The organism is Alteromonas lipotrueae, from assembly GCF_019249255.1.
In the GTDB taxonomy this organism is placed as follows: Bacteria; Pseudomonadota; Gammaproteobacteria; order Enterobacterales; family Alteromonadaceae; genus Alteromonas; species Alteromonas lipotrueae.
Genome location: NZ_JAESDJ010000022.1, coordinates 1 through 51,425, shown reverse-complemented (window position 1 = coordinate 51,425; position 51,425 = coordinate 1). Strand labels below are relative to the sequence as shown.

At 43.1% G+C, this 51,425-nt stretch carries 47 protein-coding genes and 1 pseudogene; 22 read left to right on the top strand and 26 right to left on the bottom strand.

The annotated features are described in order from the left end of the window. Positions 1–954, bottom strand: a 954-nt coding sequence (locus tag KYS23_RS19445; protein ID WP_218419881.1) for a DEAD/DEAH box helicase, incomplete at its 3' end; no start/stop codon positions are given. Between the two features lie 332 nt (positions 955–1,286). Then, positions 1,287–2,222, bottom strand: coding sequence for a hypothetical protein (locus tag KYS23_RS19440; protein ID WP_218419864.1), 936 nt, complete (start codon positions 2,220–2,222; stop codon positions 1,287–1,289). A gap of 230 nt (positions 2,223–2,452) precedes the next feature. On the opposite strand from KYS23_RS19440, the gene KYS23_RS19435 reads away from it, so the two are divergent. From KYS23_RS19435 to KYS23_RS19420, 4 genes are all read left to right on the top strand, one after another. Further along, positions 2,453–2,761, top strand: a complete 309-nt coding sequence (locus KYS23_RS19435) for a DUF1272 domain-containing protein (RefSeq protein WP_159532562.1) — start codon at positions 2,453–2,455, stop codon at positions 2,759–2,761. A 30-nt stretch (positions 2,762–2,791) separates the two neighbouring features. Beyond that, on the top strand, positions 2,792–3,688 hold the full coding sequence (locus KYS23_RS19430) for an EamA family transporter (protein WP_159532560.1): 897 nt from the start codon (positions 2,792–2,794) through the stop codon (positions 3,686–3,688). Further along, positions 3,688–4,677, top strand: coding sequence for a GlxA family transcriptional regulator (locus KYS23_RS19425; RefSeq protein WP_159532558.1), 990 nt, complete (start codon positions 3,688–3,690; stop codon positions 4,675–4,677). Before KYS23_RS19430 ends, KYS23_RS19425 begins: the two co-directional genes overlap by 1 nt. Before the next feature lie 158 nt (positions 4,678–4,835). Beyond that, on the top strand, positions 4,836–6,008 hold the full coding sequence (locus KYS23_RS19420; RefSeq protein ID WP_218419857.1) for a PQQ-dependent sugar dehydrogenase: 1,173 nt from the start codon (positions 4,836–4,838) through the stop codon (positions 6,006–6,008). Between the two features lie 78 nt (positions 6,009–6,086). Here KYS23_RS19420 and KYS23_RS19415 read toward each other — a convergent pair whose 3' ends face one another. Together KYS23_RS19415 and KYS23_RS19410 are read right to left on the bottom strand one after the other, a co-directional pair. Then, entirely contained in the window at positions 6,087–6,704 is a 618-nt protein-coding gene (locus KYS23_RS19415; RefSeq protein ID WP_218419855.1) for an outer membrane beta-barrel protein, read from the bottom strand. A gap of 160 nt (positions 6,705–6,864) precedes the next feature. Further along, a complete protein-coding gene (locus KYS23_RS19410; RefSeq protein WP_159532552.1) occupies positions 6,865–7,722 on the bottom strand; it encodes a PA4780 family RIO1-like protein kinase in 858 nt (285 codons plus the stop codon). 195 nt (positions 7,723–7,917) lie between these two features. Here KYS23_RS19410 and nhaC point away from each other — a divergent pair, with 195 nt between their 5' ends. From nhaC to KYS23_RS19395, 3 genes are all read left to right on the top strand, one after another. Continuing rightward, positions 7,918–9,405, top strand: coding sequence for a Na+/H+ antiporter NhaC (gene nhaC, locus KYS23_RS19405; RefSeq protein WP_218397472.1), 1,488 nt, complete (start codon positions 7,918–7,920; stop codon positions 9,403–9,405). A gap of 178 nt (positions 9,406–9,583) precedes the next feature. Then, positions 9,584–10,702 carry a zinc-binding dehydrogenase gene (locus tag KYS23_RS19400; protein ID WP_159532548.1) on the top strand — a complete coding sequence of 373 codons (1,119 nt, stop codon included), beginning with the start codon at positions 9,584–9,586 and terminating at the stop codon, positions 10,700–10,702. A gap of 87 nt (positions 10,703–10,789) precedes the next feature. Continuing rightward, positions 10,790–11,320 carry a DUF1569 domain-containing protein gene (locus tag KYS23_RS19395; RefSeq protein ID WP_220099955.1) on the top strand — a complete coding sequence of 177 codons (531 nt, stop codon included), beginning with the start codon at positions 10,790–10,792 and terminating at the stop codon, positions 11,318–11,320. 65 nt (positions 11,321–11,385) lie between these two features. Here KYS23_RS19395 and KYS23_RS19390 read toward each other — a convergent pair whose 3' ends face one another. After that, positions 11,386–12,060 carry a nitroreductase family protein gene (locus KYS23_RS19390; protein ID WP_159532546.1) on the bottom strand — a complete coding sequence of 225 codons (675 nt, stop codon included), beginning with the start codon at positions 12,058–12,060 and terminating at the stop codon, positions 11,386–11,388. Between the two features lie 787 nt (positions 12,061–12,847). Between KYS23_RS19390 and KYS23_RS19385 the strand changes: the two genes are divergently transcribed. Next, complete coding sequence (locus KYS23_RS19385; RefSeq protein WP_218397474.1) at positions 12,848–13,189, top strand: PBPRA1643 family SWIM/SEC-C metal-binding motif protein; 342 nt, start codon at positions 12,848–12,850, stop codon at positions 13,187–13,189. A 60-nt stretch (positions 13,190–13,249) separates the two neighbouring features. On the opposite strand, the gene KYS23_RS19380 is transcribed toward KYS23_RS19385, so the two are convergent. From KYS23_RS19380 to KYS23_RS19370, 3 genes are all read right to left on the bottom strand, one after another. After that, complete coding sequence (locus KYS23_RS19380) at positions 13,250–14,257, bottom strand: alpha/beta fold hydrolase (protein WP_218397475.1); 1,008 nt, start codon at positions 14,255–14,257, stop codon at positions 13,250–13,252. Between the two features lie 84 nt (positions 14,258–14,341). Further along, entirely contained in the window at positions 14,342–14,740 is a 399-nt protein-coding gene (locus KYS23_RS19375; protein WP_218419853.1) for a hypothetical protein, read from the bottom strand. Then, entirely contained in the window at positions 14,740–16,416 is a 1,677-nt protein-coding gene (locus KYS23_RS19370) for a S41 family peptidase (protein ID WP_218419851.1), read from the bottom strand. The genes KYS23_RS19375 and KYS23_RS19370 overlap by 1 nt, the downstream gene beginning before the upstream one ends. Positions 16,417–16,670: 254 nt before the next feature. Between KYS23_RS19370 and KYS23_RS19365 the strand changes: the two genes are divergently transcribed. Together KYS23_RS19365 and KYS23_RS19360 are read left to right on the top strand one after the other, a co-directional pair. Continuing rightward, complete coding sequence (locus tag KYS23_RS19365) at positions 16,671–17,168, top strand: M48 metallopeptidase family protein (RefSeq protein WP_159532537.1); 498 nt, start codon at positions 16,671–16,673, stop codon at positions 17,166–17,168. A 324-nt stretch (positions 17,169–17,492) separates the two neighbouring features. After that, a complete protein-coding gene (locus KYS23_RS19360; RefSeq protein WP_218419849.1) occupies positions 17,493–17,915 on the top strand; it encodes a hypothetical protein in 423 nt (140 codons plus the stop codon). Positions 17,916–18,057: 142 nt separating this feature from the next. Here KYS23_RS19360 and KYS23_RS19355 read toward each other — a convergent pair whose 3' ends face one another. After that, complete coding sequence (locus tag KYS23_RS19355) at positions 18,058–18,660, bottom strand: LysE family translocator (RefSeq protein ID WP_218397483.1); 603 nt, start codon at positions 18,658–18,660, stop codon at positions 18,058–18,060. Between the two features lie 261 nt (positions 18,661–18,921). Between KYS23_RS19355 and KYS23_RS19350 the strand changes: the two genes are divergently transcribed. Further along, a complete protein-coding gene (locus tag KYS23_RS19350; protein WP_159532532.1) occupies positions 18,922–20,349 on the top strand; it encodes an aminotransferase-like domain-containing protein in 1,428 nt (475 codons plus the stop codon). A 63-nt stretch (positions 20,350–20,412) separates the two neighbouring features. Here the strand turns inward: KYS23_RS19350 and KYS23_RS19345 are convergent, their stop codons facing one another. The 5 genes from KYS23_RS19345 to KYS23_RS19325 form a co-directional block, all read right to left on the bottom strand. Beyond that, a complete protein-coding gene (locus KYS23_RS19345; RefSeq protein WP_159532530.1) occupies positions 20,413–20,808 on the bottom strand; it encodes a hypothetical protein in 396 nt (131 codons plus the stop codon). A gap of 194 nt (positions 20,809–21,002) precedes the next feature. Then, positions 21,003–21,542: a hypothetical protein gene (locus KYS23_RS19340; RefSeq protein WP_159532528.1), complete on the bottom strand. Its 540-nt coding sequence runs from the start codon at positions 21,540–21,542 to the stop codon at positions 21,003–21,005. A gap of 19 nt (positions 21,543–21,561) precedes the next feature. Further along, a complete protein-coding gene (locus tag KYS23_RS19335) occupies positions 21,562–24,966 on the bottom strand; it encodes an nSTAND1 domain-containing NTPase (protein WP_218419847.1) in 3,405 nt (1,134 codons plus the stop codon). 192 nt (positions 24,967–25,158) lie between these two features. Further along, entirely contained in the window at positions 25,159–25,602 is a 444-nt protein-coding gene (locus KYS23_RS19330) for a ricin-type beta-trefoil lectin domain protein (RefSeq protein ID WP_218397487.1), read from the bottom strand. A 49-nt stretch (positions 25,603–25,651) separates the two neighbouring features. Continuing rightward, a complete protein-coding gene (locus KYS23_RS19325; RefSeq protein ID WP_159532520.1) occupies positions 25,652–26,266 on the bottom strand; it encodes a hypothetical protein in 615 nt (204 codons plus the stop codon). Positions 26,267–26,653: 387 nt separating this feature from the next. On the opposite strand from KYS23_RS19325, the gene KYS23_RS19320 reads away from it, so the two are divergent. Next, positions 26,654–26,962 (top strand): hypothetical protein, encoded by a 309-nt coding sequence (locus tag KYS23_RS19320; protein ID WP_159532518.1) that lies wholly within the window; start codon positions 26,654–26,656, stop codon positions 26,960–26,962. A gap of 36 nt (positions 26,963–26,998) precedes the next feature. On the opposite strand, the gene KYS23_RS19315 is transcribed toward KYS23_RS19320, so the two are convergent. From KYS23_RS19315 to KYS23_RS19305, 3 genes are all read right to left on the bottom strand, one after another. After that, positions 26,999–27,790, bottom strand: a complete 792-nt coding sequence (locus KYS23_RS19315) for a glycine betaine ABC transporter substrate-binding protein (RefSeq protein WP_218419841.1) — start codon at positions 27,788–27,790, stop codon at positions 26,999–27,001. After that, positions 27,787–28,089 carry a putative quinol monooxygenase gene (locus tag KYS23_RS19310; protein WP_159532514.1) on the bottom strand — a complete coding sequence of 101 codons (303 nt, stop codon included), beginning with the start codon at positions 28,087–28,089 and terminating at the stop codon, positions 27,787–27,789. Before KYS23_RS19310 ends, KYS23_RS19315 begins: the two co-directional genes overlap by 4 nt. 98 nt (positions 28,090–28,187) lie before the next feature. Continuing rightward, a complete protein-coding gene (locus KYS23_RS19305) occupies positions 28,188–29,291 on the bottom strand; it encodes an L-dopachrome tautomerase-related protein (RefSeq protein ID WP_218419839.1) in 1,104 nt (367 codons plus the stop codon). Between the two features lie 308 nt (positions 29,292–29,599). Between KYS23_RS19305 and KYS23_RS19300 the strand changes: the two genes are divergently transcribed. Both KYS23_RS19300 and KYS23_RS19295 read left to right on the top strand, forming a co-directional pair. Then, on the top strand, positions 29,600–30,559 hold the full coding sequence (locus KYS23_RS19300) for a DnaJ C-terminal domain-containing protein (RefSeq protein WP_159532511.1): 960 nt from the start codon (positions 29,600–29,602) through the stop codon (positions 30,557–30,559). Continuing rightward, on the top strand, positions 30,552–30,848 hold the full coding sequence (locus KYS23_RS19295; protein ID WP_159532509.1) for a chaperone modulator CbpM: 297 nt from the start codon (positions 30,552–30,554) through the stop codon (positions 30,846–30,848). The genes KYS23_RS19300 and KYS23_RS19295 overlap by 8 nt, the downstream gene beginning before the upstream one ends. Before the next feature lie 7 nt (positions 30,849–30,855). Here KYS23_RS19295 and KYS23_RS19290 read toward each other — a convergent pair whose 3' ends face one another. Next, positions 30,856–31,776 (bottom strand): LysR substrate-binding domain-containing protein, encoded by a 921-nt coding sequence (locus tag KYS23_RS19290; RefSeq protein WP_218397493.1) that lies wholly within the window; start codon positions 31,774–31,776, stop codon positions 30,856–30,858. A 134-nt stretch (positions 31,777–31,910) separates the two neighbouring features. On the opposite strand from KYS23_RS19290, the gene KYS23_RS19285 reads away from it, so the two are divergent. Then, entirely contained in the window at positions 31,911–32,144 is a 234-nt protein-coding gene (locus KYS23_RS19285) for a hypothetical protein (protein WP_218419837.1), read from the top strand. Between the two features lie 362 nt (positions 32,145–32,506). On the opposite strand, the gene KYS23_RS19280 is transcribed toward KYS23_RS19285, so the two are convergent. The 3 genes from KYS23_RS19280 to KYS23_RS19270 form a co-directional block, all read right to left on the bottom strand. Then, on the bottom strand, positions 32,507–33,247 hold the full coding sequence (locus KYS23_RS19280; RefSeq protein ID WP_218395870.1) for a glycosyltransferase family 25 protein: 741 nt from the start codon (positions 33,245–33,247) through the stop codon (positions 32,507–32,509). A gap of 81 nt (positions 33,248–33,328) precedes the next feature. Continuing rightward, positions 33,329–33,877 carry a YaeQ family protein gene (locus tag KYS23_RS19275; protein WP_159532501.1) on the bottom strand — a complete coding sequence of 183 codons (549 nt, stop codon included), beginning with the start codon at positions 33,875–33,877 and terminating at the stop codon, positions 33,329–33,331. A gap of 239 nt (positions 33,878–34,116) precedes the next feature. Then, positions 34,117–36,126, bottom strand: a complete 2,010-nt coding sequence (locus KYS23_RS19270) for a RecQ family ATP-dependent DNA helicase (protein ID WP_218419835.1) — start codon at positions 36,124–36,126, stop codon at positions 34,117–34,119. Between the two features lie 386 nt (positions 36,127–36,512). Here KYS23_RS19270 and KYS23_RS19265 point away from each other — a divergent pair, with 386 nt between their 5' ends. Next, positions 36,513–36,950, top strand: a complete 438-nt coding sequence (locus KYS23_RS19265; protein WP_159532497.1) for a hypothetical protein — start codon at positions 36,513–36,515, stop codon at positions 36,948–36,950. 81 nt (positions 36,951–37,031) lie between these two features. Here the strand turns inward: KYS23_RS19265 and KYS23_RS19260 are convergent, their stop codons facing one another. Continuing rightward, on the bottom strand, positions 37,032–37,988 hold the full coding sequence (locus tag KYS23_RS19260; RefSeq protein ID WP_159532495.1) for a YihY/virulence factor BrkB family protein: 957 nt from the start codon (positions 37,986–37,988) through the stop codon (positions 37,032–37,034). A gap of 126 nt (positions 37,989–38,114) precedes the next feature. After that, positions 38,115–40,727: an excinuclease ABC subunit UvrA gene (locus tag KYS23_RS19255; protein WP_218419833.1), complete on the bottom strand. Its 2,613-nt coding sequence runs from the start codon at positions 40,725–40,727 to the stop codon at positions 38,115–38,117. A 199-nt stretch (positions 40,728–40,926) separates the two neighbouring features. Here KYS23_RS19255 and KYS23_RS19250 point away from each other — a divergent pair, with 199 nt between their 5' ends. Further along, positions 40,927–41,436: a MarR family transcriptional regulator gene (locus KYS23_RS19250; protein ID WP_159532491.1), complete on the top strand. Its 510-nt coding sequence runs from the start codon at positions 40,927–40,929 to the stop codon at positions 41,434–41,436. 80 nt (positions 41,437–41,516) lie between these two features. Further along, positions 41,517–42,007: pseudogene (locus KYS23_RS19245) on the top strand (FUSC family protein); the annotation flags it as partial. Positions 42,008–42,292: 285 nt separating this feature from the next. Here the strand turns inward: KYS23_RS19245 and KYS23_RS19240 are convergent. Both KYS23_RS19240 and KYS23_RS19235 read right to left on the bottom strand, forming a co-directional pair. Then, positions 42,293–42,532 carry a hypothetical protein gene (locus KYS23_RS19240; protein ID WP_218419831.1) on the bottom strand — a complete coding sequence of 80 codons (240 nt, stop codon included), beginning with the start codon at positions 42,530–42,532 and terminating at the stop codon, positions 42,293–42,295. Positions 42,533–42,748: 216 nt separating this feature from the next. Beyond that, on the bottom strand, positions 42,749–45,310 hold the full coding sequence (locus KYS23_RS19235; protein ID WP_218419829.1) for a TonB-dependent receptor plug domain-containing protein: 2,562 nt from the start codon (positions 45,308–45,310) through the stop codon (positions 42,749–42,751). A 510-nt stretch (positions 45,311–45,820) separates the two neighbouring features. On the opposite strand from KYS23_RS19235, the gene KYS23_RS19230 reads away from it, so the two are divergent. After that, the gene (locus KYS23_RS19230) at positions 45,821–47,635 is read left to right on the top strand and encodes a DUF885 domain-containing protein (protein WP_218395882.1); all 1,815 of its coding nucleotides are present in this window, start codon (positions 45,821–45,823) and stop codon (positions 47,633–47,635) included. Between the two features lie 179 nt (positions 47,636–47,814). On the opposite strand, the gene KYS23_RS19225 is transcribed toward KYS23_RS19230, so the two are convergent. After that, a complete protein-coding gene (locus tag KYS23_RS19225) occupies positions 47,815–48,528 on the bottom strand; it encodes an alpha/beta fold hydrolase (RefSeq protein ID WP_159532481.1) in 714 nt (237 codons plus the stop codon). A gap of 423 nt (positions 48,529–48,951) precedes the next feature. Between KYS23_RS19225 and KYS23_RS19220 the strand changes: the two genes are divergently transcribed. The 3 genes from KYS23_RS19220 (at position 48,952) to KYS23_RS19210 (ending at position 51,314) form a co-directional block, all read left to right on the top strand. Continuing rightward, positions 48,952–49,686 carry a MauE/DoxX family redox-associated membrane protein gene (locus KYS23_RS19220; RefSeq protein ID WP_159532479.1) on the top strand — a complete coding sequence of 245 codons (735 nt, stop codon included), beginning with the start codon at positions 48,952–48,954 and terminating at the stop codon, positions 49,684–49,686. A gap of 309 nt (positions 49,687–49,995) precedes the next feature. Continuing rightward, a complete protein-coding gene (locus tag KYS23_RS19215; RefSeq protein ID WP_159532477.1) occupies positions 49,996–50,547 on the top strand; it encodes a type 1 glutamine amidotransferase domain-containing protein in 552 nt (183 codons plus the stop codon). Positions 50,548–50,621: 74 nt separating this feature from the next. Next, positions 50,622–51,314, top strand: coding sequence for an SDR family oxidoreductase (locus tag KYS23_RS19210; RefSeq protein WP_159532475.1), 693 nt, complete (start codon positions 50,622–50,624; stop codon positions 51,312–51,314). Positions 51,315–51,425: the final 111 nt, after the last annotated feature.

Below are 51,425 nucleotides of genomic sequence, written 5' to 3'. Positions count from 1 at the left end.
AATATTAATCACGCATGGCAATTGCTGAATATCAATGCCTCTAGCGGCTAGGTCTGTTCCAATAAGTACTTTAATAGTGCCGCTTCTAAAACCATTTAACGCCAATGTGCGTGCTTGTTGCGTTCTGTTTGCATGAATAGACTCGGCAACAATACCTTTCGCTTCGAGTTCATTCCTCAAGCCATCTGCGCCTCGTTTAGTGCGCGTAAATACCAATATTTGAGACCAGTCATTGTTTTCAATAAGGTGAATGAGAAGCTCGTTTTTTCGCTCTTTGTCTACCGGATGTAATACTTGCGTGATTTTCTCGATATGATCATTGGCCTTTGCTAACTCAATAGTCATAGGGTTGCTCAGCATCGTGTTTGCTAATGTTTTAATTTCTTTTGAAAATGTGGCGGAAAATAGCAGGGTTTGACGTTTTTCAGGCAGAAGCTTTTGTATGTGATGAATATGGTCAACAAACCCTAAATCCAACATGCGGTCAGCTTCATCTAGCACCAATATTTCAAGAAGATCGAAGTTGATTGCACCTTGCTCGTATAAGTCTACCAAACGCCCTGGCGTTGCGATGAGAATATCAACACCTTGCGCTAACGCATATTTTTGAGGTTCAATCCGCACGCCACCAAACACGGCCGTTGAGCGGACTTTTAAATTCTGGCTATATTGTTCTACGTTTTGGGCAACCTGTGCGGCAAGCTCTCGAGTTGGAGCTATGATCAGGGCTCTTATACAATTGGGTTCTGGGCGTGGCATATCTGCCAATAGCTGCAAAATAGGCAGTGAAAAACTCGCTGTTTTCCCCGTTCCTGTCTGTGCTATCGCGATAAGATCTTGCTTACTCAATATTGCTGGAATAGCTTCCTGTTGAATTGGTGAAGGCGTGATATAGCCTTTTTCAGCAACGGTGTTTACAAGTTCGGTACATAAGCCTAAAGCGCAAAATGACATAGAGGGAAGCCCGCGAGGTATTAACATTGGCGCCATAATACTTGAATAATAGGGGCAGAGTACACAGTCTACGATAAAGCACACTGACCCAATTTATCAGGAAACAATCACCAGAAAAAACAGCAGGCGTTGATAGGTGGACAACGCCGATGATATTAGCAGTAAAGCCTTAGATAGGGGGGGAAACTACCTTTTCACGAAGCTAGAACCCTAACTTCAATGCTATCCTTTGCATCCACTATTAACAGTCATATTAAACTCCTTAGTTATTATATTATTTTAAACTATTTTGGTAATTGCAGCCAATAAAAATAATTATATAATTCATTGGGTTAGTTGAATTTTAAGTGTATTGAATCTAAATCAACCCTCAAATTTGAGAAACTGCCGATTTCCACCATTTCTTGATGTACCGTCTTCTGTTCCTGAGATACGGGCCCTACCTGAGTGTCGGTTCTCGTTTTATAATCTACTAACAAAGGGCGACTTAACTGACTAGATACATAAACGTCATAAATATCTGTGAAAAATGAGGGGGTTATTTTGAAACTCTCTTTTTTATCAACCCATAAATCGTAGTTGATTATTATTTCAGCAACCTCTCCTGGGGCAAGTTCAATGTCGTACTTCCTCTTATAAGGCTCTGAGCCTTTCAATATTCGGCCAGTCTCTACAACGTTCGATTTACCATTTTTTCGGATTAACTCACACCGAGTTATTCTTCCCCAATTTTCGTGGTTAGGACTTTTTAATACGGTATCATCTGTGTAGACCTCTAAAATGCCAAACTCGTCTTTCAGTGGAGTAGAGTGATGCATGTTGAGTATCTCGAATTTAGAATAGATTGAAAGGTTCAAGAAACCACTGTCTTCTTCTAATATAGAGATTTCCTTTTTTGCGGAAATCAATTTGCAAGAATTCTCGTTAAACTTTTCCTTTAGAAACTCCATAAGAGAGCCATTGTGGGGAACATCTCTAAATAAAAAGTTAATTTTGTTTTCGATACATTCTTCTTTGGGCGAAATAGTAAATAGAAGTGAGACTATTGCACCAACAAAAAAGAAAAACCAAAAATCTTGCGCTGCTGAAGCATAAAATGAAATGGTATATGAGTCACTAACGGGAACTTCTTTTGCTACCCACGTTATATCTTGGAGGTAAATACCCTTATAAGCTCCAATAACCAATAGTCCAAACCCGTAGATAACCAGTACGATAAAAACTGATATAGCGCGATGCGTTACCAGCCAATCCCAAACAGCCCTCATAAGTTCCCTCTATAATTATTTTAAGATTTATGACCTACTTTAAATACTATATCTAAAATTAATTGTAATTATAAGTTCATTAAGAATGGTGAAACTCAGCGCCTCTTCTCCCTAAAAGTAGTTTAGCCCTACTTATGGCCTTTTTGACCCGCTAAGAATAAGTTTTTGCCCTATCATCAATGTGCAAACAGGCATAGTATCGTAATGAACAATCATCAGTGCATATCTCTATGTTAATACTTAAACCTAATTGCGAATGCTGTAATGCATCTTTACCTGCTAACTCAGCAAATGCCTATATTTGCACTTACGAATGTACGTTCTGTGAAGATTGTTTAAAAGGAATTTTGCAAGGAGTTTGCCCTAACTGCGGCGGTGACTTGCAACGAAGGCCTATACGCCCCGTAAAAGCGTATCGTCCGGGTTTGGGTTTGCAGCATCATAGTGCAAGTAACGAGAAGGTCGTCGGACAACTCAGTGAGCAAGAAATCACTACATTTGTAGACAAAATGAAACATATTCCGGCGCATCAACGCTAATCAATTAATATCAGCGAAAAAGGGTAGGGTATGTTAGGAAAGGATTTATTGATCGCTATATTTATTGTGGTGGTATGGGGCGTAAATTTTGTTGCTATTGCTTGGGGGTTAGAAGGTATGCCTCCTTTATTAATGGGCGGCTTGCGTTTTTTATTAGTCGCATCGGTGGGGGCGTTATTTTTCAAACGACCGAACACCCCGTTTATATGGTGGGTGGCCTATGCTGTGCCCATTAGTTTCCTGCAATTTGCATTTTTATTTTCAGCTATGGCCTATGGGATGCCCGCTGGGTTAGCGTCGCTTGCGCTGCAAGCACAGGCGATGTTTACCATGATTTTTGCTATGTTTTTTCTAAAAGAATCAATAAAAAATTATCAGGTGTGGGCCTTTTTTATTGCCGCGTTTGGCTTAACTTTTATCGCACTAAGTAAGGATGAACATAGCATCACAGCCCTTGGGTTCGGTTTAACCATGGCGGGTGCGGCAAGCTGGGCATTGGGTAATATTAGCGCAAGAAGCATTAGCAATCGGGGCTTTAATTCGAACGTAAATTTAGTGGTATGGAGTGCATGGGTACCGCCTATTCCATTTTTCATCGGCAGTTATTTTATTGAAGGGCCAGAGCTAATTATTACTAGTTTAAGTGGGTTTAGTTGGGTGTCGTTTGGTGCTTTACTGTATCTGGCGATTGGGGCCACTATTACGGGGTATGGGCTTTGGAGTTATCTATTGACCCGTTATCCGGCTGGCCAAATTGCCCCTTTGTCATTAGGCGTTCCTATTGTAGGGCTAAGCTCTGCTGCGCTCATGCTTGGTGAAAGTATTACGCCTATGCAGTGGTTGGGTATTATTTTGGTATTGTTTGGCCTGCTACTTAATACCTTTGGTGGGCGCTTTCGCCGTAAAGCAGCGGCGGTGAGTTTATAATGACCGATTCTGCTGCCACTTTTGAAACTAATGCTAATACAAAGGCCGACACCGAAATAATACCCATCTATATAGTATTGCTACCAGAGCTGTTGATGTTAGATGTGGTGGGGCCAGCAGAGGTTTTTGCTTATGCAAATCGCTACGGAAAAAACCATTTTAAACTGTATTTTGTTGGGCCGCAGACTTCGCTTAAAAACTCACTTGGTATGAAGTTGTCGGTAGACTCTCTGCCAACTACCGTTGAACCAAATGCTTGGCTATTAGTAACCGGCATGGTGGGTAATGAAATTAAGCTTGATACGCCTTCGCTTCATAAGGTGTGTGGGTGGTTAGCACAACATCAATTTGCCAAAGTGATCAGTGTTTGTGCGGGTGCGTTGGTGTTGGCGAAAGCCGGGTTGCTGAATAATAAAAAATGCACCACACACTTTATGCATTGCAATGAGTTATCTGCTTTACTCACCGCTAAACAAGTACTTGAAAATCGATTGTTTGTGCAAGATGGCAATGTGTATACGAGTGCTGGCGTATCAGCTGGAATTGATTTGGCGCTTCACTTGGTACAGCAGCACGTTGGCCCCCAAGTATCTGCAAAGATAGCCAGACAAATGGTTTTGTTTATTCGCAGAGGTATGCAAGATCCTAGTTTGTCACCGTATCTGGAGCACAGAAACCATTTACAGCAAAGAATTCATAGAATTCAAGATAAGATTCAGCAAGACCCCGCTAAAAATTGGAGTGTAGAAGAACTGGCTGATTTAGGGCATTGCAGTAAACGCCACTTTGCACGCCTATTTAAAGACAGCACCGGCATTACTAGTAAAGAGTATATTTACAAATTGCGATTGAGTTTAGCCCAGCAACTCTTGCAGCACTCGCCGTTACAGGTAGAAGAAATCGCCCAGCGGTGTGGGTTTGAAGACCCAAGGCAGTTTAGGCGTCTTTGGGCTAGATACCACAATAGCCCGCCATCATCCTATCGGTAGAGTGATGACGAGCTGTGAAAAAGGTAAAATTAGCTGATGTTAGCGCAAGTGAGCCGTACCCAATAAACACGCGTAAACATCGTTATTAATCATCATTTGCGTGCCACATTTAGGTGTGACGAGTATTACGCGAACCTTTTACAAGGTTAACAACGACCATGCGAAAACCTAACACGCGACAAAAGCTGACTCTTCTTTTTACCATTCTAGCAACCTCCTTCGGTGCGTCGGCTCAGCCTGATTTTCCAACTCAGGTTGAGCTGAAAGGCAGTAAGGGCACTATGCTTGTGGGAGAAGCCATAACGTCATTCGAAAACCCTTGGGCAATGGCATTTTTACCTGATGGGCATAGTTTAGTAACAGAAAAGGCTGGCGCACTATGGTTACTTGATAAAAACCAACAGAAACGCTTTGCAGTAACCGGCACTCCCAACGTTAAAGCGCGAGGGCAAGGTGGTTTAGGTGATGTAATTGTTCACCCTGATTTTAAAACGAATAGCACCATCTATATCTCCTACATAGAGCGCGATCCTAAAGACGATGCCTACAGTGGGGCTGTGATTGAGCGGGCAACGCTAAATATTTCTGATAGCGGCGCAAACTTGTCTGACAGAGAACTTATTTGGCATCAATCACCGAAAGTAACCGGAAACGGGCACTATTCACATCGTATGGCGTTTTCGCCGGACGGCTACTTGTTTATTACGTCAGGAGACAGGCAGAAATTTACGCCAGCGCAAAACATGGCGATGAACTTGGGAAAAATTTTGCGCTTAAATGCAGATGGAAGCGTGCCACAGGATAATCCATTTTATGGCAACGGTAGCGTGACAGAGCAAATATGGACGCTAGGGCACCGTAACCCATTGGGTATTGATTTCGACGAACAGGGGAATTTATGGTCCCATGAAATGGGCCCCCGTCATGGTGATGAGCTTAATATTATTGAAAAAGCGCGCAACTACGGCTACCCCGTTGTTTCGCAGGGCGACCATTATTCCGGTGTAAAAATACCGAATCACGAAGATTACCCGATTTATAAAGCTCCAGAAAATGCGTGGGTACCTGCTATAAGCCCAGCGGGTTTTATTATCTATAAGGGTGACATGTACAAAGACTGGAAAGGGAATGGCTTCATAGGCGGGTTGTCTTCAGAAGCGTTAGTGCGGGTTACTTTCAGTCGAGACGGTCAAAAGTGGAATGTGGAAGAGGCGGAACGTTACGAATGGGGTAAACGGGTTCGTGAGGTGGAACAAGATAACAAGGGCAACATATATGTACTTGAAGACAAAGAAGGCGGCCGTTTAATAAAACTTCAGCCCGATACCTAGCAAGTAAAACTAATTAGGGTAAATTGAAAGAGCACAAAAAAGCCCGGGTAAATCGGGCTTTGATTACCTACCAGTCCGTTAAAATGCGTAACGGGCATTCAGGCCTATAAAATCTACACCATCCCATGCTTCGTAGGTGGCACCTACCGCGATGTTGTCAGTAAAGTAATAGTATGCAGATACGCCCAAAGCCGTTTCTGACTCTTCGGCAATATCTAGGTAACCGATGTGAGCACCCAGCTCCAGTGCGTTTGTCACCATAGCGCGTACGCCGATAGTGGCACCAAAACCATTGTCATCTTCAGATTCCGAATTACCTTGAGCTGAAGCGCCCACCTCCAAGTTTTCATAGGTCACTTGGGCAAATACATCGGTGCTTTCTGTTACATTAAAGCGATACCCACCACCCAATGACAGTTGGGATAGCTCTACTTCAACGTCTAGGCCAAAAACATTTACATCTTCGCTCACATCACGATAGCGTCCAGTGAGGTAGAAACCTTCACCAAGCGTTTTAGAGAATGAGGCGTTGAAGCCTGACGGAGAAAAGTCATCGTCGTCGATTTCAGTTTGCACATAACCGAGTTCAGCAAGATCCCATTTCGGGCCTTTAGCAGTATGGTCATCAGCTAAAGCTGGCGAAGAAACCGTAATAAGTGCGACCAAAGATGCTGTTAATTTACTTCTTAATTCCATTTAAATGTCCTTATAAAATCACATTGCTTTGCGAATGCGGCGTAAATTTAGCACCTACTAAATTTTGCGTCTAGCATTTAATCCTATTTCAATTTCGTGCGGTTAAAATAAGCATTGAGCAACGGCGGGTAACGCGATAACTTTAAGTACTCTGCTCCCCTTAATTATCATCATCCGAAAAATTAATACGCGCTAACCGTTCTTGCTCTTCGTCTGCAGCTGCTTGTATTTCTTCAAGAATTGCGTCGACATCAGCATTTTCACTGTTATCTTCAAACTCACCCGTAAGGACAGAATTAGGCGTTAGGTTAGCCTCTTCAAACAGCGCCCACATTTCTTTTGCGTAGTTAGTATTCAATAGCTCAGGGGCAAACTCGCCGTAGTAACGGCGAATGTTATTAACGTCGCGAGCAAACATGGCTTCAGCACTGTTGTTGGCTGAGGCATTCACCGCTTGTGGCAAATCGATAATCACAGGGCCTTTGTCATCAACAAGAACGTTAAACTCAGACAAGTCGCCGTGAATAATGCCCGTGCAAAGCATTAGCATAATATTGTGCATCATGAGTTTATGCTGGGCTATTGCTTCTTCTTTGCTGAAGCTAACATGCCCTAATTGGGGGGCTACATCGCCGTGTTCATCCGACACCAACTCCATCAGCAGCACGCCGTCTATACAGCAGTATGTATCTGGTACACGCACGCCAGCTTCGTTTAAGCGAGATAGGGCGTCAACCTCTGCGGTTTGCCAAATCTCTTCTTCTATTTGGCGTCCGTAGCTAGAACGTTTGCCCATAGCACGTGCTTGTCGACCGCCTCGCACTTTTCGACCTTCTTGATATTGCGCCGCTTTTTTAAAGCTACGTTTAACCGCATCTTTATAAACCTTTGCGCAACGAACATGTTCACCACAGCGAACCACAAAAACATCGGCTTCTTTCCCGCTCATTAAGCGGCTTAGTACTTCATCAATTAAACCATCATCGACGAGGGGTTGTAGGCGTTTAGGTATCTTCACTCATTGCCTGCTAAATGGTGTTGGGTTTTAGTCATTGTTGATAAAGGTGCTCTGTGTTTATTTAATTTGCTTAACTAGTATACCAGTGTTGAAAATTAAGAGCAGTGAACTAGCGGCACTTTTTTCTAGCCGATCTGTTAAAGGCTAATAACCGTATGTGATTTAAGAATGGATTTCTAAATAACGGACATTGACATGAATGACAAGCAACCTGTCACACCCAGTTTGTTACTTGCTTTAACCCCTGTGGTGCTAACCCTTATTATCTTGGGTACCCAGATATTCTATTTTGGCGTATTCGAACCACACATTCCGCTAACTATCGGGCTAGCGCTAACCAGTTTGGTTGGCATGTATTTGGGACTCACTTGGGTAGATATCCGAGAAGGTATTTTTCACGTGGTTCATGTTGCTTTACCATCGGTGTCGGTCCTCATTACCGTTGGCATGATTATAGGTGTTTGGATAGCCAGCGGAACCGTTCCCACCATTATTTACTATGGGCTAAAAGCCCTATCTCCCGAAATCTTCTTGGCTGCTGGCATGATAATATGCGCAGTGGTTTCTGTTTCCTTAGGGACCAGTTGGGGAAGTGTCGGTACAGTTGGATTAGCATTAATGGGTATTGGCGAGGGCTTCGATATTCCTATGTACTGGACGGCCGGAGCGGTAGTATCTGGTGCTTTCTTTGGTGATAAAGTCTCGCCCTTATCTGACACTACAAATTTGGCCCCAGCGGTGACGGGAACCGATGTGTTTTCTCATATCAAAAATATGATGGCGACCACAATGCCGGCCATGTTAATAGCATTGGTAATTTACATAGCCGTTGGCTTTTTTGTTATCGACACGCAAAGCGTTTCATTTGAAAAAATTTCGGGTATTACTAACGCGCTACAAGATAACTTCTATATCTCTCCCTGGGCACTGCTACCTGCTGTCGTTGTAATGGCGCTGGCACTTAAGAAATGCCCGCCATTGCCCTCTCTATTCGCTGGTGTTGTAGTGGGTAGTGCAATGGCAATGATTACCCAAGGGCAGAACTTACAGTCGATATTTGATTTTGCCAATAACGGGTACTCGATTGAAACAGGTATTTCTGAGATTGATGGTTTATTAAACCGTGGTGGTATTCAGTCAATGATGTGGACTATTTCGCTTGTACTCATTGCACTAGGTTTTGGTGGCGCGCTTGAAACCACAGGGTGTTTGCGAAGTATTATTAATGCGATAAAGAGCAAAGCAACCACATTTGCAGGCACACAAACTGCCGCAGTTGGAACCGCATTTGCGACTAATTTAGTAGCTGGTGACCCCTACTTGTCAGTGGCGTTACCTGGGCGTATGTACTCACCGGTATACCGAGGAATGGGCTATTCCACCTTGAACCTTGCCAGGGGCATTGAAGAGGGGGGCACGTTGATGTCGCCACTTATTCCATGGAATGCGGGTGGAGCATTCGTGATCACTGCTCTGGGTTTAGGAGTATCTGGCGATAACCTTGAAAACCTACTGTACATTCCGCTGGCCTTTGCCTGTTGGACTGCGCCATTAATTGGTATTTTCTATGCGTATACAGGGTTGTATTCACCTAAAGCAAGCGATGAAGAGCGTGAACGTTGGAAGAGCTCCGGCGAGGCAATTGCTGAATTTAACGAAAATGGCTCTCCGAAGACGGATTAAATAAGAGCGCAAATAATGGGGGCAGAGTACTTTTCACGTAAAATGTACACTGCCCCCTTTTTTATTTTTTATAACTCATCTGCACCTATATATATTACCAATATAAATATTACTGATGTTAACGTCATGTTAGCTTAGCTCACACGTAGATCTTGATTAACATAGCGAGACAACCAAAATGAATAAATCCAAACAGCTTTTTACGCTTATCAAATCAGAAGGCGAACTAGAGGTATCTATCAAAGAGGTAGATGTGCCAGAGCCCAAGCCACACGAAGTGATTGTTAGTATGGAAGCTTCACCTATCAATCCTTCCGATATGTGGCCCATGTTCGGCCCAGCCAGCCTTGATAAAGCAACCTTTGATGCCAGCAAAAATGCCTTAGTTGCACCGGTACATCAACCATTGTTAATGCGTATTAAGTCGCGTCTTGATCAAACGTTACCTATTGGTAATGAGGGAGCGGGAACCGTTGTTGGAGCTGGTAGCAGCCCTGAAGCTCAAGCACTAATGGGTAAAACCGTTTCTATCCTTACTGGCGCAGCTTACACCGAATATGCATGTGTTCCAGCTCAAGCGTGTTTGCCGCATATGGAAAGCACAACGGCGCAGCAAGCGGCGTCTTCGTTTGTAAATCCGTTGACTGCACTGGGTATGGTAGAAACCATGCGTATGGAAGGCCATAAAGCCTTAGTACATACCGCAGCGGCATCTAACTTGGGCCAAATGCTAAACAAAATCTGCCTAGAAGAAGGTGTAGATTTGGTTAACATTGTACGTAGTCAGCAACAGGTAGAAATTCTTAAAGATTTGGGCGCTAAAATTGTGCTCGATTCTACTAGCGAAAACTTTAAAGCCCAGCTTTACCAAGCGATAGATAAAACAGGCGCAACTTTAGCCTTCGATGCCATTGGCGGCGGCGAGTTAGTAAGCGACATTCTTACCATGATGGAAGCGTCTGGCAGTAAAGATGCCAAAGGCTTCAACACCTATGGTTCTGACAGCAACAAGCAAGTGTATATATACGGCGGCCTAGATTTCTCTCCAACCATTTTGAACCGTGCTTATGGTATGACGTGGGGAATAGGTGGTTGGTTACTAATGCGCTTCCTTGGTAAATTAAATAAACAGCGCGTGGGTGAGCTTTACAAGAAGGTGGCCACTGAAATAAATACCACATTTGCGTCTTCTTACACCAAAGAATTAAGCCTTGAAGAAGCGCTTCAGCCAGAAAATGTAGCGCTATACAATGCGAAGAAGACTGGTGAAAAGTATCTGATTGTGCCAAATAAATAATGGAGCAGGGGGCATTCGTAAGTACGCGCACGCGTAGCAAGCCCCCATTTTTACCTAATATAGTGTTACCGCTTGTGGAATAAATTGATGAATCGTAGAAACTTTCTTTTGGGTATTATTGCTGGAGGTGCAGCTATAGGTGCAACCGGCATAGTATGGCTTGACGGTAAATCAAGTAGTAAAGCACTGAGTATCGATGCCTCAATTCAAACGTTAGATAAAGTAATCAAACAAGATGTATTGACGCTAGGTGATTGGGATCTTTATAAAATTCTTATTCATTGTGCGCAAAGTGTCGAATTCTCAATGTTGGGTTATCCTGAGCATAAATCCGACTTATTCAAAAATACTGTGGGCAAGATGGCCTTTTCTGTTTTTTCTGCAAGACAAGAAATGACGCACGGTTTAAGCGAAGCAATCCCTGGCGCTCCTTCAATTGAAGAACGCGGAGATATTAATTCTGCATACACTCGGTTTAGAGCGGCAATGGTTAAATTTCGCCACTACACAGGGCCATTGGCAGAGCACTTTGCTTATGGAAATCTAAACAAGCAGGAATATGAGAAAGCGCATGCCATGCACTTTTACAATCACCTCTTGGAAATAGAAACGACTTAAAACGCTCAGATTTATTACAAACTATAAGCCCTTTAATCCATAGCACTTAGAGCCGATTTATCTTATCAAAGAAAGCTGGCGATGCTTTCAAGTGACTTTTTCTGCTTTGCATGAGCTGGAATAGTGGCTTCAGCAGCGGGGTAGCCGGCAACAATCAGCATATAAGCCCGTTCATTTTCTGGGCGGCTACACACTTGCGTTAAAAAGTTCATGGGCTTTGGTGTGTGAGTTAGCGTTGCCAAACCCGCATTGTGCAAGGCGGTAATCAGTATTCCCACAGCAATGCCTACCGACTCATGAACGTAGTAATTCTGGCGTTTGTCTCCGCTTTCTGTTTCGCCAGACTTCTGGCTAAAGACGGCAATAAGCCAAGGTGCTAATTCCAAGTACGGTTTACTTGAATCTGTGCCTAACGGTTTGAGGTCTTGAAGCCATTGCTTCCCAGCACGTCCTTCATAAAATCCACGCTCATGTGCTTCAGCTTGTTCCCTTACTTTTTGCTTTACCGTGGCGGAGTTAATTGCTGCAAAATGCCAAGGCTGGTGGTTGGCACCACTCGGCGCAGTGCCAGCCGTTAAAAGGCAGTTTTCGATAACCTTTTTGTCTACAGGCCTGTCGCTAAAATGGCGAATGCTGTGCCTGCGTTGCATCGTTTGCAAAAAGTCAGCGCTGCGCGACATCATTTCATTTTCTGGATATTCAACAAAGTCATCTAGCGGTGAGTGGTCGTGTGGTTGCATTATGTAGTCTCATTTCTAGAATTAATGGGGCAAAATATATTAACTGAGCACATTAACCGAATACTTGAGATGAGTACATTAGCCAGAGCCTTTTAAGCGAAGTTTTGCGTTTCACTCAATGGCACCGTGGTTTGATGGCCTGCCTTCCCATCGCCTTCCAGTCCGCTTGTACTTTTGGTTAAAATATCTAACATACACGCGCCTAAAGCTTGCATCATGGTACTTAGGTCACGGTTATTACTTCGTTGAATAAATTTAGCTATCACCACAACCCTGTACTTGCTAAAGCTAGTCGAAAAGACAGTAAGAAAAAGGGAGTGAGAGTATGTGCAGAAGGAATTTTATTTGGAAAAAGTACTCTGGCCCCGCTTTATTTTTGTTCTATAGGCTAGGTTAATCTCAAGTAGATTATGTGTGGGCTTTGCACTTGTAGTAGAATAGGCATAAGCAGATCATCACATTACTCTTTATTATTTACGGTGTGTTATTCAACCTGAATCTTGGATAAGTAACGCCTGTAAGTAAAGCTTCCCCCTGTTTTTATTGCTCCTCATGAGTTTAGAACGACTAGACAGCATTATGGACGCGTTAATGTAGGCAAAGATATTATGACTTTCCCTCGTTAAAATGGATTAGAAATAGATAGCTAATGGTTCTCAAATTGAAGTGTATGGTGAAAATCACTTCAGTTTGATATCTCTCATCCAAAACACAGGTTGGTTAGCGAGTTTTTGTGACGGTTTAATGATGATACCTACCTTCTACTTTTAAATATTTGGAACACCAAATGTCAGATAAATTTTTTTTTAAAGGTCGTAAAGACGCCCGTCAAACGACCCTAACATACGGTTATGAACGAAACGCTAGCCGTATTGCCGGTAGTAAAAAATATCCGCTTAAATTAGTAGTAACTAATGAAGCTCGAAAACATGAAGTAAAGGCATTAGTGGCAGAAGCTGGTTTGTATGCAGATATTACAGTTGATACCACGGAAAGCGCGGTCGAATCTATACAAGCGTTAACAGTAATACTAAATAAAAAAGGCACTGTAACAGTAGAAAAAGCCCCTGCACGTAACGACCCTTGTATTTGCGGTAGTGGTAAAAAATATAAGAAGTGCTGTGGCTAACGCGAAGCTAAATAAGGTCAGAGTACATTATTGCTTTGTCTCAAAAGTACTCTGCCCTACCTAATTCTTTCCTTTCAATGCATTCAAAATTAGTTGCCCGCTTTCTTCAGGCGCATCGAGCCAAGGTAAGTGACTGGCATTTTTGATAATGTGAATAGAGGCGTTGTTCATTTTTGATACTAAATATTCAGCATTTTCAATAGTGTCCCAAACATCTTTATCACCAACAATAAAAGTCACGTTGTGGGATAGGCTAAACAATGTATTTTGGATCAGGAATTCCTCTTTAAATCCGCCAAATTCTATACAGTTTTCAAGCAGTGAATTGAATGTGCGAGCATTTCCGGGAATAAGCTGGGCATTAACATCATTTTGCCAATAGATATCAGATAATTGTTCCGGTTTATGCGCCAGCATCATGCCATGAAAGTCCTTACTTCCCTCAACTGTCGGTTTGCCAATTAGCTTTAATAGTATTTTATTGGCGCCCGGTAGGCCCATCAAAATAACTTGGGGCGGGATCGTTGTGGTGCCTCCTGCTGGGTGCCCAATCAACACAAGCTTTCTCACGCGTTCTGGGTAAATATCTGCAAAATTCACACTGAAAAGTCCACCCATCGAATGTCCTATCAAGTGGGCACTGTCTAAATTTAAAGCGTCCATAAAAGATCGAATGAACTCTGCACCATGTTTCGTCAGGTTCACACCATCATAGCTAAAGTTGTCGGTTAAGCCGCTTCCTGGGCGATCCAAAACAAACAAATGGTAAGACTTAGCCAGTTCTTCCATGATAGTAAACCACTGTGAAGCATAACCCCCCCCGCCATGGATCAGAATTAAAGGCTCGCCTTCACCCATTTCGTAATAATGAACACGTTTAACTGGCCCTTGTGTATTCACAAAATTCGATTGAGGGGATATGCCTGCTTCTTTAAATAAAACGCCGGTACTTTGTCTATAGGCGGCATTACTGGTTTCCGTAAATTCTTTATCCAACACTGCCGCCCACACAACAAGGATAAGTATGACCCCCAACAAAACCAAAAGAATCTTAATCCATAACTTCATGTTCGCTCCTAGCAATTTAGTTAAGCCATAGAAAGGGGCTACGTATTTTAAAGGTACTTATGTACTATGCCCTTCTTTCTTTTCTCACTTTGCTTCTGCCAAACAAGTCATCTCAGCGATTTTTTCAATATCACCAGTTTGGTCGTTACGCAATACACAGTCCTTTCCATCGGTCAGCAACGTAAACGTAAATGCGGGGTTATTGTGCCTTCCCTCAATAGGTAACCTTCTCTCGTCCAAGTGCGCTTTACGCTCAATACTAACTTGCGAAGATTCAGAAAATACATCGTCGGCAAGGGTAACTTTTACACCGCCAAACCAGTCGCTAATTTTAGTCTCTATTATCTGTTTCTGGGCAAAACTCAAGTCGTCAGTAAGCGCGTCAACTAAGTCATTTTCACTTGGCACTGCGGTTATTGCGCACCCACTTGCTAAAACAAATGAAATGGCACCAGCACCTAAAACTAGCTTAAAAAGCGCCATTACTGGCGCTCCTCAATTACAGGTTCGTTAACCTTATTGTGCAAAATAAAGGTGTTTCTACGCGTATTCGGGTTATCGATAGATAGCAGGGCATTTCCGGTTTGGCTATTCGACGTGCTAGCAGCGCTTTCTTGATTGCCTAAAGCGTTAGCCTTAGTGAGCTCCTCTGTTGAAGCAACCACAGGGCAGCTGCCGGTAGCAGAATATTCCAAGGCCGCTGCCAACATTCCTTCTTCAGGATTACCTAACACTGCTGTAAAGTCGTCTTCTATATCACAGCCAGGTAGTTCGAAGTCGAAGCTAGGGGATGCTACCGGCATAAAACCGTCAGAGTAATCGCCGAAGCCTTTATTGTTCACGCCTTGGAACTGAATAGTGAAATAGGTTTCGCCGCAGTTATCAGTAGGATAGAAACCATATGGTTTACCACAGGTGGTGGAGCCTATTTGTACCACCTCCACATCGACACCCCGCAATGCGTTCATTACCGCTTCACTGGCAGAGCACGTTGAACCCGTGGTTATCACGTAAACACGTGTAAGCGACAAACTAGGTAATAAAGTGTCCGTTAGCACGCCGGCGTTATAGTCAATTTCGTTACTATAAAATGGGGTTGCCTGCACCGTGCCACCGGTTACCGGATTTGTTGTGCCGCTCTTATCGTTAAAGCGCGTGGTTTCGAAAATAGCGTTATTGGTTTGGCTAGGGCCTGCTACCATATAGGAAACCTGAGAAGCTAATGCTAGTAAACCACCACCGTTGTAACGCAGGTCTATTACCAGTTCGGTTACATTCTCATCTACGAATAAATCAAACGCATCGATAAGGCCATCTTGGGCTGTGCGAATAAAGGTATTGAACTGAAAGTAACCTGTTTTGCCAATTTCAGTATCTAGCACGCTAACGTTTTGCACTGGCGTTACGCTTACATCAGCGGAGGTTATATCTACTACCAGTGGGCTGCCGTCAATCAACTCAAATTCGAAGCTTGTGACCGTGCCAGGATTAGCTGGAAACAAGGCTGTGTTAATAGCGTCTACACCGCTTTGGGTATTGTCATTAACGAAGTCGATACCATTAACCGTAATCAATGAAGCGCCACGAGGTACATTGGCTAACGCTGCAGGTGAGTCAGGTTCGGTAAAACGAACCACAAGCTCTCGGGGCGAAGTGCTAGCAACAAACTCCCAATCAAATCCATAGCCTGAAGAGACACCGGTTTGGGTTAGCTCATTATATTCAGCGGTATCTTGAGAAAAGTGAAAGTTATCTTTTAGTGTGCCACTTGGCGTTAACTCTGTGGTTTTCAATTGGTCGAAATAGGCCAATACCGAGAAATTCTCGGGATCATTATCAGGTACTTCGTCGTACCAAAGATAGGTGTCGTTAGTCCATGAACGTAACCATAGCTTTTCTTCTAATGCCGAGCCTTGTGAATCAGGATAAGCACTGCCTGTGAAAGGATCTGAGCCGGTTCTTGGCGTTTCACACTTCGCGATGAAAGTAGATTGTGATTCAAAAACACCAGGCTCCCAAGAAGGGGCACTGCTTACCGGTGTCGTCGGGGTTACCGGTGTGGTGGTACTGCCACCTCCGCCACTGCCTCCACAACCACTTAGAATGGCAACAGTTACAGCTAGAGCAACACCAGTACATTTGCGCGCGTTTATCAGCATAGATTTTCCTTATCTAGTCGGCCAACAAAACCCAGGCCATTGAATTAATCAAATATTGCCATATCAAGATGCACCTGACTATATAGTAAGTTTAAATTAATGTGGGGATTCCATTGGCACTTGATAGGAAAGCGGCTAGAAAGTGGTAAAAATAAATAAGGGGAGATGGAGATAAAAACAGACTATCTTCTGAAAATTAATAACCCCCCGTTTTCCAATTCCTTTATAATTGTGTGTACTAAGGAGAAAGTGAAGTGAGTGAATACGCACGATATTTTAATGGCTACCCCCAGACTGTTGTTGAGCAAGCGCTACAACTAATAGCCGACAACAAGTTAAGCAATTACCTCGTTAAAAAGTACCCCATTGCGCATACTATAACGACCGATAAGTTACTTTATAATTATGCAACCGACCTAAAAAAGCGTTATGTAAAAAATGCGCCGCCTTTTGGACGGGCGGCATTTAAAAAGCAAGGTGATATGGTCACCAATGCGTTGGGTACACATACCTATCGAATGCAAGGCAAAACGCGTAAGCATGACTTAGCCATTAACAGCGACTTGCTGTACGCCCCCGAGCCTTTACTCAAAGCGCTAGTGGTACATGAACTCGCTCACTTTAAAGAAAAAGACCATAACAAAGGTTTCTATCAACTTTGCTGTTATATGGAGCCGCAATACCACCAGTTAGAATTAGATTTGCGATTGTTTTGCGTTGCTGTTGCTATGGGCGAAAATCCTTACCGATAAGTTCATCACGCCAGGGTGTTAATTTGGTTGAAGTATTTACCCCTCCTGTGCAGCCTTCATATCTTACTATCGCATTGCTCATTTATGCGCGTTACAGCACTTACGAAATGCGCAATTACTGTGAAGCTTTCCTTTCATATTCCCAAAACAAAAAATTTAGGCATAACATCTCATTCTGGGAATTAAAAGGTTTGCCAATATGCAAAGTGTTAAATTTATCTTATTGGTTTGTGCACTGATGTTCTCAAGCATTAGTGATGCGCACATAGCAATATTGCCACCTTTCAAATTCGCCATCTAGATGATGGCCGCTGGATATATGAAGTGATGACGCCACTGTATGGTATTGACCAGTCGCTTATTGCCAGCAGTAACGTTAAGGCTAAGCTAAAGGCAATTCCGAAAGACAGCGCAGAGTATAAGCAACGATTAGTGGCACACATTAAACAAGCCTTTGATGTAAAGGCTTTTAGCCGAGGTGAAAAACCGCAAGAAGTGACCACAAGTCAATTGCGTTTGGGCCAAGGCAAAATAAAACTCGATGATCATTTGTCGGTGTTTATTTTTGAAATTCTAGGCATGCCAGAAAATGTTATGCAGTTGAAGTTTCGTATTAGCAACATGGCTAACAACGACTCGCAGAACAATATTTTACGATTGATAGATGGTGCTAAGAATAAAAAGTACTTGTTGAACCATAAAAACAATTTTAGTGGGGTAGATAAAGGCTTCTTTTTCGCGCCTTAGTGCTTTTTAAAACGGGTTTAGCCGCAGCAAGTTATTCTTAGTTTACTTGCAAGCCAAAGCGGCTAAACCATTTTAAGCAGAGCGTTGGCGGGGGGAATACATCGTCTAGTCGATAACATACTCTCACGTCATTTCCCCTTTTTTAAATAATCAAAAACAATGTAGCAGCTGTGGCTGCAGCCATGGTGAAGTTGAAGCGCTTTCTGCGCATGGGCGAGCTAAGCCAAATTTTTATTTTGGCGCCTACTGCAGCCCAAATAGAAATGCACGGGAATCCAATAAGCGCAAAGGCCATAACAATAGCAAGACCCGATTCTGCGTAGTGTTCACCGGGAACAGAAAATGTGCCTACACTAGCCAATGCCATCATCCACGCTTTAGGATTAATCAATTGAAACAGTGCGCCCTCCCACCACTTAAGTGGCCCTTGGCGGCTGGTTTTCTTGATTTCAATTTCATCGGTAGGTGCAGTAGCAATTTTAACGGCCAGCCACAGTAAATACGCAATGCCCAGTACTTTTAGTACGGTATACAAGGCGGGAAATAATGTGAAAAGTGCCCCTACGCCCAAAAGCGTGCTAATCATTAGCCCTGCCACCCCCACTACAATACCCAACATATGTGGAATCGACTTCTTGTAACCATACTGTGCCCCCGATGCCAATAGCATTAAGTTGTTGGGGCCGGGCGTTACTGTACTAATAAAAGCAAAAGTGGCGAGTGCAAAAAGTAACGAAATTTCCATGGTAGTCCCTTTCTCTAATCTTCTATTTAAACCAATAAGCGACAGTTGAGTTGCAAATCTATAGGCGTTACTTAATAACGCCACAGCATAGTACATTTTAATATGTGTATGTATTAGAGCCAAAAGTATTGAAAATATGCCATACAGATAGGCGGGAGAGAGGACTGTATGCTTAATTACTATTAGAACTGTATGGTAAGTTCTAGTGACAAGGTAAGGTATAGTTATCTGTATGGTTATTATCTGTATAGAGTAAAATAAATGACACTGTATGAGTCGCTTGCCTGTGAACTAAAAGCCCAAATAGATCGTGGGCTATTTGAACAAGGAGATAAGCTTCCCTCGGTAAGGCAACTATCTCAAGAATACCACGTTAGCATCGCTACGGTACAAGAAGCCTATCGGGTTTTAGAATCTCAAATGTACGTTGAAGCGAAGCCTAAATCGGGCTATTTCGTATCGTCAAATACGACATTAAATAATACACCTAAAATGACTAAGCCGCCGCAACGGCCAATGGATGTGTCTCAGTGGGAAGATGTACTCAACATGTTGTTGAATACGTTTAACAAAGACAGTGGTATTGAAACGCGATGCCAGTTCCAGCACGCCATGCCCAACATGACCGCTAAAACCCTTAAGCCACTGACAAAGCGCCTGTATGAATTAACGAAGAATAGGCCGCTTGATGGCATGGTGTACGGTGATGTGAAGGGTGATCAGAACCTTAGAAAGCAGCTTAGCCGGCTTACTGCTGCCTCGGGTTGTAGGTTGCAGTCGGATGAGTTTATCGTTACCTCAGGTTGCCAAGAAGCATTGTCTGTATGCCTTCGTGCGGTGGCCAATGCGGGTGATGTCATCGTGGTTGAATCACCGGGCTTTTACGGTGCCATGCAAGCAATAAAAGGCGCGAATTTAAAAGCACTAGAAATACCTACAGACTCTGAAACTGGCTTGAGTTTAGATGCATTAAAACTGGCGCTAGATCAATGGCCGGTAAAAGCCATTCTGGTAGCACCTACCGTCAATAATCCTCAGGGTTTTGTTATGCCCGATAACAAGAAAAAAGCGCTCTACGATATGGCCAGAGAATACGATGTCGCCATTATTGAAGATGATATTTACGGCGACATTGCTTATTCGTATCCGCGCCCAAGAACGGTTAAGTCGTTTGATGAGGATGGCCGGGTTTTATTGTGTTCTTCGTTTTCTAAGACCTTAGCGCCGGGTTTTAGAGTGGGGTGGATAGCCCCAGGAAGCTTTAGGAACCAAGTACTTCATGCAAAGTATGTTAGCAGTTCCATGTGCCCCACATTGCCTCAGCTCGCCATAGCAAGCTATATCGAACAAGGCGGTTACGACAAGCACATACGTGCAATGCGCCACTATTACTTAAGTGCAAGAGATGCTTTGCGCGCTGATATTAAGCGTTATTTTCCACAAGATACGTGCGTGAGCTACCCTCAAGGCGGGTACGTACTGTGGGTTGAATTAAATGCGAAATACGACGCGGTTAAACTGGCTGATAAAGCCAAAGAACAGGGGATTTATATCGCGCCAGGGCAGTTATTTTCAGCGACAGGAAAGTACCGAAACTGTTTGCGGTTCAACTTCATTGACGGTACGCAAGATGTTCGTACACACAGCATAAAGTTGCTTGGCGAATTGATTGAGTCATTAGCTGAGTGAGTGGAAATACACTGTGTGTTTGGTAACAAACGTACCAAACACACAATGCTGGGGTGCAGTAAGTTAGTCTTTACTATCACACTCGCTTACGTCACCACCCATTTTTTTCTTCATTTCAATGCACGCTTCACGCACTTTTTCAGCGCCAGCATCCATCATGTCAGCCCCTTTTTCTTTGCCGTCTTCGTACGCGTCAGAGGCCATATCTTTGCCATCTTCATAAGCATCAGAGGCCATGTCTTTGCCATCTTCATAGGCACTAGATGCAGAATCTTTAGTTTCATCCCAAGCATCAACTGTTTTTTCTTTCCCTTCTTCGTAGGCATCAGCTGTCGCGTCGCCAGCCTTCTCCATTTCCATCATGGCTTCTTTTTTTGCTTCTGCTGCTGATTCTTCGTTAGACTCAGAACAGCCTACAACAGTGAGTAATAATGCTAACGCAATTGCTTTGTTTTTCATGGTGAAACTCCTTTTGCCGAATTTAGTGCAAGTGTTAAGGTTAGTGAAAATGTTGCATTCATCTATTAGCGCTAAACTAGATTATGCTGCTAGCCTATTTATAACTAATATTTGATGGTTCCAGTCTAGCCTAAATATTCGTCAAAGTGTAAAGAGTATTTATGCCCCCACTTACTTTTGGACTAACTGATTCATTAAGAGGGTTGAATTTCAATTTGTGGGTCGCAGTTAATTTTATCTACAGTAAATTCCTTGGTTAATTGCGAACGGTAGGTGTGGTGTACCCAAACATCTAGCGCCAACTCACAGGTGTTTATGTTTACCCAGCCCTTAGTCGTTTTGTATTGCATTTTACCGGTTAACAGAAATGAAACTTTGTCATTTTGCCAGCTTTCCATTTCGAATCTCTGCCCCCGTCCTACATATTCTTCTTTATCACCCGCTCGGCGTGCATGGATCCAGGCAAATTTATAGCCCGCCGGTCCGTGCTTGTGAGCTGATGCAGTTTGATTCAGTAAGATAGTGATCCTCACGTCCCCATCGGCAAAATTGCTTTGGGGTATTGATAATATTCCGTTTGAAAAACCTTTCCCCTCATACTTAAAAAAGTAGGCTTCACCTTCTGCAGTACCTTCGCCTTCTTTCAGCGTTTGCTCCAATAAATTGTCAGTAAATACTGATAAATTTAAGGTGTAGCTATAAGCTATTTTACGACATTGATCATCATGTTCCATCTGAAGCTCCTTTCAGGGTTTAAGTGTCGTCTTTAGCGCGATTAATTGCGTCTGTTAACTGGGGATGTAAGTACCCTTGCTTTTCCAGACTTAATAGCACATCTCTAGCCGCACTTCGCCTAGATGACACCAGTAAAAAATAGAATTCAGTTAGTGAAGCATTCATATCGTTCGACGGTTTCTCGGTGTTCGCTAACGTAAAATGCGTGAGGGCTAAGCTTTTACCTTCGCCTTTCCCAACCTCTTTTCGTATATCCTCACCGATGGTGCAGGGGTGGTTGCGGCATTTTAAATGTAACTCCCACAGTAGACGCGGGGTGGATTCACTATTGAACTCAATGGATGGTTGGGCAATATATGTCATCACCTCTGAATTTTCGCGGTTTTCGAAACCCAATTTCACACTGTAAATTTTCTGTTTTATAGGCAGGTTTTTGGTTTTGTTAAAAGCAGCACGAGTAAGGTTAAGTAGTGCTGGATCAGGGGTTGTTTCTTTTGTGTCGAAGAGCAAATGATAATCCCAATAGAAGAACATTAATGTGGCAACTTTGGTCATCCAGGCTTCATTTTCGGGTTCTTGTATAGCCAGTTTCTGCGCCAGCATTACACCGTCGGTTATTGTTTTATCAGCACCTGATTTGTTGCCAACGGACATTTGAGCTTGTATTAGCAAATTAGCGGATGACAATGTTTGATAGACAATGTTGTAGTCGTCAGGGTTTTCGAGCAGTAATTTAACCGCAAGGGTATAGGCTTCTTCTGCCAATTTTTCTGCTTCTTTGAATTCAAAAGTTTGAAAGGCCACTGCTACTAGTCCTAACAAAGAACCCCGCAGCGAGGCTTGTACTTCACTATGGTTAGGTTGCGAAATTAACATTTTGCGTTTTAAAGCGATGGAGTCACGAAAATTTTGGCTGGCGCTTTCGTACTGGGAAATACGAAGCGCTAAACTACCAATATTGTGTTGAGCCGAACTTACTTCCAGCATCCACTTGGGGTTTAGCTCATTAAGCACTAACAGTTCTTGTGAATAGTTAAGGTACTTTGCCCATTCTTCGATGGTAGTGGTATAGTCTTGTTTGAAGTAGGCGATGACGCCAATCCAATAGTGAATGTTCCCTTTTAAGAACAATACTTGCTCGCTAGTTTGCGTTGTACTTTGTGAATACGCGTTCGCTGATGCAATGCCATTCGGTGCTGTTTCTTGTATTTTTAGCTGCTCGGCGTCCTGCTTATTTAAAATATTTAACGCTTGAGATAACTGTTCACCGGCATGTTCAAACTCTCCTCGGTTAATGTTTATCTCGGCTAAAAGCTTCAACGAGTTTGCTTGCCTTAGCCCATCACCGGTTTCAATACCTGCATAATAATCTAATGTTTTCTGCCCAACACCTTCGAGCACGTCCAGTTTCCCTATGGGCTCTAGCTGGCTGCGTAAGTCGCCCAACATGTAATCTACTAAGCTTTCAGCTTTGTTTCGAAGTACCTGTGCTTGGTGGGTTTGTTCAACAGCGAGTTGAGTTTGATTATTGCTATAAATGGCCAAACCCGTTGTGGACACAGCCAATATCGCCAGGGCGGCAATGGCCGACGTTTTATAGCGCTGCGTTTTTTTATGCTGGCCTTCAGAAAGGTGAATGAATAATGTTTCCTGCGGTGTTAAGTGCAAGTGGGGTTGCTTTGCCATCCAGCGAGCGTCGTCTAACTTTCTACCTGAGGGCAGTAACATGTCTTGAGGTTTACCCGCATTTAACCAGCGGCTGCAATCGGTATTGAGCTCCGTTCTTTTTAGCAAAGCCGCACGGTTTTTTTGTGCCCAGTCGGTAATGCGATCCCAGTGTTTTAATAAGGCTTCATGGGCAACGCAAACACGCTTATTCCTCTTCGCATCAGGGGCTGATGTATTATAAGTAAGTTCATTTGCACCAAGGTCTGATTCGGTAACGAATAATCGTGCATCAACAAACTGCTGAATAAAGGCTAAATCGTTCTCGTCACTAAACTGCTCAATTGGTACTTTTCTAGCAATTAAGCCGGTTTGATTCACATCGTTAATGGTCACCAATTCGTGCATCACGCTTTTCCAACTTGCTTTAGCCGTTTCGCTCATACCTTGATAAGTGGTTTCGGCCTGTTGTGCTATTGCACCTTCTAAACCGCCAATGTTGGCAAAGGCAGAAAACAGCAGCGTGTTCTCTTTGTCGCGGCGCTGGTAGAGCAAGTCTAGAGTGAATTCCATTAAAGGCAGCGCATCGGGGTGACCAATCGCTGCTTCTAGCAAAACCTCATCGAGTTTTTCTCCAGTTTGTACGTTTTCTTCAAAGCTTAGGCCTGCAGAAAGCGCTGGCAGGCGTATCATACGGGCTATATCGGTGGCGTTAGGAGGTTGAAGGTCGTATTGCTGGCCTTCGTCTTTGAGCCGTGCGAATCCTTCTAATTCCATACTGTTGGCATAAAAGTCGTTTCGTAACGACACAATTAGAATAAGGCGTTGAGTTTTTACAAGCACGGTTAAAAAGCTTATTAAGCTAGCCGCGTCTTCTTTCGACAAGCTTGCGTCTTGCAACACTTGCTCAAACTGATCGATAACAATGAGGTTGTGGGGGCGCGCTACTGAGTGAGTTGAGGGCGCTCCATCATTCAATTCAGTTATGCTCTCACTTTCTTTAAGCAGGGCTTTTAGATGGGAAGGGTGCTGGCTTAGGTCACAGGCATGCGCGTCTAAATTCCAAGTATCAACCAGCATGCTCATATCATTAAGGGCACCTAATAGCTGCCTGAATATACTGCTAGCTTTGCCGCGGGTGGGGGTGATAACTGTGTAGTGCTGCACTTTTATACCCGCTAAACCTTCACTTCGGGTAATAAACGGAATAACCCCCGCACGTAACAGTGATGATTTTCCGCTGCCACTTTTTCCCATTAATAGTAAAAAGCTGAAGTTATCATCCATTGCCTGATTAAGATGGTGAACCACTTCTGCGATTGCTTTATTGCGTCCAAAGAATATCGCCGCGTGTTCGGGCTGAAAGGTTTGTAGCCCTCTATAGGGTGAGCCTTGGGTCCATCGGCTGAGCTTTTGAAGATTGCCCCATCGCTGACGCTCGTCTAATAGCACCACATTCGCAATAATGCGATAACCTCGGCGCTGAACGGTTTCTATGTATGAAGGTTGCCTTGAATTATCGCCAAGCTTCTTGCGCAACATGGCGATACATTTCTGGACTGGGGCATCGCCATAAAAAGTGCCCTGCCAAAATTCGATAAGCAATTGTTCGGTACTAATGACCTCGCCTGCATGGGCTGACAGATAGGCAAGCACGTCCATCATCTTAGGTTCAAGGTGAACAGATGTGTTATCACGAGACAGGGAATTTAACGATGTATTGACTTCCCAGTCACCAAGTTGAAAGGTTTCGCTCATGTCTACAGATATCCCATATCCAAGACAGACTGAACTCCAACCCCTTGATGTTTCATTTTTTCGGGTCATCAATTTGCCATGTATAAGTCTAATCCGAGCGGGTGAGTTTGCAAGACTATTCATCGATTCTAAGGTTTTAAGTAGGTGGAGCCCTGCCGCAAAAGCATTGCGGCAGGGGATAAGACGCCACAGTTAATCTAATTGGGCTACTTCGATACCGCTATTTGTGGGAACGTCTAGGTGATTCAGAATAACGAAGTCGTAGGCGGTGTAACCGCGTTTAATAGACGTATTACATCGAGCAAGCGTTAAGGTGCTTCTGCCTTGAGGCGAAGTAAGGCATTTTCCGCTACGTTGATTTTTAATCTTGCCTGAGCTTGTTATTGTCCAGGTATCGTAACCATCTACACGGCAGGTTTCATAAGTTAATACATTAGTACTCTTACGGTTATGGCCGTATGTCGACAAGCACTTCGTTTGGTCGCTGTTATAAATGACCATCTGGTGGGGCGTATCTAGGTTGTTATTCACGACACCAATTTTGTTCAATTCGTTAAAATTTGCCGCTTGCACAGTAGCGAATAAGAGCACTGCAGGTACTAGGCTAAAGGCTGCTTTTCTAATGACGTTTTTCATTATCGTTTCCTTTTCTATCAATTTCTCGATATTAGATTTAGGGCCTAGGTTAATTTTTTAAGGCCATTAAACTGCGAGCATCAGTGGCGGTCAGGGTGATGCCAAATAACTTAAATGAGGCAAGGCGTTCACGCTTGCCAACGAAATCCAATAAGGTTATTTCGTTACTGTGATTGGCCCACGCAATATGACTGAAATCATCGGCTGACATGGGCAAGGCATAGCTGTGCTTACGTAATGGGGAGTAAACGCGAGGGCGAGCTTCCGTTTGGTTGTGCGAAATAAATAGCAACCAATCTCCTGCGTTTGACCATTGGGGTGAGTATTTGCTTTCAGGTGCTGTGCTTGGCATCGACTCAATAAGCCGAAGCGTGGCAAGGTGTAAATCATATAGCCACAGGTGCTGGTTATGCGTAGTAAAAGTTAGGTAGCGATTGTCATTCGACCAACTAAACTCAGCGGCTTGATGAACTCGGGGCAGGTGAACTTCACGTTTCAATGTGCTGTTTCCCTGCTCGATAACCAGGGTTTCTGGTTCACTCATGTAGGCAATATAGCCATTGCTTTTATTTGCTGCATAGTGATTGTCTGTTTGTGTAACTGCGCTTACCCAAGCAGGAAACACCAAGATCATTGCACAACAACCTAGCATTAACTGTTTCATGTTCATTCCTTTAAGTAGGGTGGAAATTACCAATCCATCGTGAAGCGACAGCAATCTGCATCTATAGAGCGATTGGTGTTGGAGTGAGTATTGCCGGATCCTACGAAAAAGAACTTACGGAAACTTAACGGTTTAAAAATACTTCATGAAGTGAGACTTACGGGATGGATAAATATATTTAATTCAGTAGGTTAAGTTTTTTTTGTGAGTTCGGGAGATATTGGGTGTAGCTCTTGTTTGCGCCACCAAAAGGCGTGTTAAAACTATTCTGTAGTGAGCTTTTTACTTTGAATTTTTTGTTGATTAGCTCTGCTTTCTTGGTATTTATCTAGGTTTTCGTTTAAGTTTAGCGTCTGCGAACGTTAGCCCCTAAGATGGACCCTATCGATGAAAAAACTTTCTAAAGTGCAAATTAAACAACAAGCACTTGTCCTTGATGTCGCGAATATGCTTGAAGAGCAAGGGCGCGCTGAAATTCCCGGCATGGTGCAGTGCTGGTTTGATATGAAATACGAGATGTTCCCAAGTTCTTTATTACTGCGCTTTCAGTTTGAAGATGAACAATCCTTAGCTGCCGCGGAACCGGTATTATTAAAATGGCGAAAGCGATTAAGCGCCGCCATGGTGAAAAAAGGGGTTATTCTAAAAGATATGCGAAGACACCTGGTATTTACTGTAGAAGGGCCTGATGATTAAATCAGGCCTTAAATTGCGCTTTAATGTCATTGCTGCTTAAGCGGGAATAATTTCATTTGAAACTAACCAAGCTTTGGTAACATCGTCTATCGGTTTGTTATTTCTAGATACGTGATAATCAAGCTCAGCAATAACATCATTGTTGAAACGCAAAGCATTTAGCTTGTTTAATTGCGCTTTGGTCAACAACTGCTTTTTATCATCACGAATTAAAAGCACGGCACGATCTACAACACCTAATAACCCTTTAGGGTCTTTAATTTCTCTGATCTTATGCTTAAAGTGCAAAAACTGAGGTTTCCAAAGCGGAACAACAAACCAATCTTCTTTTTCGACCTGCTTTTCGAACGCAGTAAAACAGTCTTCTTCAGTACCAGTATGGAATTTATAGCCCACGTTACTTAAACCATATTCTTCCATCATTTTAATTGAAAACCGGGTGATACCCGCACCAGGGTTTATTCCCTGAATATTAGCGTTCATTTTTTCAATGACAGACGGTTTTAATAAATCCGTAACTTCTGATACTGCAGATTCAGGAATGTAATCCGGTACTCCCCACAAGGCATAAGGTTCATAATGCAAACCGAGCTCTGTTAATGAAATTACTTCCTCAACATTTGCCTTGTATACGCCATGACTAGACGGTAACCAAGCAGACGCTAGTAAGTCAACGTCACCAGATTTGAGCTTTTCAAAGTTAGTTTCATGGGGAGAGTAGATTCTTTGTACATCAAATCCCATACTGTTAAGCACATTCGATACAAGCGACGCCGCCACGTGGTGAAACGACAGGTTAGTTACACCTATCTTGACGATACTTTTCATAACGTACCTTGATTAACTTTCATCATTTCATCAACGGTAAATTGCTCAAATGCCCCTTTTGTTGCGGCAACAAACTCAGTTAAATGCTTACTTTCATTATGTGCTTGCCACAGTTCACGGGTTTCCCAGATTTCGTAAACCATAAAATGCGCTTGGTTTTCTATACCTTGATGAAGGTCATAGGTGATACAGCCTTCTTCGGGTAATGTCATTTCAACAAGTTTTTTCAACTCAGATTTTACAACATCAATGTTGTCTTTCTTTGCAGTGATATTGGCGACAATTGTTAATTCAGGCATGAAAGGTTCCTTAATAGTGCGGGCATTTGGCGAATAATTAAAAAAATAGAAAAATAAATCAGGCTTAAATGGGTGCATTGCACCCATTTAAAATAGTATTAAGGTTGGTAGCTAAAACGGTAAAGTGTGTAAGGTGGTTTAGCGTTACCTAAGCCTTGGCTGAATGCAGGATGTTGATGCAGTTGATCTTGGGTTACGTAAATATAACCATTACTTACCGCCAAGCTATCAGGCCATGAAAGACGTTTATCTTGAACCAGTATTTCGTAATGGCCCTTCGTGGTTAACCCCACCGCATTATGCTCTAGATCTGTGGCTAAAATTCCGCCACCTGGTGCATAAGCAATACCATCGCTTGGGTTTTTAGGACCATAAACTTCAATGCTTTGTGCCAGTTTTTTGTCTGAATTTTTTGTGTTACTAATGGCTGATGTTGGAATTCTGTAGACTTTTGTGCCAGTAAATGCACCAAAATATAACCAATCGTTTTTATCATCAATGGCAATTGGGTTTAAACCAAAGCGTAACGCGTTGGTTTCACCTTCTGTAGTTTTTGACGCTAATAAAGAAGCTTCAATAACTATATCTCTGTCTTCATGCATTAATTGTGCTGCGTTTTCCAGTACACGCTTTGACTTGCCAGATTTCAAGTCGACAACAATAATTGCTGGCTTAGTAGCCCCTGCAAAGTTACCGAACGTCATATCGGCAATATAAATTTTGCCGTGTTTTTCATCAATAGAGAAATCTTGGATGAATGAGTTTGGTTGTAGCGATGATTTTGTCAACGTAATAGTTGTGTGAAGCTTATGGTTTACGCTGTCCCAAGCCACTATCTGTGCTGGCGATGTTTCGCTGCCCATATCAAGGATCCACACTACGCCTTCGCTATCGCTGTGAACACCAATAACAGATGTTAATCCCACTTCACCTACTTCTGGGCCATCCGCCCAATCAGGGGTAGGGAAGGGTTGTTTTGAACCATTCGCCATCACTTCAACCACCTTCACTTTAGGGTTGTCTAGTGGATGCATGCTGATAATAGTGCGGCCGCTTGGCGTAATAGTAATGCCACCACCACGATATTCAGTAAATTGAGTAACAGGCTCTAGTGGGCCCACTTCTACTGCATTTGCCAGCGCTCCTACAACACTTGATAAGCCAATAGCCGCAGTAATAAGAGATGCTTTAAATAGTTTCATTGTCTTTCCTGTAATGGAGTAATTAATTCAAAAAGCCCAAATAGCACCGTTGAAGACTGCTGTGTATTTGCACTGGTTTTGGTATTTGCTATGTCGATGAGTAAAGAATAGATGTTAATTGCTAAGTGAAAAACAGTGTTGTTTTTGAATAATTATCAAATTTAATTTGATAATGTTTTTGCGAAGGATACTGCTGAGCATTGAAACGTCTTTTTGCAGACCTGTTGATATTTGATCAATATCAAATGATGCTTTATCGGCATCCGCTATATTAAGTACTTTATAGTCACTACGCTGAGCATCATTGAATGGAATTTAAAGATTATTATCAGATCCTTGGTGTTAAAGAAGATGCTGATTTAAAGGAAATAAAAAAAGCCTATCGTAAGCTTGCCCTAAAGCTGCACCCAGATATGCAGCCTGACAGTAATTCTGACGAAGAATTTAAAGAATTAGTTGAAGCTTATGAGGTGCTTAAAGATCCGCAGCGCAGAGCTGAATATGACGAATTGAAAAAATATGGTGCTACTTCACACGATAATTTTCAACCGCCACCAGGCTGGCAGAGCAATAATGATTTCAATGGTGCTCACACTGGCGGGGACTTTTCAGACTTTTTTAATTCCGTATTTGGCGGTGGTTTTAATCAGGGGCCGCGTAGTCATCAAGCAGACGATTTTTCAGGGTTTAGCAATCACGGCCAAGATGCTGAGATTGAAGTGCCAGTATTCCTTGAAGATTTGTTTTCTGAAGCGCCAAAAACAATTCAGTTTTCGATGCCATCACTAGAAAATGGGCAGATTAAACACGTCAATAAAACCCTAAAAGTTAAGATACCAGTCGGCGTGGTTGACTCAGAGCGGATTAGGCTTAAAGGCCAGGGTGGCAAAGGGCAGGGGCAAGGTAGAGATGGCGATCTCTATTTACACATACGTTTAGTACCGCACCCATTGTTTGATGTTGAAGGGCATAACCTTGTTCTAACTGTACCTGTTTTACCGTGGGAAGCAGCACTGGGGTGCAAGGTTGAAGTGCCAACGTTGACCGGCAAAATTAGTTTAAATATCAAGCCAAATAGTCAAACAGGCCAAAAATTACGGGTTAAGGGTAAAGGGCTTAAAATGAAAACCGGCGTTGGCGATATGATTGCAGTTTTAAAAATCGTTATACCAAACACAACCAGTGATAAAGACAAAGCATTATGGCAACAACTAGCGGAATTAAAACACGACGACCCTCGCTCACAATGGAGTAAAGAAAATGGTTGATACGCTGCTAGTAATATCATTCGAAGAACTTTGCCAAGTAGAACGGTTAAACCAAGAAATGATAGTTGAAGTTATCGATTACGGGATAGCTGAACCTGTTTCAGGCGACGATAAGAACGACTGGATGTTCGATACCAGCAGTGTACGTTGGGTGAAAAAAGCCATAACGTTATATGATCAACTGGAGTTAGATTGGGTTGCGATAGCGATGATTGTTGAGTTACTGAAACAAAAAGAAAAGCTGACAGAGGAGAATGAATATCTTCATCGTCGGCTAACGCGGTTTTAACCTATTTTTACGTTTGTAGTACCTCGTGTTCCGCCATCTTTTTTGTAAGCCAATTGCAAAAATGCGCTATGCGCTTTTGTTTGGGGGAGTTCTTCAGATAAACAAAGTGAGATTTCCAGCGTATTGGGTGGGGAATATCAACGGGCACAACGAGTTGCCCCGATTTTAAGTACTGCCCAATCATAATATCCGACGCTAGCATCACGCCATGGCCTGCAAGCGCTGCGCTAAGCGCAAGATCGCTAGAAGACACTACTGTCTTTCTTAATTTTTTGTTGGAAATGTTTATTTTACTGTGTTCGAAGTATGCCTCCCAATTCGCTCTCTCTTCACCGGCAAGTGCTAGCAGGCGTGTACCCAAAAGATCTTTCACACTGTGCAGCTGCATTTGGGTTTGAAACTCGGGGGAACACGCCGGTACTACGCCATTTTCGCCAAACCTCTCTGTAATAAGGCTATCATCCTGCAACGCAGTGGTAGAGTTATAAAATCGTATCGCTATGTCGATATCACCATTATGTAAACTTTCAATGCGGTTAGATGCTTGAATATTGATATTAATGTTGGGGTATTCATTAAAGAATTCGAACAAGTTGGGCATAAGCCACAAAGCGCAAAAAGCTTGAGTGGAGGTAACGGTTAAACTGCCTTCCAAGGGCTCTTCATGTACTTGATTCAAACCATTAACGATTTCACTAAAGCCTTTCTCACAGGATGCATAAAGCGTTCTGCCCGGCCCAGTTAATAGCATTTTTCGAGCTTGCCGCCGAAACAGGCTAACGCCTAAATTAGACTCTAACTGCCGCATTTGTTGGCTTACCGCAGCTTGTGAAATATACAACTCCTCTGCTGCTTTGCTGTAGCTTTGATGTCGTGCGGCTACTTCAAAACAAAGCAGGTTATTCAGCCATCGTAATCGTTTGTCCATTGATCATTGTTATATAAGTTCAGCTTATCTTTTAAGTTAGTTTTTATCGTTGGTGAAGTAAAGAGTTAATCGCGACACTTGCTTTACCGAATGAGGAAAAACCTACGAAATTATGTCGAAAAAGGAGTGGCGAAATGAACATGAAAACAAGCGAGGTAGGCGCATATTTGATTGCGTTAAAATATAAGATTTTTAACCTTATGAGTGATGCTGGCCGAGCTGGCGGCCCAGGTTCACTAACGGACGAAAAAGTGCTAGCGGTTAACAAAGAAATAGCAGAAGAAAGCAGTAAAAGTAGTAATAAAAAAAGTATGTTGTCAGATATGGGAGATAAGCTGTGCTTATCAAAGTGGAGCGCGTTTAAGTGAGCCCATTTACGCGAATATAGGTAGGTATTCCTCTTTAATATTGGGCTTAGGTATTCCCGTTAGGCTGGTTATTGATGATTGACAGTACATGACAAGTTGGGGCTGCAATTATAATAAGCAAAGTCTTCTATACTTTAAGTCTACTAAACTTTTATAAAAAGCTGCCACGAGCCGTTTATTTAAAACATCTCATACCCAGAGCGCTTAACATTTCGGACTGACCAATAATCTTGCATCGTATCAAGTTGATTTAAATATACTTTCTATGGAAGATGAATGTTAAGAGTGAATACTGGTTATTAGCGACATTCAAAACTTCAAAGAGTAAGTAATAAAAGCGTCTATCGCCTTAATACTAATATTCATAATACTGTATTTTTAAAAAGGTGAGCCTGAAATTTTATTAGATTAAAAACTTTCACAACAGGGTTCCCACTTACACTATTTCTTCTACCAAATTGGTCAATGTCGCTATGTAGCTTTCTTGTTTTAAACGGGTAAGGCTTAATACCTAAAGCTTTTATTTTATCTACTGCTAACCATTGAAGTTCAACGTCCAAGGGCCTAGAAAAAGATTCTGTATATTTTAGCAACTTTTCAGCGCCACTGTAGGAAATGACTTGTGCAGAAGCGCCAATAGGTAATTTATTATATTTGACCACAGAAACACCTTCAGACATGAAGACGGTTGTCGCAGAACGTTTCTCATGTACTTCGTTAAGGTTTATGTAGTCCCAAGGCTCGTTGATTTTATCTATTACTTTATCTAGTTGTTGAAAGCTATGCTCAAACATCACATCGTCTTCTAGTACTACGGCGAACGCTAGCTTATGCTCGACAATAAAAGACCAGGCTTTTCTATGGCTAATAAAGCAGCCGATTTCCCCTAGGGTTAATTTTTTATAGTAATTTAGCTTGTTAGCACGCTTTGAATATCCTTGGTGCATAACGTTATCTGACGAGCCTTTAATTGCCGTTATGACTGAAAATTCAGCTGAATAGTGCTTTGCGCTCTGCGTAAACAAATTGAGTCGGTCGACGGATTCCGGCAAGTTAATTAGTAGAATTTTCACTTGGATATTGATAGAAGAATCATAATCCAATCATGTTATTAGGTATTTATTGCAGCATTATGTCAGCCAGATCAGCATCTAACGGCTATCCATTCTGTACCGTTAGAAAAATTACAAATGCTTTTCAATTTCCACTTCTATACATTCGCTATTGCCAGCGCTTTCGATAGTTAGCCAAATTTGGCCATCTTGCACCGTTACTTGCATTTGCATTGAACGGTCTACGGCGTTAGCTAGCGAGGTAGAAAGGCTTTCTGGCAAGGTGAAAACCGATAAGTTCTTTCTGGTGCGCAAGCTGTTTTGTTCTTTCTTCCACCAAGCATCGAAGCTGTTATCTGCGTAAGCATAAATCATCATCTGCTGGCTTTGATTGCAGCCTTTTTTAATGCGTTGTTCGGAAGGTTGGCCCAACTCAATCCACAGTTCTATTACGTCGCTGAAGTCCTTTTGCCAAATGTCTGGCACTTCGTCGTCAGATAACCCTTTTGTAAACTGCAGCTGTTCATGAGCATTTACAATAAAAGCCACGATACGAAGCATCATGCGTGCATCGTTTTCAGAAGGATGGCGAGCAATAGTTAAATTGTGCTCATTGTAGTAATTGCGATCCATATCGGTAATCGATATATCCGCTTTAAAAATGGTTGCTTTAAGAGCCATGGTAATCCTGAGTATTATGCCGAGCGCGTTATGTAAGGCCTAACGCTAGTATTATTTGTCTTTTTACTTATCTTTATTTAGCGCCCGCACTATTGTTATCTGGTGCTAGCACTTTTAGGTAGCGTGTTTATGCAATTATACGAATTGGGCGACACGGTGTAACTGCGACACGGTGTAACTGAGATTATATGCCGCGCATACTTGCCGCGTAGAGTAACAGATATTAGGGGTAACAGGTATTAAGGCCTAGCGCCCTCATCTAAAATCTCGGTAACAACGGCTTTCACATCCGCATATCTGCAAAACTCGCAGCTGCCAAACCCTACAACTTGTCTTACTTTTAAACGGGTAAATAAAGGCATGGTCATGGCGGTTAAAAAACGGCAATAGATAGATTCAGTGATGGTTTCGTTAAACTTACCTTCAAGGTGACTGTTAAGGGCTGCCATGGCCTGGGTTACTTGTTCTTTATCTGGCAAGGGGATAGGCGTTGAATAGTCTAATTTGGCCACTTTACCATTGCACACACTGCAGTGGCCGCATTCTTGAGGAGCCTGTTGGTCATCAAAATAGGCCGACAAGTTATAGTTTAAACAGGTATTAAGCTCGAAGAACCGTACCAAGGCGGCAATACGTTTTACTTCTTTACGTTCATTTTCAGCAAAGTAGTGGGCGAGGTTTTCGGCTAGGCTATTGGGTAGATCATCTGCTAACAGTGCTTGCTGATTAACCTCGTACACATCGGTAATTAACCGCGACGCTAGCTCGATATGATTGTGTTCGTGTAAATATTCTAACGCCGCTACTACTCTTGCGCGTTCAGCACCGTAGTGCTCAAAAATGCTGTCGAAATTCACTACACCCCATACTTTTTTCATATCGGTATGGGTGAAAACGGCGTTTAGAAAATCGCTTCGCTCTTTGCTAAATAAGTTGAGAATATCGGCTTTGTCGGTATTAAAACGGTATTTGAATTCGGCAAAATAGGCGTATAAAGGGCGAATAACCTTGGCGAGTTCTAGTTGTACTAACAAGGTTTTAAGCGGAAGCTGACGAATATTGCTTAAGGTAGATAAGCTGTTTATTTGTGTTTCCCACTGGTATACATCGATGCTTGAGTTAACGTATGAAGAGCTAGCGCTTTGCTCAGGTGCTTGACTGGCAATGTCCTTAATTACCCGTTCAATAGCGGATTTGTCTGGCGTATCGCCATAAACAAAGTTTTCAATTGTCACTAGGCCATCTAGGTTGGCCAGCACAGTGCAGTTAGCGTTTTGTCCGTCGCGGCCACCTCGACCAATTTCTTGGCTGTAGTTCTCGATAGACTTGGGTAAGTCGTAATGTACAACAAAACGAATATCAGATTTATCAATGCCCATGCCAAACGCAATAGTGGCCACTACCACTTGTAGCTTGTTTACCATGAAATCTTGTTGAATGTTTTGGCGAATATCGCTGTCTAGTCCGGCATGATAGGCGCTTGCTGCGACCCCATTTTGTTGTAAAAAGCGTGCGACTTGTTCGGCGGTTTGTTGCAACGTTACATATACAATACCCGCGCCTTGTTGGCGCTGAAGTTCTTCCAGTAAGGCTTGGTTTTTATTCTTTTCTACAACTGGAAGTACATTTAAATTAAGGTTGGGCCGATAGAATCCTGTTTGAACAATATTTTCTGGCGCAATATCAAACCGACGCGCCATATCAAGCTTCACTTTTTTAGTGGCCGTCGCAGTCAGCAGTAACACCAAGGGAATGTTTAATTCTTGCTGATAGGCTGGTAGTTTCAAGTAATCAGGACGAAAGTTGTGCCCCCATTCAGAGATACAGTGGGCTTCATCAATCACTAACATTGAAACTTGAATCGACTCTATAAACTGCCTAAAACGTTCGTTCTTAAAACGCTCTACCGACACCATGAGTATTTTGCATTCACCAGAACGCACGTCGTTCATGACTTGCTTATTTTGTTCAGCGGTTAGTGTTGAATCGATGCTCGCGGCAGCAATGTCTTTACTATGTAAAAAGGCGATCTGATCTTTCATTAACGCCAACAACGGCGACACTACCAAGGTTAAATGTGGTAGTTGCGTTGCTACAAACTGATAGCACAGCGACTTACCTGAACCCGTGGGAAATATGGCAAGCGATGAGCGCTGATTAAGCAGACTATCTACAACCTCTTGCTGACCACTACGAAATGAAGAAAAACCAAATAGGTCTTGCAATGTTTGGGTATGGTTCGAAATCATTTGGCAACGCATTCCTTTAGGTGTTTTACGGCATGATACAGCAATTAAGAATATGTTAGTCGTTTTAAAGGCACAGCTATAGTTAAGTTCATTTGTGAAGATTAGTGCACCCCAGTCGTGAGATCATCAGACGGGTGGCACACTAATTCTTTGCAAAAATTTTTCTAGAAAAGATAAAGTTACTACTGGATTTACATAACATCGGCTCGTAATATTGTTTTATAGGATGTTATTCATCTGCACTGTTCTTTCGCTGTTAAATACGTCATGGAAACTCAGCGGAGCATTAGAATACTGGAGTTAAACGCATGGATTGCTTGAAGCTATTTTTTGTATTTTGGGTACTGAATACTTTTTCAATTAACCTATTTGCCAAAGAGAGCTGTATGGAAGAGAAAGCAGCAGCAGATCATTGGAACGGTCTTTTACGGGACAAAGTAACAGAGCTTAGACGCTCACATCATCGCGAAGCTAAGGCTCAGTTTCTAGCATGTTTAGGTAGCGAAAAAAACAGCAGCACTGCCAAGTCATCAACTCCCACACAGAATTATATTAGTAATCAAAGAAACCCCAAGAGGGAAGCTCAACCGAGTTTGCGTAATTACCCGACCACTCGAAATGTGTTGGTAAGTAGCTATCATAACTTTAAGGGGGCAAAAAAAGTGGCTTGGAATAACTTTTATAAAGAAACTCCTGAGTGTATAAATAATAGCGATGATATGGCTAAGTTTGTAAAGTGTGCATCCGAAAGGAAGGATTACCTACAGCGCTTTAACCTGCTGTGGGACGATGACAGCCGCTCACTCAAAATACCAATTAACTGACATAAGATAAAATGTTAGCTTTCGATAAGAATTAGCCGAGTTGTTTATATTTATTAGAAGTGCGTCGATAAGCCGGTTACATCAATTCTCTTTCAAATCTTCCGGCGTATTATCTGCCACCACGGCATTTCGTTCACCCATAGGCTTGTCTTCACCCACGGTACTGTCTGCGGTAGTTTGAAGCTCAATTGATGAGTTTACTTCCGCGCCAATAAGTATGATGTAGGCGCTTAAGTACAGCCACATGAGTAGAATGATAATACCGCCCACTGATCCATAGGTTTTGTTGTAGCTGGCGAATTCATTTAAATAAATAGAAAACCCGTAAGACGCGGCAATCCATAATAAGGTGGCGAATAACGACCCTGGTGTAACCCACCGCCATTGCGCTGAACGCCTATGAGGAGCGTAACGGTATAGTGCAGATAGTCCAATATTAAAGAGCAGCAGCAATACAGGCCAGGTTATCCATGACGCTTGCTTGAAGCTTATTAAGCCGCTAGAAAACCAACTTATCATTTCCGGAAGAACAGTAATGCAAACTAGCGCAACAATGACCGTGGCTATCACGCTAATGGTGCCGGTTATGCGGGCGATTAAGCCTTTGAAAAAGCCTCTGCCATTGTCTTCGATGTAGGTAATATTACACGCGGTAATAAGTGCATTTGCACCTTTACTGCTGCTCCACAGTGATAAGAAAAGCGTTAGGAAAAAGCCCCAACCCAGTGCTGAATTCGATTTTTGAGTGAGGTTTTTAAGCTGTTCTTCAATGATATAGCTGCTGTCGCTAGGTACTACGTTGACCAGTAAGGCCATATGATTGTGTAACTCTTCGGGTGACACTATTAAGCCATATAAGGAAATGGTTGCACCAAGAAGAGGGAATATAGCCAGTAAGCAGAAGAACGCAACGCCTGCGGCGATAAGGGGAATGTTATGGCTTTGGATGTTGGTAAATGTACGTTTAACAATACTCCACCAATTTTTTAGCGTTAACCCCAAAGCAGACTCTGCTTGAGTAGATTGCGTTGTGCTCATGTAATTCCGTTCACTTTACTCGTCTATAAGGTTTATACAGCGCAGAGAACAAGTAAGATTATAAAAAATACCTGCTAGCTCAATGGTACTTATATTTGCCGCACGCGTGTATCGTATCCAACAATGCTAGCTAGGCCTGATAAAGGGCGCTGTTTTACTTTCTGAACAATTACCAACATCTTCTGGAGTGCCTTTGGCCACTATGTTTCCCCCAGCATCACCAGCACCTGGGCCAATATCTATAATATAATCACTAGATGACGCAACTTGCATATTGTGCTCTACCATTACCACGCTGCTGCCTTCATCCACCAATGTATTTAGGTGTTTCATTAACAATGAAATATCTGCAGGGTGAAGCCCTGTTGTGGGCTCGTCTAGTACGTAAAGGGTGTGTTTTTTGTCGGCTCTTTTCAGCTCGGTAGCCAGTTTTATTCGTTGTGCTTCTCCCCCTGAAAGTTCGGTGGCGGGTTGGCCTAATCGTAAGTAGCCCAAGCCCACTTTCACAAGCGCATCGAGCGCACGAAAAACAGGGGCTTCATTAGCGAATATGTTGTGTGCCTCGGCCACACTTAGCGACAGTACATCGGCTATCGATAATGAATTCCAGGTAACGTCTAATGTGTCTTGGTTGTAGCGTTTTGTATCGCAAACCGGGCAGGGGGAGTACACCGATGGCATAAAGAGTAATTCTACCGATACGAAGCCTACTCCCTCGCAGTTGGCGCACCTTCCTTTGGTGGTATTAAACGAAAATCGACCTGCATCGTAGCGTCGTTTTTTCGCTAATGGTGTGGCGGCGAATAGTTTGCGCACATGGTCGAATAGCCCTGTGTAAGTCGCTAAATTTGAACGGGGCGTTCTGCCAATGGGGGATTGGTTTACTACGACTAATCGCTTTATTTGTTCTGCATCACTTACTTTGTTGTCTGCGCTGCCATCTTGAATGCCACCTTCACTACCATGATTATTATTGCCACTATCGATATAGCCGCTAGCAGGCTGCTCTTCGTTGCTTTCCAGCAAGGTGGCTTCGGTAATAACTGCTGCAGGGTTATTGCTAGCGGCGCTTTTGCCGGCAGAGTTATTAATAGCAGCGTTTTTGTCGGGCGTATTGCTAGTGCCAAGTGACGCTTTCACCAACTCCACCAGTGCATGGCTGACTAAGCTTGATTTACCCGAGCCTGATACGCCGGTTACTGTGGTAATAGTGCCAAGGGGAAACGCGCAGTCGATATTATCAAGGTTGTTTTTGCTAATGGCTTTTAATGATAGCCAGCCTTTCGGGGCACGGTTGTGATGCTTAAGGGCTAAAGCGTTATTGAAAAGATATTGCGAAGTTATTGAATTCGATGCTTTTTCCAATGCATCGACAGGTCCACTATATACCAACTCACCGCCGTTTAAGCCTGCATAGGGGCCGATATCAACAACCCAGTCAGCGTGTTTAATGACACGGGGATTATGCTCAACCAAAAATACGCTATTACCTGCTTCTACTAGCGCATCAAATGCGTCTAGCAATGCGGTTACATCGTTCGGGTGCAGGCCAGACGATGGCTCATCCATAATATATACCACGCCAAACAATTTTGATTTTATTTGGGTGGCTAGCCGTAACCGCTGTAATTCACCGGCTGAAATCGTCGTAGTGCTTCGCTCTAGTGACAGGTACCCCAATCCAAGAGCAATGATGGGTTTGATACGAGCCACGATGTCTTTAGCAATGTTATGAATAACCAGTGCCCGTTCGTTGTTTTGGGCTTTGGCTGTATCAAGTAGCGTATTCAAATGTTCTACCACGTCGCTCAACGAACGTTGAGAGAAGGCGGATATGTCTAGGCCGCAAAGCGTTACTGATAGTGAAGCCTGTTTAAGCTTTTTTCCATAGCATTGTGGGCACGTTGAAACGGCAAGATATTGCGCTACTTTTTGCTTTATCTTTTCTTTTTGAGAGGTTTTGAAGGTTTCAAGTACATAGCGTTTAGCGCCAATAAACTTACCGTTATAGCTGGCGGGTTCGCCTTCTTCCTTCGCGGCTTGGGTCTGAGCCAAGTTATAGTTTCTGTATACCGGTACTTGGGGTGTATCGTCGGTGAATAAAATCCAATCTCGCGTAGATTCGGGTAATTCCTGCCAAGGAATATCGACATCAATATCTAACGACAGTAGAACCCGCACTAAATTTTTACCTTGCCAAGCACCAGGCCAGGCAGCAATGGCTCCTTCACGAATGGTAAGGGTAGGGTCGGGCACCAGTTTGTCTTCGGTTACATCAAACACAGTGCCAATGCCATGGCACTTCTCGCAGGCACCCTCAACGGTATTTGGCGAGAATCCATCGGCATAAATGATTTTTTGATTTGTGGGGTAATCACCTGCACGGGAATACAGCATACGCAGGCTATTTGAAATGGTGGTGATACTACCTACCGATGAACGAATTGAAGGCGTTCCGCGGTTCTGATGCAGCCCAACCGCAGGTGGTAAGCCTTCAATACTATCTACATCGGGCGTTTCAATCTGATCAATCAACCTTCTTGCATAAGGAGAAACCGAATCTAAATAACGATGCTGCGCTTCTGCGTATAAGGTGCCAAAGGCGAGTGAGGACTTACCCGAGCCAGAAATGCCCGTAAAGGCCACAATCTTGTTTCGGGGAATATCAACATCCACGCCTTTTAAGTTGTGAACTCGCGCACCACGCACCTGCAGAAAATTATCGTTAGTTGTTGTCATGCTTCCCTTACCATCCTTAATGCTTTTCCAACCTTACAAAATAAGGCGAACCTAGAATGAGTAGACTGAAGGTATTTATAACGATCATTTTGGAGACCATAAAAAGTCACGTGCAGGAAACGTAAATGCGGCTTTTTATTTACTTAACGTGCTAAGTAATGTCGTTGTAGTTAGCATGCTAAGTAACTTTGAGGTGTGTATGTCTGCACTAAAGCCGTTTCACGAAACGCTAGATTTTACGCTTGTTGGAAAGATGGGCCGAGTACACCGGTTATGCAGAGAAGCTGTTACGTTAACTGTTGAGCCCTTGGGGTTAACGCAATCAAGATGGCTCGCGTTAATGCATATCAATTTAATTGGCGAAGGGGTTACCCAATTAGCGCTAGCGCAAAGTTTGGGCATAGAAATGCCGTCGTTAACTCGCACATTAAAGCAGCTTGAAGAGCTGTCGCTGATTAGCCGCCAAGTTGATAACAACGATAAGCGAAGCAAAAAACTATATTTCACTCAAGACGGTCGCGTTGTTTTGAATTCGCTAAATGAAAAAATTGCGGATGTTAAGCAGCAGTTTTATGCAGGGTTAACCCATGAGCAGCTAGACGCAATGGCGTGTGCGCTGTTGCAAATAGAACAAAATGCCTCGGACTGTATTTCTCTACAGGAAACACGCAGAGCAAGTAAATTAGAGGAGGGGACTAATGACACCTGATCAGAAATTTTCGCTTTACGTAAGATTTTCTTTAATTGGTTTCGTGCTGGTTTTTATTTACTACCTTATTGCCGATACCTTTGTGTGCAAGTGTAGCAACTTTATCGTTTGTGGTGTTTCAAGCGCTGGATTTACAAGACTCTATATCGGCACAAGCTTCATCGGTACTTATTCTATTTTCGCTTTGCTGGAAAGCGGCAAGTCTCGCTGGGTGGCAACGGGCTATTGGTACACTCATTGGTTGTAATTTAGCACTGCTGGCGCAATTGTTTTTGTACAATCACAGTGATTTTTTACTTTTTCCGGTACTCGTATTGTGGATTTTAGCGTTCATTTTTAGCCGCTGTCATATTTTAGGTGGCGGGATACCGGGCATTGGGTTTGGTGTGCTAACCACGTTTGGTATTTTGTTTGGAAACTCGCTAACACCCAACCAAGATTTAGTTTACAGCGCGCTTTACCGTTTTTTAGCTCTGTGGCCGTGGCAATTGCCCTTAGTTTGAGTGCCGTTTACGTTATGCATCACATTTTGAACCGCTTTAGTGTTACCCGTCACCATACATATGAATAGCAAAGTAGAATGACCAAGGGCTTGAGCCGAGTGTTTATCGAAAGCGGAAACTAACGGGTAAATAAGCCATACTTTTTTGCTACTTGGGTGCAAATGAACGTGGTCACAAAAACGACCACAATCACCAAGAGCGTTTTAGTATTCTCTAAAGGCCAGATCATTTCTACAATCTTTACGGTGGTTACGGTGATAACAACAATACATGCCATAAAAAGGATATAGCTTATAATCTGTTTAATATTCTTCAGCATATTGGCTCCTAATAAGGGGCCTTAGCCCCTAAAATTACTCATCAGTTGTGGATGTGGTGCGCTCGGACATCTTGTCGCCAACTTTACTACCTGCATATCCTAACCCACCAGAAATAGCACCTATAGCAGCACCAACCCAGCCACCACCACGGACACCGCCTAGAGCTCCTGCTCCCATCGATGCAGCCAATCCTGCTACGCTAAAATCGCCCCAGCAGTGCTCTGCGCATCCGCCTGATACAAGGTCTACCTCATTATTTGTAAGAACTTCCATTATTAATTCCTTCTAAAAGTGTTAACCCAAAAGTGGGAGCACTTACAATACTCATGCTTGTTAACAAAGGTAACTGATCTTGAGAATAGCTCTTGCCGTGTAGGGAGGTTAAATACGAATTTACCGCATATAATTTTGATGGGGAAAAGTAGAGCATAAAAATGCCGGATGTTTTCACATCCGGCATTTTTGTTTAGTTCTACCTTACAAGATTAATTAAAAGCTATAAGTTACTTTTCCGTAAACATAACGGCCTGTGAAACCATACGGTGAGAAACCTGAGTATGGGAAAATCATCGAGAAGGTCGTTACGTCATCAACTAAATCGCGTGTAGCTTCTGGGTAAACATCGAAGATGTTATTCGCACCAACCGATACCGCTAGGTTGTCAGTAAGGGCTACGCGAACATCTAAATCTGTGATCCACTCAGAAGGAATGATTTCGTTGCGTGCTTCAATAGAAGACGGATCTTCAACTTCGCCGTAACGTGTGGTGCGCAAAGTAGCGTTATAACGGTCATAAGACCAAGTTACGCCAAGGTTCACTTTGCTATCTGGCGAGCTTGTTTCAAAGCGGCGTAGTTCAACATCGTCGAACAAGTTACTTTGGTCGAAACCCGCATTTTGAAGTACATCTGGCGCATCTATAATGTCGGTGACTTCGTTATCATTGAAGTTAATACCAGCATTAAAGTTAAACGCACCAAAGTCGGCAGTGTTCAACGTGTAGGTAGAAACAATATCTACCCCTTCAGTACGTGAATTAATCGCGTTTAAGAAGAACCGCGCTTGATTAGCACCTGTGCCTTCAAGTAACGCTTCAATAGCATCGCCCGATAGGTTGTTAGACAGTACAATTCGGTCGTCAATATCAATGCGATAGAAGTCTACAGTTAGGTTGAAATTCGCTGTAGGCGAATAGGTGAAACCTGCGCTGTAGTTATCTGATTCTTCAGCATCAAGACCTGGGCTACCTAACGCTTGAGCTACATCACTTGAAGCTGCAAAGGTACCGGTTTCGGTAGGCTCGCCATCCACAAACACAGTAGCAATAGAGGTGAAATGCTGCTGTTGTAAGGAAGGCGCTCTAAAGCCTGTTGAAACCGAGGCACGAAGTGCAAAAGTGTCAGTAATAGTAACGCGATTAGAGAGCTTCCAGTTAAACGTGCTACCGAAATCTGAATAGTCTTCAAAACGACCTGCTACTGCCACATTCCAGTTTTCAAGCACATCGGCTTCTACATCCACATAAAAGCTGTAGTTGTGACGGGTATTTTCACCTGCTGACTCAGGTGTAAAGCCTGGGAATACTTGTGAACCGGCAGCGCCAAAAGGTCCATCAACAGGGTCGGTAACTACGCCGCCCGGGCCAAATGTACCCTGAATATAAGAGTTCTCTTCACCTGCGGTAATTTCATAGCTTTCGTGGCGATACTCTGCACCCATAGCGAAGTTCATTTCACTATAGAAGTAGCCAGTGTCCACAAGTCGCGATGCGTCAGCATTAATAATAGTGGTGTTGTATTCTAGCTCACCTGCGTTAAAACTCGTTTGGCTTGTTGGCCCAAGAGAAGTGTTTAAGCTATTTACTACGCTGTACTCTAGTGCATTGCCACCGTGGGTGAGTGACAAATCGTAGTTCCACACATCGCCGTAACCTTTAATACCGCCTAGTACCGACATATCTTGAATGTCAGTTTGAATAGAAGGTAAGAAACCGTCTGGGTAGATAGAAGTAATGTTACGGCTGTCTGATGCACGGCGATAAAAACCGCCGCCAATGGAATCACGTGAACTAAAGCCAGCCGTACCGTAAAATTCGATACTGTCGTTAATAGCTTTACCCGCGTTTACGAATAGCGCGTAATCTTCTACTTCGCCATTACCGTATACGTGGTTGTAGCGGTTAACTGTGAATTCTCTTTCATCTAAATTACCATCAGCATCACGAGCATAGTTTTCACGAGTATCGAAGTCTGAACGGTTTGACTCACCACGGTCGCGGTATTCAGCTGAAACGTTTACAAATCCGTCATCGCCCCATTCAAAGCCCATATTGCCACGAAGGGTAAGGGTTTGTCCGTCGGTAAGTTCATGATCTGAACCTGTATCAAATGCAAGGTTGCCGTCTGCATCGGCACTAACGCCTTCAAGGTTAGGCACACCGTCCATCGTAGTTACGTTTGCACCGTAAGTGGCTGATACTTCACCGCCTTCGCTAGCGTCTTTCAATACAATATTGATAACACCAGCAATGGCGTCTGAACCGTATTGAGCCGCTGCACCATCGCGCAATACTTCAATGCGCTTAATCGCGTTAGCTGGTATAGCATTTAAATCCACAGCAGAAGAGCCGCGGCCCACAGAACCGTTTAGGTTAAGTAGTGCTGAAGTATGGCGGCGTTTGCCATTCACTAATACTAGTGTGTGATCTGGCGCTAAGCCACGAAGCTGAGCGGGGCGAACATGGTCTGTTCCATCGGTAACAGAAGGTTGCGGGAAGTTGAAGCTTGGCAACAACGAATTGAGGATCATGTTGGTTTCGGTTAAACCGGTGGCTTCAATGGAAGATGCATCGATAATATCGATAGGTACCGGAGAGTCATTAACAGTGCGGCCTACGCGGCGCGAACCAACAATTTGGATTTGCTCAACATCTTGCTCGTCGATGTTGGTTTGTTCTTGAGCCATTACCGACGTTGAAAACGGTATAGCCGCTATAGCACCTGCGATCAAGGAAAGCTTGAAAACAGAAGCGTTAAAATTTGCTTGTTGCATTGTGTGTTCCTGAATTTTTATAAGTGTATTTTTAAAGCGAATGAACGTTGCAGTAGCGCAGTGCTTTTGCATGCACGAGTTACACGTATTTTTGGTACGCATACTGCTGTTACTTCTTTTCTGTTGCGGGGTGCAGCTAAAAGCCGTGTTGTCTGATAAGACTTATAATTATTAGATGTGATAAACGAGTTTCGTTTATTGAGCTGAGTTAAGCACAAAATCAATTAGTCATACAATACTAAAGTTGTAAATTTTTAATAGTTTCGATGAGACGTGTATTTCAAGCGGCGGCATGTCGAATTTTCGCGATGAAGCATTTCATTTCAGAAAGCGAAAGAGGACGAAATCTTTCTATAAAGTTTTTTAACTTCTACGTATGGAAGAAATCTCTTAAATTGGCTTTGTCTTTCTTTTAATTGACTTTATTGCTTACCTGCATAATGTAGAACTCGCAAACGCAAATTTCAGCGTCTAAATTGTATAGAACAAATAACAATAACAGGGATACAGATGAAAACTTTCTTTAAATGGTTAGGCATAGGTCTGCTGGTAATTATACTGGGTGCAGCCGCCTGGGGTACACACGAGTGGAATGCTGAAAAGCCATTTTCATTTCGCGTATTTTTAGATAGAACCCTTATTCAGCAGGCATTGAAGAGCCCCCAAACGTTGACCTCAATTGGCGTGTTAGATGGTATGGGCATAAAAGGTCATAACGCCCATTTGGACGATGCCAGTTTAGCGTCTTCACAAGCCACGTTTGATGAGCTTATGCAGGTTAAAAATGTGCTTGTGCAGTATGAAGATTTGGATGAAGATCAGCAATTATCCAAAGACATCGCGCTGTACTTACTCAACACCTTAAGCGGGTTCGAAAAGTACCAATATCATAGTTACCCCTTTAACCAAATGTCAGGGGCACAGAGCAACTTTCCTAGCTTTATGGATGGGCAGCACCCGATTACCGATGTAGAAAGCGTTGATTTCTACATTAGTCGTTTAAGTGAAAGTAAGCGCTATTTTACTCAAATGCTGGAAGGCATGAAGTTGCGCGAAGAGAAGAATATCCTCCCACCACGCTTTGTTATTCAGCGAGTTATTGACGAAATGCAGGGGTTTATCGATAGGCCAGTAAAAGAAAATATTCTGTATACCTCGGTGCAGCGCCGCATGGAAGCGTCTGATGCAATTGTTGAAGCTGACTATGATGGGCTTTTATATAACGTTGCTACAGAAATAGAAAATACGGTTTATCCTACTTACCAAATGCTTATTGATTACTTTGTTGGCCTTAAGGCAAAAGCGGGAACCGATGATGGCTTATGGCACTTAGAGGGGGGAGATGAAGCTTATAAACTGGCCCTGCGTTTCTTCACTACCACTGATTACTCTGCCGACTACATCCATAATGTGGGTTTATCAGAAGTTGACCGAATACAGGCTGAGATCTTAGCAATTTTAGCGCAAGAAGGGTTTGATGTTAGCCAAGGCTTTACCGCAGCAATAAATACGCTAGCAGAAGACGAGCGCTTTTATTATGAAGATACTGATAATGGTCGAGAGCAAATTCTAGTCGATTACCAAACTATCCTCGATGAAATTGAAGCAGGTTTGGGCGATGCATTTCTGGTAAGCCCAAAAGCGAGTATGGAAGTAAAACGTATTCCAGAGTTTAAGGAAAAAACAGCTCCAGGTGCGTATTATGAAGCGCCCGCGTTTGATGGGTCTCGTCCGGGCGTCTTCTTTGCGAATCTTTATGATATTAAAGCAACACCTACCTACAGCATGCGAACGCTGGCCTATCATGAAGGCATTCCGGGTCACCATTTTCAAATTGCCATTGCAATGGAACTGGAAGGTTTACCTATTTTTAGAACCGTAGCTCCCTTCGTGGCCTACATTGAAGGCTGGGCGCTATATTCAGAACGCTTAGCGTGGGAACTCGGCTTTCAAGACGATCCGTTTGATAATATCGGCCGCTTACAAGCCGAGCTTTTCCGGGCAGTAAGGCTAGTGGTAGATACCGGTATTCATGCGAAACGCTGGACGCGTGAAGAAGCCATAGACTACATGCTAACTAATACAGGCATGGCCGAGTCTGACGTCACCTCTGAAATTGAGCGTTATATCGTGCTGCCAGGGCAAGCAACGTCTTACAAAGTAGGTATGATGAAAATTTTGGAGCTTCGGGAAAAAGCGAAGTTAGCGTTAGGTGATAAATTCGTTCTAGGCGAATTCCACGATGCGGTTCTGAAAAACGGCGCCGTGCCATTAGATGTACTAGAGCAAATTATCGATAAGTATATTGCCGACACGCTTAATTAAAGTGTTGATAATACCAAACTAAGCAATTGGCAGAAGGCTTGCCCGACGATTCCTATTAACGATGGCTATTTAACCCGGCTAGGTAAAGCCAAAGTAGCTTAATAACCACGAGGCGTTACTGCTTAGCGTAACGCCTTTTTTTATAAGTAGATTTTAATAAGTGTCTAAGGGAAAACAGACTAGGTTAATCCGTTTACAAACTCCAGAATGTAACCGTTCACTGTATCGTGTTGTTCTGCAAACACCATATGGGTGCCATTTTCTATAATGTTTAGCTTTGCGTTAGGTAATTGGCCTAACAGGAACTCAGAATATTTCACCGGTGTCATAATATCTTTGTCACCCACAATAAGCTGTACTGGCAATGTAATGCTACCTATATCCTGCATAACGTCAAAGTTGTCACAAGCCGTAAAGTCTTTCAGCATCACAGTGGCGCCATTTTTAACGATTGCCGAATTCACCTCAGTTCTTAACGGCTCTTGCAGTTGTTGGTTTGAAGCCAATAGGTAATCGGGGAATGCTCCGCCTTCTTCTATAAGCGTTGCTAGTGACGTAAGCAGTTGTGGCATTACTTTTAATTTAGCGCCCGCACCTATTAGCACCATTGCTTTAAGTCTACTTGAATCAAAAGTCGTTGATTCGCTTGAAGCCGACAGAGCAGCCTGCATGGCTACGGCACTTCCTAAAGAATGACCCACCAACACCACGTCTGTTAAATCTTCTTGTTCCACGGTGTTAAGCACCCATTGAGCAATGGATTTTACATCAAGTAATGCTTCGCCATCAGGATGCCCAGGAAAGTTTAAAGCAATGCTGTTGTTGAAAAACGATACTTGGTGCGCCCACACGTTATTCGTGCAACCTGAGCCATGTAAAAATACGAATGTCATTTTAAATGCCTTTTCGAGAGTTCTATTCACTCTATAACGAAAGGAATGAATATTCTACGCTCTAGGCGATAAGGCCAGCAATTGATTGCGCGTCATTGCCTTACAGATTTCTCCGAGAGATACATCCGACAGATTACCCCCAGAGAGACATACTCGATAATTCCTACAATAACCTTGAGTACATTTCGGTATAGATATTGTAACGGTATCTATAACTGTACCTAGAACCGAAAGGTTTGAGCCGTTAATTGTGAGGAATTTACAGCTTCATGAACTATTCGCGTAAGGATTTCACATGACGGTTCTCTTCTCGCTATTTAATTTAGAGGCGGGTTTGAGTAAAGACGAGTTTGGAGCTGATTGCGACATTAACTACAACCTTTTCTGTTAGCTATTGGCGCGAGTGAGACAAAGGAGAGCATGATGAGTAAAACTGCAATTTTGTACAGAATGGTGACCGATGATCATATTTGTCCGTTTGGTTTGCGTTCCAAAGACTTGCTAGAGAGAGAAGGGTATGACATAGATGATCGCCCTCTCACTTCTAGGGAAGAAACCGACGCGTTGAAGGCAAAGCACAATGTTAAAACAACCCCACAGACGTTTATAAATGATGAGCGTATAGGAGGGTACGACGATCTTCGTACCTATTTTGGAAAAGGCGAAGCGGGCCAAACGGGTACCACCTATACCCCAGTAATAGCCATATTTTCGGTCGCTGCATTATTAGCGTTAGCATTTCAATATACGGTAGCAGGTGCGTACTTTTCCATTCGAACTCTCATGCTGTTTATCGCGTTTTCAATGACGTTACTGGCAGTACAAAAACTCAAAGACTTATTCAGCTTTACCAATTCATTTATTACCTACGACTTGCTAGCCATGAAGTGGCTACGATACGCCTATATTTACCCGTTCGTAGAGGCTTTTGCTGGTATTGGTATGGTGGCGCAACTGCCCGCATTAGCGGTGGCGCCGTTCTCCCTATTTATAGGTACGGTGGGTGCGGTTTCAGTGGTTAAAGCGGTATATCTCGATAAACGTGAGCTCAAGTGTGCCTGCGTAGGGGGCGACAGCAACGTGCCATTGGGCTTTGTTTCGCTAACTGAAAACCTGTTTATGATAGCCAGCGCTCTGTTGATGTTTTTCTATACGTAACTAGTTTCATCCTCATGTAAAACCTTCATAAATGCTGAAAAAATCGTACGCCAAAGGTTCCGGCTAAAGCGATAAAACTTTTTAATATAAATTAAAAATTAATATAAACAGTCGCTTAAGGTGTTTTGGGTGATGGTTTGGTTATTGCAGTCAAAAGTTACACATATAAGTTTGTTATTCGAATTGCCAGCTTAGAAGGTGTACCACTGATGAGTGTTTATCCGAGTAACCTTCGTTTTTCAGCTTTGCTTCATGCAAACAACTGAATGGGAAGCGGCAATAACGTTGAGTAGAAATAGGAGTTTTATAATGAGTAACCCGGAAAATTTGGAAGGCAAAAAAATCGCTATTTTAGCTACCGATGGTTTTGAGCAGAGCGAACTCGTGCAGCCAAAAGATATGCTTACCGAGCAAGGCGCTATAGTAGAGATACTTTCAATTGATGATCAAAGCAGTATCACTGCATGGAATGAAGGGAATTGGGGTAAACAAATATCGGTAGATGCTCAAGTTTCCTCGGTATCGCCAAGTGATTACGACGCGCTGGTACTGCCTGGCGGCCAAATTAACCCAGACATCTTACGTACTAATAGCGATGCGGTTTCATTTATTAAGCAAGCCCACGCAGAACCTCGCATTAAAGCCCTTGCTGCTATATGTCATGGGCCATGGTTACTGGTTGAATCTGAGCTAGCAAGAAACAGTACAGTTACTTCTTTTCCCAGTATTAAAACAGATTTAATTAATGCTGGTGCTACCTGGAAAAATGAGCTTGTGGTACAAGATGGCAAATTAGTTACTAGTCGGAACCCAGATGACATCCCTGCTTTTGTAGAGAAAATTAGTCAACTGATTGCTTAGGTTTGTAAAGTGAGAATAGAACCTCACAGGTGGAACTTTAGGCGAGAAAGTAATTAGATTTAACAGGAGTATGCATGTTTAGCCAGAAAACAGGTTCAAAGGTGATTGTTATTACCGGTGCGTCAAGCGGGATTGGCAAGGCAACAGCGCAAGCGCTAGTAGATGAAGGTAATAAAGTTGCCTTAATTGCCAGAAGTGCAGACAAGCTCAACGATTTGGTGGCAGAGCTTGGCGAGGCCAATGCCTTTGCGGTTACTGCCGATGTGAGCGATTTCAACGATTTAGAGAACGCGTTTAGCAAAGTAACTCAGCACTATGGCCACGTAGACGGCGTATTTGCGAATGCGGGTACGGGTGCAAAGAGTGCCGGTATTGAGAACGGCGACGTTGCAGAGTGGCAAAGTATGTTAGGCGCAAACGTGAACGGCTTGCTGTATACCGCAAAGCTTGGGCTACCTTTGCTGAAAAAGACTAAAGGCCACTTTATTCTAACAAGCTCGGTGGCAGGGCGTATTGCATTAAAAGGCTCGGCTTACGGGGCTAGTAAATGGTTTGCTTACGGTTTTGGCCAAAATTTAGCGGAAGAAATGAGGGAGTGGGGCGGTAGGTGTACCACAATTTGCCCTGGAATGGTTAACACCCCTTTCTTTGATGAGCCCAAGGAAGATAAACTTCAGCCCGAAGATATTGCAAAGTCGATTGCGTTTGCCCTTTCAGCTAGCGATTCGGCCTGCGTACGAGAAGTGTACGTTATGCCAACATCGTAGACGACTTAACAGGCTTAATTGCTTGTAATATCAAGGTATATATATGGCAGCGGATGTATGTACATCCGCTGCCATATACTTTAAAGGTTTAAAATATCCCCCTATTGGTCG

Bases quoted from the DNA above. Each gene is read 5' to 3' on its own strand.
- KYS23_RS19210 (WP_159532475.1), top strand. From the start codon at position 50,622: ATGTTTAGCCAGAAAACAGGTTCAAAGGTGATTGTTATTACCGGTGCG.
- KYS23_RS19310 (WP_159532514.1), bottom strand. From the start codon at position 28,089: ATGCCTGAATTAACAATTGTCGCCAATATCACTGCAAAGAAAGACAAC.
- KYS23_RS19375 (WP_218419853.1), bottom strand. From the start codon at position 14,740: ATGGCGCTTTTTAAGCTAGTTTTAGGTGCTGGTGCCATTTCATTTGTT.
- KYS23_RS19330 (WP_218397487.1), bottom strand. From the start codon at position 25,602: ATGAAAAACGTCATTAGAAAAGCAGCCTTTAGCCTAGTACCTGCAGTG.
- KYS23_RS19265 (WP_159532497.1), top strand. From the start codon at position 36,513: ATGGAAGAGAAAGCAGCAGCAGATCATTGGAACGGTCTTTTACGGGAC.
- KYS23_RS19225 (WP_159532481.1), bottom strand. From the start codon at position 48,528: ATGACATTCGTATTTTTACATGGCTCAGGTTGCACGAATAACGTGTGG.
- KYS23_RS19335 (WP_218419847.1), bottom strand. From the start codon at position 24,966: ATGAGCGAAACCTTTCAACTTGGTGACTGGGAAGTCAATACATCGTTA.
- KYS23_RS19300 (WP_159532511.1), top strand. From the start codon at position 29,600: ATGGAATTTAAAGATTATTATCAGATCCTTGGTGTTAAAGAAGATGCT.
- KYS23_RS19435 (WP_159532562.1), top strand. From the start codon at position 2,453: ATGTTAATACTTAAACCTAATTGCGAATGCTGTAATGCATCTTTACCT.
- KYS23_RS19215 (WP_159532477.1), top strand. From the start codon at position 49,996: ATGAGTAACCCGGAAAATTTGGAAGGCAAAAAAATCGCTATTTTAGCT.
- KYS23_RS19320 (WP_159532518.1), top strand. From the start codon at position 26,654: ATGAAAAAACTTTCTAAAGTGCAAATTAAACAACAAGCACTTGTCCTT.
- KYS23_RS19285 (WP_218419837.1), top strand. From the start codon at position 31,911: ATGAACATGAAAACAAGCGAGGTAGGCGCATATTTGATTGCGTTAAAA.
- KYS23_RS19305 (WP_218419839.1), bottom strand. From the start codon at position 29,291: ATGAAACTATTTAAAGCATCTCTTATTACTGCGGCTATTGGCTTATCA.
- KYS23_RS19415 (WP_218419855.1), bottom strand. From the start codon at position 6,704: ATGGAATTAAGAAGTAAATTAACAGCATCTTTGGTCGCACTTATTACG.
- KYS23_RS19240 (WP_218419831.1), bottom strand. From the start codon at position 42,532: ATGGAAGTTCTTACAAATAATGAGGTAGACCTTGTATCAGGCGGATGC.
- KYS23_RS19370 (WP_218419851.1), bottom strand. From the start codon at position 16,416: ATGCTGATAAACGCGCGCAAATGTACTGGTGTTGCTCTAGCTGTAACT.
- KYS23_RS19355 (WP_218397483.1), bottom strand. From the start codon at position 18,660: ATGGAAATTTCGTTACTTTTTGCACTCGCCACTTTTGCTTTTATTAGT.
- KYS23_RS19275 (WP_159532501.1), bottom strand. From the start codon at position 33,877: ATGGCTCTTAAAGCAACCATTTTTAAAGCGGATATATCGATTACCGAT.
- KYS23_RS19220 (WP_159532479.1), top strand. From the start codon at position 48,952: ATGAGTAAAACTGCAATTTTGTACAGAATGGTGACCGATGATCATATT.
- KYS23_RS19420 (WP_218419857.1), top strand. From the start codon at position 4,836: ATGCGAAAACCTAACACGCGACAAAAGCTGACTCTTCTTTTTACCATT.
- KYS23_RS19260 (WP_159532495.1), bottom strand. From the start codon at position 37,988: ATGAGCACAACGCAATCTACTCAAGCAGAGTCTGCTTTGGGGTTAACG.
- KYS23_RS19230 (WP_218395882.1), top strand. From the start codon at position 45,821: ATGAAAACTTTCTTTAAATGGTTAGGCATAGGTCTGCTGGTAATTATA.
- KYS23_RS19345 (WP_159532530.1), bottom strand. From the start codon at position 20,808: ATGAAAAACAAAGCAATTGCGTTAGCATTATTACTCACTGTTGTAGGC.
- nhaC (WP_218397472.1), top strand. From the start codon at position 7,918: ATGAATGACAAGCAACCTGTCACACCCAGTTTGTTACTTGCTTTAACC.
- KYS23_RS19400 (WP_159532548.1), top strand. From the start codon at position 9,584: ATGAATAAATCCAAACAGCTTTTTACGCTTATCAAATCAGAAGGCGAA.
- KYS23_RS19395 (WP_220099955.1), top strand. From the start codon at position 10,790: ATGAATCGTAGAAACTTTCTTTTGGGTATTATTGCTGGAGGTGCAGCT.
- KYS23_RS19350 (WP_159532532.1), top strand. From the start codon at position 18,922: ATGACACTGTATGAGTCGCTTGCCTGTGAACTAAAAGCCCAAATAGAT.
- KYS23_RS19290 (WP_218397493.1), bottom strand. From the start codon at position 31,776: ATGGACAAACGATTACGATGGCTGAATAACCTGCTTTGTTTTGAAGTA.
- KYS23_RS19235 (WP_218419829.1), bottom strand. From the start codon at position 45,310: ATGCAACAAGCAAATTTTAACGCTTCTGTTTTCAAGCTTTCCTTGATC.
- KYS23_RS19250 (WP_159532491.1), top strand. From the start codon at position 40,927: ATGTCTGCACTAAAGCCGTTTCACGAAACGCTAGATTTTACGCTTGTT.
- KYS23_RS19295 (WP_159532509.1), top strand. From the start codon at position 30,552: ATGGTTGATACGCTGCTAGTAATATCATTCGAAGAACTTTGCCAAGTA.
- KYS23_RS19255 (WP_218419833.1), bottom strand. From the start codon at position 40,727: ATGACAACAACTAACGATAATTTTCTGCAGGTGCGTGGTGCGCGAGTT.
- KYS23_RS19430 (WP_159532560.1), top strand. From the start codon at position 2,792: ATGTTAGGAAAGGATTTATTGATCGCTATATTTATTGTGGTGGTATGG.
- KYS23_RS19385 (WP_218397474.1), top strand. From the start codon at position 12,848: ATGTCAGATAAATTTTTTTTTAAAGGTCGTAAAGACGCCCGTCAAACG.
- KYS23_RS19380 (WP_218397475.1), bottom strand. From the start codon at position 14,257: ATGAAGTTATGGATTAAGATTCTTTTGGTTTTGTTGGGGGTCATACTT.
- KYS23_RS19325 (WP_159532520.1), bottom strand. From the start codon at position 26,266: ATGAAACAGTTAATGCTAGGTTGTTGTGCAATGATCTTGGTGTTTCCT.
- KYS23_RS19440 (WP_218419864.1), bottom strand. From the start codon at position 2,222: ATGAGGGCTGTTTGGGATTGGCTGGTAACGCATCGCGCTATATCAGTT.
- KYS23_RS19270 (WP_218419835.1), bottom strand. From the start codon at position 36,126: ATGATTTCGAACCATACCCAAACATTGCAAGACCTATTTGGTTTTTCT.
- KYS23_RS19315 (WP_218419841.1), bottom strand. From the start codon at position 27,790: ATGAAAAGTATCGTCAAGATAGGTGTAACTAACCTGTCGTTTCACCAC.
- KYS23_RS19390 (WP_159532546.1), bottom strand. From the start codon at position 12,060: ATGCAACCACACGACCACTCACCGCTAGATGACTTTGTTGAATATCCA.
- KYS23_RS19340 (WP_159532528.1), bottom strand. From the start codon at position 21,542: ATGGAACATGATGATCAATGTCGTAAAATAGCTTATAGCTACACCTTA.
- KYS23_RS19425 (WP_159532558.1), top strand. From the start codon at position 3,688: ATGACCGATTCTGCTGCCACTTTTGAAACTAATGCTAATACAAAGGCC.